The 57,671-nt window shown below is 51.6% G+C and carries 51 protein-coding genes, 2 tRNA genes and 2 pseudogenes (2 of these 55 cut by a window edge); 26 read left to right on the plus strand and 29 right to left on the minus strand.

What is annotated here, in order from left to right:
- The 6 genes from bioA to NC856_RS03025 form a co-directional block, all read left to right on the plus strand.
- Positions 1-149 carry the 3' end of an adenosylmethionine--8-amino-7-oxononanoate transaminase gene (gene bioA, locus NC856_RS03000; RefSeq protein WP_264088969.1) on the plus strand. Its footprint begins 1,138 nt before the window's first position, so 149 of the gene's 1,287 nt are visible here — the last part of the coding sequence; its start codon lies off the left edge, out of view; it ends in the stop codon at positions 147-149.
- A 337-nt stretch (positions 150-486) separates the two neighbouring features.
- Complete coding sequence (locus NC856_RS03005; protein ID WP_264088970.1) at positions 487-1,281, plus strand: GH12 family glycosyl hydrolase domain-containing protein; 795 nt, start codon at positions 487-489, stop codon at positions 1,279-1,281.
- Positions 1,282-1,457: 176 nt separating this feature from the next.
- Positions 1,458-1,865: a CidA/LrgA family protein gene (locus NC856_RS03010; RefSeq protein WP_264088971.1), complete on the plus strand. Its 408-nt coding sequence runs from the start codon at positions 1,458-1,460 to the stop codon at positions 1,863-1,865.
- Positions 1,865-2,557, plus strand: a complete 693-nt coding sequence (locus NC856_RS03015) for a CidB/LrgB family autolysis modulator (protein WP_264088972.1) — start codon at positions 1,865-1,867, stop codon at positions 2,555-2,557. The genes NC856_RS03010 and NC856_RS03015 overlap by 1 nt, the downstream gene beginning before the upstream one ends.
- Positions 2,558-2,761: 204 nt before the next feature.
- Positions 2,762-3,652 carry a cytidine deaminase gene (gene cdd / locus NC856_RS03020; RefSeq protein ID WP_264088973.1) on the plus strand — a complete coding sequence of 297 codons (891 nt, stop codon included), beginning with the start codon at positions 2,762-2,764 and terminating at the stop codon, positions 3,650-3,652.
- 176 nt (positions 3,653-3,828) lie between these two features.
- A complete protein-coding gene (locus tag NC856_RS03025) occupies positions 3,829-5,526 on the plus strand; it encodes an NAD-dependent malic enzyme (protein WP_264088974.1) in 1,698 nt (565 codons plus the stop codon).
- A gap of 56 nt (positions 5,527-5,582) precedes the next feature.
- On the opposite strand, the gene gsiD is transcribed toward NC856_RS03025, so the two are convergent.
- The 4 genes from gsiD to gsiA form a co-directional block, all read right to left on the minus strand.
- Complete coding sequence (gene gsiD, locus NC856_RS03030; protein ID WP_264088975.1) at positions 5,583-6,488, minus strand: glutathione ABC transporter permease GsiD; 906 nt, start codon at positions 6,486-6,488, stop codon at positions 5,583-5,585.
- Positions 6,489-6,511: 23 nt separating this feature from the next.
- Positions 6,512-7,432: a glutathione ABC transporter permease GsiC gene (gene gsiC, locus NC856_RS03035; RefSeq protein ID WP_264088976.1), complete on the minus strand. Its 921-nt coding sequence runs from the start codon at positions 7,430-7,432 to the stop codon at positions 6,512-6,514.
- A gap of 87 nt (positions 7,433-7,519) precedes the next feature.
- Entirely contained in the window at positions 7,520-9,064 is a 1,545-nt protein-coding gene (gene gsiB / locus NC856_RS03040) for a glutathione ABC transporter substrate-binding protein GsiB (protein ID WP_264089350.1), read from the minus strand.
- 28 nt (positions 9,065-9,092) lie between these two features.
- The gene (gsiA, locus tag NC856_RS03045; RefSeq protein WP_264088977.1) at positions 9,093-10,991 is read right to left on the minus strand and encodes a glutathione ABC transporter ATP-binding protein GsiA; all 1,899 of its coding nucleotides are present in this window, start codon (positions 10,989-10,991) and stop codon (positions 9,093-9,095) included.
- A gap of 377 nt (positions 10,992-11,368) precedes the next feature.
- Here gsiA and moeA point away from each other — a divergent pair, with 377 nt between their 5' ends.
- From moeA to NC856_RS03060, 3 genes are all read left to right on the plus strand, one after another.
- Positions 11,369-12,604 (plus strand): molybdopterin molybdotransferase MoeA, encoded by a 1,236-nt coding sequence (moeA, locus tag NC856_RS03050; RefSeq protein WP_264088978.1) that lies wholly within the window; start codon positions 11,369-11,371, stop codon positions 12,602-12,604.
- A 2-nt stretch (positions 12,605-12,606) separates the two neighbouring features.
- The gene (moeB, locus tag NC856_RS03055) at positions 12,607-13,359 is read left to right on the plus strand and encodes a molybdopterin-synthase adenylyltransferase MoeB (protein ID WP_264088979.1); all 753 of its coding nucleotides are present in this window, start codon (positions 12,607-12,609) and stop codon (positions 13,357-13,359) included.
- Between the two features lie 254 nt (positions 13,360-13,613).
- Entirely contained in the window at positions 13,614-14,213 is a 600-nt protein-coding gene (locus NC856_RS03060) for a nitroreductase family protein (RefSeq protein ID WP_264088980.1), read from the plus strand.
- A gap of 112 nt (positions 14,214-14,325) precedes the next feature.
- Here the strand turns inward: NC856_RS03060 and NC856_RS03065 are convergent, their stop codons facing one another.
- Complete coding sequence (locus NC856_RS03065) at positions 14,326-15,225, minus strand: lipid kinase (protein WP_264089351.1); 900 nt, start codon at positions 15,223-15,225, stop codon at positions 14,326-14,328.
- A 346-nt stretch (positions 15,226-15,571) separates the two neighbouring features.
- Here NC856_RS03065 and NC856_RS03070 point away from each other — a divergent pair, with 346 nt between their 5' ends.
- Complete coding sequence (locus tag NC856_RS03070; protein ID WP_404802304.1) at positions 15,572-17,032, plus strand: sensor domain-containing diguanylate cyclase; 1,461 nt, start codon at positions 15,572-15,574, stop codon at positions 17,030-17,032.
- A gap of 51 nt (positions 17,033-17,083) precedes the next feature.
- Here the strand turns inward: NC856_RS03070 and NC856_RS03075 are convergent, their stop codons facing one another.
- The 3 genes from NC856_RS03075 to NC856_RS03085 form a co-directional block, all read right to left on the minus strand.
- The gene (locus tag NC856_RS03075; RefSeq protein WP_264088982.1) at positions 17,084-17,326 is read right to left on the minus strand and encodes an antibiotic biosynthesis monooxygenase family protein; all 243 of its coding nucleotides are present in this window, start codon (positions 17,324-17,326) and stop codon (positions 17,084-17,086) included.
- A 287-nt stretch (positions 17,327-17,613) separates the two neighbouring features.
- Positions 17,614-17,781, minus strand: coding sequence for a YqaE/Pmp3 family membrane protein (locus tag NC856_RS03080; protein WP_113867427.1), 168 nt, complete (start codon positions 17,779-17,781; stop codon positions 17,614-17,616).
- A gap of 165 nt (positions 17,782-17,946) precedes the next feature.
- Positions 17,947-18,036: transfer RNA gene (locus NC856_RS03085), tRNA-Ser, on the minus strand.
- Between the two features lie 94 nt (positions 18,037-18,130).
- Between NC856_RS03085 and mtfA the strand changes: the two genes are divergently transcribed.
- The 7 genes and pseudogenes from mtfA to NC856_RS17870 all read left to right on the plus strand — a co-directional run bounded on the left by mtfA (position 18,131) and on the right by NC856_RS17870 (position 25,204).
- Entirely contained in the window at positions 18,131-18,928 is a 798-nt protein-coding gene (gene mtfA / locus NC856_RS03090) for a DgsA anti-repressor MtfA (protein WP_264088983.1), read from the plus strand.
- Positions 18,929-19,037: 109 nt separating this feature from the next.
- Positions 19,038-19,113: transfer RNA gene (locus NC856_RS03095), tRNA-Asn, on the plus strand.
- Positions 19,114-19,275: 162 nt separating this feature from the next.
- Positions 19,276-19,844: pseudogene (locus tag NC856_RS03100) on the plus strand (integrase arm-type DNA-binding domain-containing protein); the annotation flags it as partial.
- A gap of 12 nt (positions 19,845-19,856) precedes the next feature.
- Positions 19,857-20,198 (plus strand): annotated as a pseudogene (locus NC856_RS03105) (integrase core domain-containing protein); the annotation flags it as partial.
- 277 nt (positions 20,199-20,475) lie between these two features.
- Positions 20,476-21,453, plus strand: coding sequence for an acrylyl-CoA reductase (NADPH) (acuI, locus tag NC856_RS03110; protein ID WP_264088984.1), 978 nt, complete (start codon positions 20,476-20,478; stop codon positions 21,451-21,453).
- Positions 21,454-21,784: 331 nt separating this feature from the next.
- Complete coding sequence (gene katG / locus NC856_RS03115) at positions 21,785-23,980, plus strand: catalase/peroxidase HPI (RefSeq protein ID WP_264088985.1); 2,196 nt, start codon at positions 21,785-21,787, stop codon at positions 23,978-23,980.
- A 489-nt stretch (positions 23,981-24,469) separates the two neighbouring features.
- The gene (locus NC856_RS17870) at positions 24,470-25,204 is read left to right on the plus strand and encodes a LuxR family transcriptional regulator (protein WP_318841721.1); all 735 of its coding nucleotides are present in this window, start codon (positions 24,470-24,472) and stop codon (positions 25,202-25,204) included.
- Positions 25,205-25,292: 88 nt separating this feature from the next.
- Here NC856_RS17870 and NC856_RS03125 read toward each other — a convergent pair whose 3' ends face one another.
- The 6 genes from NC856_RS03125 to NC856_RS03150 all read right to left on the minus strand — a co-directional run bounded on the left by NC856_RS03125 (position 25,293) and on the right by NC856_RS03150 (position 29,598).
- Positions 25,293-25,598, minus strand: coding sequence for a hypothetical protein (locus tag NC856_RS03125; protein WP_264088986.1), 306 nt, complete (start codon positions 25,596-25,598; stop codon positions 25,293-25,295).
- Between the two features lie 15 nt (positions 25,599-25,613).
- Positions 25,614-26,879, minus strand: a complete 1,266-nt coding sequence (locus NC856_RS03130) for a PTS sugar transporter subunit IIC (protein WP_264088987.1) — start codon at positions 26,877-26,879, stop codon at positions 25,614-25,616.
- A gap of 48 nt (positions 26,880-26,927) precedes the next feature.
- Positions 26,928-27,227 carry a PTS sugar transporter subunit IIB gene (locus NC856_RS03135; protein WP_264088988.1) on the minus strand — a complete coding sequence of 100 codons (300 nt, stop codon included), beginning with the start codon at positions 27,225-27,227 and terminating at the stop codon, positions 26,928-26,930.
- A 138-nt stretch (positions 27,228-27,365) separates the two neighbouring features.
- Entirely contained in the window at positions 27,366-27,809 is a 444-nt protein-coding gene (locus NC856_RS03140) for a PTS sugar transporter subunit IIA (protein WP_264088989.1), read from the minus strand.
- Positions 27,810-28,091: 282 nt separating this feature from the next.
- Positions 28,092-28,661, minus strand: a complete 570-nt coding sequence (locus NC856_RS03145) for an AAA family ATPase (RefSeq protein WP_264088990.1) — start codon at positions 28,659-28,661, stop codon at positions 28,092-28,094.
- Positions 28,654-29,598 (minus strand): tagatose-bisphosphate aldolase, encoded by a 945-nt coding sequence (locus tag NC856_RS03150; RefSeq protein ID WP_264088991.1) that lies wholly within the window; start codon positions 29,596-29,598, stop codon positions 28,654-28,656. The genes NC856_RS03145 and NC856_RS03150 overlap by 8 nt, the downstream gene beginning before the upstream one ends.
- Positions 29,599-29,834: 236 nt before the next feature.
- Between NC856_RS03150 and NC856_RS03155 the strand changes: the two genes are divergently transcribed.
- The 3 genes from NC856_RS03155 (at position 29,835) to NC856_RS03165 (ending at position 33,643) form a co-directional block, all read left to right on the plus strand.
- Positions 29,835-30,737, plus strand: coding sequence for a sugar-binding transcriptional regulator (locus NC856_RS03155; RefSeq protein WP_264089353.1), 903 nt, complete (start codon positions 29,835-29,837; stop codon positions 30,735-30,737).
- Positions 30,738-30,775: 38 nt separating this feature from the next.
- A complete protein-coding gene (locus tag NC856_RS03160) occupies positions 30,776-32,023 on the plus strand; it encodes an MDR family MFS transporter (protein ID WP_264088992.1) in 1,248 nt (415 codons plus the stop codon).
- Positions 32,024-32,179: 156 nt separating this feature from the next.
- The gene (locus NC856_RS03165) at positions 32,180-33,643 is read left to right on the plus strand and encodes an AMP nucleosidase (protein ID WP_264088993.1); all 1,464 of its coding nucleotides are present in this window, start codon (positions 32,180-32,182) and stop codon (positions 33,641-33,643) included.
- Between the two features lie 64 nt (positions 33,644-33,707).
- Here the strand turns inward: NC856_RS03165 and proP are convergent, their stop codons facing one another.
- Positions 33,708-35,210 carry a glycine betaine/L-proline transporter ProP gene (proP, locus tag NC856_RS03170; protein ID WP_264088994.1) on the minus strand — a complete coding sequence of 501 codons (1,503 nt, stop codon included), beginning with the start codon at positions 35,208-35,210 and terminating at the stop codon, positions 33,708-33,710.
- 331 nt (positions 35,211-35,541) lie between these two features.
- The gene (locus tag NC856_RS03175) at positions 35,542-35,796 is read right to left on the minus strand and encodes a hypothetical protein (protein WP_264089377.1); all 255 of its coding nucleotides are present in this window, start codon (positions 35,794-35,796) and stop codon (positions 35,542-35,544) included.
- Between the two features lie 243 nt (positions 35,797-36,039).
- On the opposite strand from NC856_RS03175, the gene NC856_RS03180 reads away from it, so the two are divergent.
- On the plus strand, positions 36,040-37,584 hold the full coding sequence (locus NC856_RS03180) for a carboxylesterase/lipase family protein (RefSeq protein WP_264088995.1): 1,545 nt from the start codon (positions 36,040-36,042) through the stop codon (positions 37,582-37,584).
- A gap of 512 nt (positions 37,585-38,096) precedes the next feature.
- On the opposite strand, the gene patD is transcribed toward NC856_RS03180, so the two are convergent.
- Both patD and NC856_RS03190 read right to left on the minus strand, forming a co-directional pair.
- Positions 38,097-39,521, minus strand: coding sequence for an aminobutyraldehyde dehydrogenase (patD, locus tag NC856_RS03185; protein ID WP_264088996.1), 1,425 nt, complete (start codon positions 39,519-39,521; stop codon positions 38,097-38,099).
- Positions 39,522-39,639: 118 nt separating this feature from the next.
- Positions 39,640-39,798, minus strand: coding sequence for a hypothetical protein (locus NC856_RS03190; protein ID WP_264088997.1), 159 nt, complete (start codon positions 39,796-39,798; stop codon positions 39,640-39,642).
- Positions 39,799-40,632: 834 nt separating this feature from the next.
- Between NC856_RS03190 and NC856_RS03195 the strand changes: the two genes are divergently transcribed.
- Positions 40,633-41,973 (plus strand): anaerobic C4-dicarboxylate transporter, encoded by a 1,341-nt coding sequence (locus tag NC856_RS03195; RefSeq protein ID WP_264088998.1) that lies wholly within the window; start codon positions 40,633-40,635, stop codon positions 41,971-41,973.
- A gap of 94 nt (positions 41,974-42,067) precedes the next feature.
- On the opposite strand, the gene gltP is transcribed toward NC856_RS03195, so the two are convergent.
- Positions 42,068-43,378, minus strand: coding sequence for a glutamate/aspartate:proton symporter GltP (gltP, locus tag NC856_RS03200; RefSeq protein ID WP_264088999.1), 1,311 nt, complete (start codon positions 43,376-43,378; stop codon positions 42,068-42,070).
- 333 nt (positions 43,379-43,711) lie between these two features.
- On the minus strand, positions 43,712-44,656 hold the full coding sequence (locus NC856_RS03205) for an AEC family transporter (RefSeq protein WP_264089000.1): 945 nt from the start codon (positions 44,654-44,656) through the stop codon (positions 43,712-43,714).
- A gap of 661 nt (positions 44,657-45,317) precedes the next feature.
- On the opposite strand from NC856_RS03205, the gene NC856_RS03210 reads away from it, so the two are divergent.
- Entirely contained in the window at positions 45,318-46,286 is a 969-nt protein-coding gene (locus NC856_RS03210) for a DMT family transporter (protein WP_264089001.1), read from the plus strand.
- 64 nt (positions 46,287-46,350) lie between these two features.
- Here the strand turns inward: NC856_RS03210 and NC856_RS03215 are convergent, their stop codons facing one another.
- The 9 genes from NC856_RS03215 to NC856_RS03255 all read right to left on the minus strand — a co-directional run bounded on the left by NC856_RS03215 (position 46,351) and on the right by NC856_RS03255 (position 54,814).
- Complete coding sequence (locus NC856_RS03215; protein WP_264089002.1) at positions 46,351-46,851, minus strand: TlpA family protein disulfide reductase; 501 nt, start codon at positions 46,849-46,851, stop codon at positions 46,351-46,353.
- The gene (locus tag NC856_RS03220; RefSeq protein ID WP_264089003.1) at positions 46,838-47,545 is read right to left on the minus strand and encodes an ABC transporter ATP-binding protein; all 708 of its coding nucleotides are present in this window, start codon (positions 47,543-47,545) and stop codon (positions 46,838-46,840) included. Before NC856_RS03220 ends, NC856_RS03215 begins: the two co-directional genes overlap by 14 nt.
- A 4-nt stretch (positions 47,546-47,549) precedes the next feature.
- Positions 47,550-48,662, minus strand: a complete 1,113-nt coding sequence (locus tag NC856_RS03225) for an ABC transporter permease (RefSeq protein WP_264089354.1) — start codon at positions 48,660-48,662, stop codon at positions 47,550-47,552.
- Positions 48,663-48,678: 16 nt separating this feature from the next.
- A complete protein-coding gene (locus tag NC856_RS03230; RefSeq protein WP_264089004.1) occupies positions 48,679-49,968 on the minus strand; it encodes an ABC transporter permease in 1,290 nt (429 codons plus the stop codon).
- A gap of 2 nt (positions 49,969-49,970) precedes the next feature.
- Positions 49,971-51,368: a Fe-S-containing protein gene (locus NC856_RS03235; RefSeq protein ID WP_264089005.1), complete on the minus strand. Its 1,398-nt coding sequence runs from the start codon at positions 51,366-51,368 to the stop codon at positions 49,971-49,973.
- A gap of 182 nt (positions 51,369-51,550) precedes the next feature.
- Positions 51,551-52,078: an iron transporter gene (locus tag NC856_RS03240; protein WP_264089006.1), complete on the minus strand. Its 528-nt coding sequence runs from the start codon at positions 52,076-52,078 to the stop codon at positions 51,551-51,553.
- Between the two features lie 117 nt (positions 52,079-52,195).
- Positions 52,196-54,106, minus strand: a complete 1,911-nt coding sequence (locus NC856_RS03245; protein ID WP_264089355.1) for an FTR1 family iron permease — start codon at positions 54,104-54,106, stop codon at positions 52,196-52,198.
- An 87-nt stretch (positions 54,107-54,193) separates the two neighbouring features.
- Positions 54,194-54,463 (minus strand): hydrogenase maturation factor HybG, encoded by a 270-nt coding sequence (hybG, locus tag NC856_RS03250; RefSeq protein ID WP_264089007.1) that lies wholly within the window; start codon positions 54,461-54,463, stop codon positions 54,194-54,196.
- A 105-nt stretch (positions 54,464-54,568) separates the two neighbouring features.
- Positions 54,569-54,814 (minus strand): hypothetical protein, encoded by a 246-nt coding sequence (locus tag NC856_RS03255; protein ID WP_264089008.1) that lies wholly within the window; start codon positions 54,812-54,814, stop codon positions 54,569-54,571.
- A 31-nt stretch (positions 54,815-54,845) separates the two neighbouring features.
- Here NC856_RS03255 and NC856_RS03260 point away from each other — a divergent pair, with 31 nt between their 5' ends.
- The 3 genes in view from NC856_RS03260 to NC856_RS03270 are tightly spaced (at most 10 nt apart) and all read left to right on the plus strand, a layout consistent with a single transcriptional unit that may run on beyond the window.
- Positions 54,846-55,472, plus strand: coding sequence for a 4Fe-4S dicluster domain-containing protein (locus NC856_RS03260; protein WP_264089009.1), 627 nt, complete (start codon positions 54,846-54,848; stop codon positions 55,470-55,472).
- Positions 55,469-57,487 carry a hydrogenase 4 subunit B gene (gene hyfB, locus NC856_RS03265; protein ID WP_264089010.1) on the plus strand — a complete coding sequence of 673 codons (2,019 nt, stop codon included), beginning with the start codon at positions 55,469-55,471 and terminating at the stop codon, positions 57,485-57,487. Before NC856_RS03260 ends, hyfB begins: the two co-directional genes overlap by 4 nt.
- 10 nt (positions 57,488-57,497) lie before the next feature.
- Positions 57,498-57,671, plus strand: the 5' end (the start) of a protein-coding gene (locus NC856_RS03270; protein WP_318841720.1) for a respiratory chain complex I subunit 1 family protein. The gene runs 798 nt beyond the window's last position; 174 of the gene's 972 nt are visible here — the first part of the coding sequence; the start codon lies at positions 57,498-57,500; its stop codon lies off the right edge, out of view.

The raw sequence follows: 57,671 nt of genomic DNA on the forward strand, positions 1-57,671 counted from the left end.
AACGCTTTTTTGTCGAACGTGGCGTGTGGCTGCGTCCTTTCGGCAAACTGATTTATCTGATGCCGCCATTTATTATCCAGCCTAATGATTTGCGCAAATTAACGGATGCCATTGGCGCCGCCTTGGATGACGAACGTTTATTTCAATAAATCCTGTTCAATGCGAACTTTTATCGCGGGTATCGCCTTGAAATAGTGATACCAGAATTTATTGTATAGATAATTGTATGTTTCAATTTATATTTTCATAATTAAAGCTTATTATTAACGTGATGATAATTATTTTTATTATAAAACAATCAAAAAACAATCGGTTAAAATAACTTATCAACATTATTTAAATAAGTAATTATTTAAATATAGCAAACACCCGCGCCTAATAATACAAATAAATTATTATATTGAAAAAATACTATGGACAGAGATCAACTCCGTGGGAAATCCCTCACGATTCACCCAGAGCATAATATTTAAAAAGGAGATTTTTATGCTTACTATCAATAGGCCGGTATTATTCTTTTTTCGCGTATTACTTCCGATGCTTATCGCCACATCATTATTTACTCCGTTGACGGCTTCCGCCGCCAGTTCATCAAAAGACGCAGCCACACTCTATTTTGATAATAACAAATATTACGTTTTCAATAATGTTTGGGGTAAAGACAAAGTAACCGGCTGGCGACAAACCATTTTCTACAACAATCCTTCCAGCATGGGTTGGAACTGGCATTGGCCGAGCAATACCTCCGATGTCAAAGCTTATCCTTCGCTGGTCAGCGGCTGGCACTGGACCGCAGGCTATACCGCTAACAGCGGCCTGCCGATAAAACTATCCAGCAATAAGCGCATTACCACCAACGTCGCCTACTCAATTAAAGCCACTGGCACTTACAATGCCGCCTATGACATCTGGTTCCATACCACGGACAACGCCAATTGGGATTCCACGCCGACCGATGAGTTGATGATCTGGCTGAATAACACCAATGCAGCGCCGGCTGGCAACTATGTCGAAACCGTCAACCTGGGCGGCAGCCGTTGGCAGGTATTCAAAGGATGGGTGAACGCCGGCAACGGCAAGGGCTGGAACGTATTCTCTTTTGTTCGCACCGCGAATACCGATAGTGCGTCACTCAATATTCGCCACTTCACCAACTATCTGGTCAGCAGGAAAAGCTGGATGAGCAATGAAAAATATATCAGTAGCGTTGAGTTCGGCACCGAGATCTTTGGCGGCGACGGACAAATCAACATCAGCAAATGGCGCGTTGACGTGAAATAACCGGTCTCTCTCTGGGCTTAACCCCGCGAATGATGCCGGTAACGCGGGGTTGAACCATCCGCACAGCCACAGCTAAATAAACATCGCTTCCACTTTACCGCCCTAACATTCGTGATCTGTGGCACGCTAATTATATTAGCGCTATGATAATCCCTTCCGTTAATCAGGAATTTCCCATGCGTAATACGATCACACTGTGCTGGCAGTATTTACGCGCTTTCGCATTGATTTATCTTTGCTTGATGGCAGGCAATGCGATATCCGCGTTATTACCGCTAACCATCCCCGGCAGCATCATTGGTATGCTGATTCTGTTCTCACTTCTTGCCTCGCAAATCTTGCCCGCCCAATGGGTGAAACCCGGTTGCCATCTGTTCATCCGCTATATGGCGCTGCTGTTTGTACCGATTGGCGTAGGGGTAATGAATTATTATGACCTGCTTAGCCAACAATTCGGCCCGATTGTCGTTTCCTGTGTTGTCAGCACGTTTATCGTGATGGTCATCGTCGGTTTCAGCACGCAGATCATGCAACGCGAAAAAATCATTGTGGACAATCTGTTGCAAGGTAAGGATAAAGAATAATGTTGGCCTATCTGTGGTGGTCACTGCCACTGACTCTGTTCGTTTTTTTTGCCGCGCGAAAACTGGCGATTTGGACCCAGAAGCCGTTGCTGAATCCGTTGCTGATTTCAATGGTGATTATCATTCCGCTGCTGCTGTTACTGAATATTCCTTACGATCACTATTTCAAGGGCAGTGAAATACTTAACGATCTGCTACAACCCGCGGTAGTCGCGCTGGCGTTTCCTCTATATGAACAGCTTCACCAGATTCGCGCCCGCTGGAAATCCATCATTAGCGTTTGTTTTATCGGCAGCGTGACCGCCATTGTATCCGGTACGCTGGTCGCGTTGTGGATGGGCGCCACGCCGGAGATTGCCGCGTCGGTGTTGCCTAAATCCGTTACGACGCCCATTGCCATGGCCGTCGCCAGTTCCATCGGCGGTATTCCCGCGATCAGCGCCGTCTGCGTGATTTTTGTCGGTATTCTGGGCGCGGTGTTGGGACACAGCCTGTTCAATCGCATTGGTATCAAAACCAAAGCGGCACGCGGCTTGTCGATGGGAACCGCTTCTCATGCCCTGGGTACGGCGCGCTGTGCGGAAGTGGATTTTCAGGAGGGAGCATTCAGTTCATTAGCACTGGTTATTTGCGGGATTATCACCTCGTTGATCGCGCCTTTTATCTTCCCTGTCCTGCTAAGTTTTTTTTAGCCAGTGACCGCCGGTGATGAGATTCGGGAAAGCGGATCTCATCCATAGTGAAGACTGATTAATATCACCGAAAAAATTTGATATAGTTCTCACAATTAATATTTATTATTCATATATTACATATGCGAAGAGATATTTATCACATTTTATTGCTATTTTGCGGTTTAATACCGATTTATTGACCAGTAAAAAGAGTCAGCCAATATGCATCCACGATTTGATAGCGCATTTCAGCAGTTACCCGCCAATTTGCAGTCCGCGCTTGCGCCAATCCTGAACCGATCTGATTTTTCCGCCCTATTGACCGCCGATGAGGTTGAACGGTTATGTCTGGCCGCTGAGATGGATCGCGATACGCTGGCGTTTGCTTTATTACCGTTGGCGGCGGCTTGCGCGCAAGCCGACATTTCACATTTTCAGGTCGGCGCCATCGCCCAGGGATTAAGCGGCAACCTTTATTTCGGGGCCAACATGGAGTTTACTCGCGTTCAACTCCAACAAACCGTACACGCCGAACAGAGCGCCATCGCCCATGCCTGGCTGCGCAATGAAACAGGGTTAAGTTCCGTTACAGTAAACTACACGCCGTGCGGTCACTGCCGGCAATTTATGAATGAACTGAACAGCGCCACAACACTGCGTATCCAACTGCCGGGACGTCAGCCCGCCTTGCTCAGCCACTATTTACCCGACGCCTTTGGCCCCAGCGATTTACACATCAGGACACTATTGCTGGACGAGGTGGATCACGGCTATCGACTGGAAAATGCGGATACGTTAACGTTGCTCGCCCTAAATGCGGCCAACCGCAGTCATGCGCCTTATAGCCAGGCCATTAGCGGTATCGCGCTGGAAACAGTAAGCGGTCATCGCTACACTGGCCGTTATGCGGAAAACGCCGCCTTCAACCCCAGCCTGCCCCCGCTGCAAGCCGCCCTGAACCTGATGAATCTTGCCGGCGAAGCGCATACCGATATTCGTCGCGCCGCCCTTGTTGAGCGTAGAAATGTCGCCATCAGCCAGATGCCAATCACGCAATCCATGCTGAGCGAACTCGGCTGCAACGATATTATCCTCAGTTTTATTGATCAATAATAAGGAATGGTTTATTAGTTGAATCGATTCATCTTATTTTAATTACCCGGTGCAAGCCATCTGTAACTATTTTAATTAACAATTCCTGTACATATTTTCTGGGTAATTTAAGATCTACTGAGCATTCTATTTATATCACCCGAATTCGTTTCTGTTACCCAAAGAGTAAAAAAGTCATGGAATTAGAATACGAAAGTAAACGTCCTCTCTACATCCCTTATGCTGGTCCAATATTGCTTGAATTTCCGTTGCTGAATAAAGGCAGTGCTTTCACTGAAGAAGAACGCGCTGATTTTAACTTGCACGGCTTACTACCAGAAGCGGTTGAGACAATTGAAGAACAGGCCGAACGAGCCTGGCGTCAATACCAGGAATTCAAGAACGATATTGATAAGCATGTCTATCTACGCAATATCCAGGATACCAACGAAACCCTGTTCTACCGTTTGCTGGACGCACATCTGAGCGAGATGATGCCAATCATCTATACGCCGACCGTGGGTGAAGCCTGTGAACACTTCTCCGATATCTATCGCCGTGCTCGCGGCTTGTTTATCTCCTACCCGAACCGCGCACATATCGATGATATGCTGCAAAACGCCACTAAACAGAATGTAAAAGTCATTGTTGTCACCGACGGTGAACGTATTCTGGGTCTGGGCGATCAGGGCATCGGCGGGATGGGTATTCCAATCGGCAAGCTTTCACTGTACACCGCTTGCGGCGGCATCAGTCCGGCTTACACCCTGCCGGTTGTTCTGGATGTGGGCACCAATAACCCGCAACGACTGAACGATCCGCTGTACATGGGCTGGCGTCATCCTCGTATTACCGATGACGAATATTACGCGTTCGTTGACGAGTTTATTCAGGCCGTCAAACGCCGCTGGCCGAATGTGTTGTTGCAGTTTGAAGATTTCGCCCAGAAAAACGCCACGCCATTGCTGAACCGCTATCGTGATGAAATTTGTAGCTTTAACGACGACATTCAGGGGACCGCCGCCGTCGCGCTGGGTAGCCTGATTGCCGCCAGCCGTGCTGCGGGCAGTCAGTTGCGCGATCAGACCGTGGTCTTCCTCGGCGCCGGTTCCGCCGGTTGTGGTATTGCCGAACAGATCATTGCGCAGATGAAGTCCGAAGGTTTGAGCGAAGATGAAGCGCGCGCCCGTGTGTTCATGGTTGACCGTTTCGGTCTGCTGACCGACAAGCTGCCGAATCTGCTCGACTTCCAGAGCAAGCTGGTGCAGCAAAGCGAACGGTTGGCGAAATGGGACGTCACCAGTGATGCTATCTCGCTGCTGGAAGTGGTCAGCAACGCCAAACCAACCATCCTGATCGGGGTATCTGGTCAGCCGGGCCTGTTCACCGAAGAAATTATCCGTGAAATGCACAGATACTGCGCTCGTCCGATCGTTATGCCGCTGTCCAACCCTACGTCCCGTGTGGAAGCCCGCCCGGAAGACATTATCCGCTGGACCGACGGTGCCGCGCTGGTCGCCACCGGCAGCCCGTTTAGCCCGGTAATCTATCAGGATAAAGTTTACCCGATCCCCCAGTGCAACAACTCGTTTATCTTCCCTGGTATTGGATTAGGCGTGCTGGCCTCCGGCGCGAAACGCATTACCGATGGTATGTTGATGGCCGCCAGCCGTGCTTTGGCCGACTGCTCCCCGATGGCCAACAACGGTGATGGCGCATTATTGCCGGACATCGCGGATATTCAGGAAGTGTCCAAACGCATCGCGCTGGAAGTGGGTAAAGCCGCACAGTTGCAGGGCGTCGCGGTAGTGACGTCGGGCGACGCGCTGGCTGATGCCATCGCACACAACTTCTGGCAACCGCAGTACCGTAACTACAAACGCACATCGTTCTAAGCAAGCCACATTGTAAAACGTAACCAAAAGCGCGGCGGAAGCCGCGCTTTTGGTCGTCAGCCCCTCAGCTTTGGATCCAGCGCATCACGCAGCCCATCCCCTAACAGATTAAACGCCAGCACCGTCAGGAAAATCGCCAGACTGGGGAAGATCGCCACATGAGGCGCAATCACCATATCGGAGCGGGCTTCATTGAGCATCGCTCCCCATTCCGGCGTCGGCGGCTGCGCGCCAAGTCCCAGAAATGACAAACTGGCCGCGGTAATAATCGACATGCCGATGCGCATGGAAAAGTACACGACAATCGACGATATCGTACCGGGCAGGATATGCCGGAAAACAATGGTCCGGTCGGATGCGCCAATACTGCGGGCCGATTCAATGTAAGTCTGCTGTTTCAGCACCAGTGTATTGCCCCTGACCAGCCGGGCAAATGCCGGAATACTGAAAATCGCCACGGCGACAATCACATTCGCCATCCCGCTGCCCATGATCGCCACCACCGCGATCGCCAGCAGGATGCCGGGAAACGCGAACAAGACATCGCAGATGCGCATGATGATGCGATCCCACCAGCCTTCGTAATAACCGGCCAACAATCCCAATGATGTACCGATCAGCATACCGACCAGCACGGAGAAAATCCCTGCGGCCAGCGAGATGCGCGCCCCTAACAGAATGCGGCTGAAAATATCGCGCCCCAACGAATCCACACCCAGCCAGTGCGCCGCTGACGGCCCCTGGTTCAAGCGATCATAATCAAAGTAGTTTTCCGCATCATATGGGATCAGGTAAGGCGCCAGCACAGCAATAAGCATCAACGCTACCACAAATACGCCCGCCGCCAACGCTACATGCTGATGCCGAAAACGCCGCCAGAACTCACGCCACGGCGTGCGAACCTGATCCTCTTTGAGCACCGGCAGCGTGGATAACACCGCCTGACGTCGCCAGTTTCTCATTCCCTTTCCTTATCTATAACGAATCATTTATATCGAATCGATGGGTTGATCGCGGCATACAGCATATCGACCAACAAATTGATCAAAATAAACTCCAGTGAAAACAGCAATACTTCCGCCTGAATCACCGGATAGTCGCGCATTTCCACCGAATCGACCAATAATCGTCCCAGCCCCGGCCAGTTAAACACTTTCTCCACCACAATCGAGCCGCCCAGCAGAAAGCCGAATTGCAGGCCCATCATGGTGACGACCGGGATCAACGCATTACGCAAGCCATGCTTTATTACCACCAGCGACTCGCGCACCCCCTTGGCCCGCGCCGTGCGCATATAATCTTCCTGCATCACTTCGACGAAAGACGCGCGGGTGAAACGGGCCATGACCGCCGCCACCGCCGCCCCTAACGTAATGGAAGGCAAGATATAGTGCAGCCAGGTATCCGCGCCGACCGTGGGCAACCAGCCAAGTTCAACGGAGAATATCTGCATCAGCAGCATTCCCAGCGCGAAAGCGGGAAATGAAATCCCGGATACCGCCAGCGTCATGCCAATCCTGTCCGGCCAGCCATTACGCCAGACGGCTGACGTCACCCCAATCGCCATGCCAAAAATCACCGCCCAGACCATACTGCTGACGGTGAGCCAGAAGGTCGGCATAAAACGCATCGCGATCTCTTCCACAACCGGACGCTTGGATACCATCGACAGCCCAAAGTCTCCTTGCAGACTGCGCGTAAAGAAATGCCAGAATTGTTCCGGCAACGGCTTATCCAGCCCCAAATCCTGTCGCACCAGTTCGATCACCGTCGCATCCGCTTCCCGCCCGGCCACCAGACGCGCCGGATCGCCCGGTAACAAATGGACGAACAGAAAGACCAGCACCATGACGATCAGCAGCGTCGGGATGAGCCCCAATAGTCGTTTGATAAAGTAATTCAGCATGAATGGGTTTCCACCCTTATTCCCCTGGCGATTGACAAACAGCAGGGAGGCCCGCAGGCCTCCCTGATTACGCGGGCGATACCCGGTTTATTCTTTCAGATCCGCCTCGTCAAAGCTGAATGCGGTATCCGGCATCACATAAAAGCCGGTCAGTTTCTTACTGTTGGCTGAAACCAGACGCTCCGTCGCCAGGAAAATCCACGGCGCATCGGCCCAGACGTTATCCTGTGCGTCTTTGTACAGTTTTTGCTTCTCCGTCCGATCGGTGGTTTGCAGTGCGTTGGTTAAGTCCGCGTCAACCTGCGGGTTACTGTAAAATGCCGTATTGAACAACGCAGGCGGCCACGAGGCGGTGGCGAACAAGGGAGACAAGGCCCAGTCCGCTTCCCCGGTGGAAGCCGACCAACCGGTATAGAACAGTCGCACGCCGGTTTCCTTCACGCCCTTGCCTTCTACTTCCGCGGCCCGCTGACCGGCATCCATCGCGGTAACCTGCACTTTGACGCCCACCTGCGCCAGTTGTTGTTGCGTAAACTGCAACACTTTCTGCGCCGTACTGTGGTTATGCGATGACCACAGCGTGGTGGTGAAGCCATTGGGATAACCCGCCTCTTTCAACAGTTCGCGGGCCTTGGCCGGATCATAAGGCCACGGCTGATATTTCACCGCATAATCAATACTGGGCGGCAACGGCCCTTCCGCCGGGGTCGCATAGCCAGAGAAAGCCACTTTAATCAGCGCGTCTTTATTAATCGCGTAGTTGAGCGCCTGACGCACCCGCAGATCGTCAAACGGCTTCTGTGTCACATTGATACTGATGTAACGGTGCAGAATCGAGGGCGATGCCACCAGTTCCAACTGGTCATTCTTTTCCAGCACGCCAGCCTGCTCAAACGGGATCGGATAGGCAAAGTGCGCTTCGCCGGTTTGCAGCAATGCCGCGCGCGTATTGTTATCCACCACCGGACGCCAGGTGATGCTATCGAGCTTCGGCAGTCCGGCTTTCCAGTAACCGTTAAACTTCTCGGCTTTGACGTAATCAGTCTGGTTCCAGGTCACAAAACGGTACGGCCCGGTTCCCACCGGATGGAAGCCGATCTCTTTGCCGTACTGTTTTAGCGCGGCTGGTGAAATCATTACCGCCGCAGGATGCGCCAGATTATTGATAAATGCTGAGAATGGCGATTTCAGGGTGATTTTCACCGTCTGAGCGTCCACCACCTCGGTCTTATCAATCATTTTGAACAGGTTATAGCGTTTCAGACGATTTTCCGGGTTGCTGGCGCGATCCAGATTCACCTTGACCGCCTCGGCGTTAAAATCCGTTCCGTCATGAAACTTCACGCCCGGATGCAGCTTGACGGTATACACCCGCCCATCCGGGCTGATTTCGTAACTCTCCGCCAGCACATTGACCAGTCTCATATCCTTGTCGAAACCAAACAGCCCCTGATAGAACGATTTGGCGACAGTCTGCGACAACGAGTCATTGGCATCGTAAGGATCAAGGCTGGTAAAGTTGGATGCCACCGCAATCACCGCATCCTTGGCGGCCCAGGACGGAGCCGCCGCCATTGCCGTCGCGATACCGGCGGCAACTAACCAGTTACGCTGTAAAGTAATCGCATTCATCATGTTACGTTCTCCTTGTGAGTCCCTGTCAGTAAGCGCCGGCAATCGGGTGATGCGCGACAAAATGCCGTTCACCAACCTGCACCAGAGGCGCAATGGTAGGTTCATCGCCTAGTGCCCGAATTGGGCTGGGTATTTCATCAACCAGTAAAACCTGTTCACGCTGGCGGCGCGACGGATCAGCAACCGGCACCGCCGCCATCAGCTTACGGGTATAGGGATGATGGGGATTTTCGAACACCGCGCCACGCGGCCCGATTTCCACGATTTGCCCCATATACATCACCGCAACCCGGTGGCTAATCCGCTCCACCACCGCCATATCATGGGATATAAATAAAAATGCGATGCCGAATTCGCGTTGTAGATCCAGCATCAGATTGATGATTTGCGCCTGAATGGAGACATCCAGCGCGGAAACCGCCTCATCCGCGATAACGACTTTGGGATTCGGCGCCAATGCTCTGGCGATGCAGATGCGCTGACGCTGCCCACCGGAAAACTCATGCGGATAGCGGCGCGCGTGTTCTGGTTGCAGCCCTACCCGCGCCAACAGCCAGGCTACGCGCTGTTCCGCCTCCTGCCTGCTCCCTATTCCATGCACCAGCAACGGTTCCATAATGGAAAACCCGACTGTCAGACGCGGATCCAGCGAAGCATAGGGATCCTGAAAAATAAACTGAATATCCTTGCGCAAATGCTGCAACGCCGAACCGCTCAGTTGGTTAATCCGTTGGCCGTCAAAAACAATCGTTCCGCTCTGGCTTTCCACCAGTTTTAACAAGGCCCGCCCGGTGGTGGATTTGCCGCTGCCCGACTCGCCGACCAGCGATAACGTTTCCCCCGGATAGAGATCAAAACTCACTTTTTCGACCGCATGAACCTGACGGGTTACCCGGTTCAACAAGCCCGTGCGGATCGGAAAGCGCGTGACCAGATCCCGCACCTGTAAAATAGGGTCGGCATGGGCGGGAATGGTATTCTGCGGCACGCTGTCCGCAGGCGGTTGCGTCTTGCCATTCAGCAATGGAAATTTTGCCGGGAACACCTGGCCTTGCATTGAACCCAACGTCGGCACCGCCGCCAGTAAAGCTTGTGTATACGGATGCCGCGGCGTATTGAAAATCTGCTCGACACCGCCGGCCTCGACGTTTTCACCGCGATACATCACCATCACCCGGTCAGCCACTTCAGCGACCACGCCCATATCGTGGGTAATGAAAATAACGGCCATGTTCATTTCCCGTTGCAACACGCGAATCAATTGCAGGATCTGGGCCTGAATAGTGACATCCAACGCCGTGGTCGGCTCATCGGCAATCAGCAGCGACGGTTTACACGACAGCGCCATCGCAATCATCACCCGCTGACGCATCCCGCCGGAAAGTTGATGAGGATAGCGATCCAATACATTACGCGCTTCAGGAATACGCACCCGCTCCAGCATGCGCAACGCTTCCTGGCGCGCGGCGCGGTGATCCATGCCCTGATGCAAACGAATGGATTCGGCAATCTGCTCGCCTACCGGAAAGACCGGATTCAGCGAGGTCATCGGCTCCTGAAAGATCATGGCCAGATCAGCGCCGCGCAGTTTACGCATCCGCGACTGCTGGAGCTCGCGCAAATCAAGAACCTGATCATTGCGCCGGCGAAACAGCATTTCCCCCTGATAAATCACGCCGCCGGCCTGTTCGATCAAGCGCATCACCGCCAGTGAGGTCACCGACTTCCCGGAACCGGATTCGCCGACAATAGCCAGCGTTTCCCCGCGATCCACGGAAAACGTCAAATCACGTACTGCATCCGTCCGCTGCCCTTGCTGTTCAAAATAAACGCTCAGATCGCGCACCGCCAATACCTGCTGGTCCGGCAGGGAAAGTTCCGCAGCGGTAGGCGGCGACGTAGAATGATGCCGTGCTAATGCCATTGACCGTAGATCTCCATTTAAACAGGGGTCGCGATGGCGACAGTTGGATCAGGGACGAGTGATGAACCGCTTTCAGCGGCAAGAAGTCCTTCATACTCACACGCGTTTTGACTATATTTAGCGCAAGGTATGATGTAAAGCAGAAACTTATTCGGCTCTTTGATGAAAATTCTTTTTAGAACATTAAGTTAATAAAAAATAAATAAACGTTATATAACCAATGGCTCACCAGGTTCGCCGTCACCGCCTTTTGCTGACATACCCGATTCCTTGAGCCGCCCGCATTCTCCGTAACCGCGTTCTCTGACATAATAGTGGCATACAATACCTGTTTTCGCCCGCAGCCCCGCTGGGGAGAAACCAATCATGGAGTGCAGATGGAAAGCGTGACCTCAGGCTTATTGTCCCTCGAACAGGCGCTGGAAAAGATGTTTTCTCAGGTATCATTCATACCAGAAACAGAAAACGTTTCGCTGTATGACGCCGCTGGCCGAATTACCGCCAGCCCCATAGCGTCGCCCATCAACGTTCCTCCCTTTGCCAATGCCGCAATGGACGGCTACGCGGTTCGTTGCACGGATCTCCATACATCAACGCCGCTGCCGGTGGCGGGCAAAGCCTTCGCCGGCGCGCCGTTCGACGGCGAATGGCCAATGGGCGCCTGTATCCGCATCATGACCGGCGCGCCGATCCCCGCAGGCGCCGACGCGGTTATCATGCAGGAGCAGGCGGAAGTCAGTGATGCTGGCGTTGGTTTTCCTCATCACGTCAAACCCGGACAGAATATTCGTCTGCCGGGAGAAGATATCCGCGTCGGCGCGGTGGTGCTGCCCGCCGGAAAAAAATTGAGCGTTGCGGAGTTGCCGCTGCTGGCATCGTTAGGACTCGCGCGGATTGACGTTTACCGTCGATTGAAAGTCGCCATTTTTTCAACTGGCGATGAGCTTCAACCGGTCGGCACGCCGCTTCAGACCGGACAGATTTATGACACCAACCGCTTTGCCGTGCGCCTGATGCTGGAGCAGATCGGCTGTGAGGTTAACGATCTGGGCATCATTGCCGATGATCCCGACGCGCTGCGCCACGCTTTTCATCAGGCAGACCGCCGCGCCGACCTGGTTATCAGCAGTGGCGGCGTTTCTGTGGGCGAAGCGGATTATACCAGGCAGATGCTGAGTGAGTTGGGTGATATCCATTTCTGGAAACTGGCGATCAAACCCGGCAAACCGTTCGCTTTCGGCAAGTTACAGCAGGCCTGGTTCTGCGGTCTGCCGGGCAATCCGGTTTCCGCGCTCCTCACTTTCTATCAACTGGTTCAACCGCTGCTGGCGCGTTTAGCGGGTCATACCGAGTGGCGTCTGCCCCCTCGTCTGCGAGTGAAAACCACCAGCGCCCTGAAAAAATCCCCCGGCCGCATGGATTTTCAACGCGGCATTTTCAGCCGTAACGCACAGGGTGAACTGGAAGTCAGAAGCACCGGCCACCAGGGTTCACATGTCTTCAGTTCCTTCAGCCTGGCAAATTGTTTTATCGTGCTGGAAGCCGAACGAGGTCATGTTGCCGCCGGAGAATGGGTAGAAATAGAACCATTCAATTCACTGCTGGGACATTGATTATGCTGCCATCACTCAGTGATGCCGAAGCGCTGCGTTACAATCGTCAGATTGTGCTGCGCGGCTTTGATTTTGACGGACAAGAGAAGCTGAAAGCAGCGCGACTGCTGATTGTCGGGCTTGGCGGATTGGGCTGCGCGGCAGCCCAATATCTGGCCGCCGCGGGCATCGGCCATCTGACGCTGCTGGATTTTGACGCCGTTTCGCTTTCCAACCTGCAACGTCAGATCCTGCACCGCGATGCACGTATTGGCATGGCAAAAGTCGAATCAGCGCGGATCGCGTTGGCGGCCATCAATCCGCATCTCATGTTGGATACGGTAAACGCCAGCCTGGATGACGACGCGCTGGGCGCGCTGATGGAGAAGCATGATGCGGTGCTGGATTGCACCGACCATGTCACGATCCGCGACAGGTTGAACCGCCTTGGCTTTCAGCGAAGGAAACCCCTGATTTCCGGCGCGGCGATCCGCATGGAAGGCCAGATCAGCGTGTTTACCTACCAACCGGATGAACCCTGTTATCGTTGCCTCAGCCGATTGTTTGGCGACAACGCGCTGACCTGCGCGGAAACCGGTGTGATGGCGCCACTGGTCGGCACCATCGGCAGTTTGCAAGCTATGGAAGCGATCAAACTCCTGACCGGCTACGGTAAGGTCGCCACGGGACGCTTGCTGATGCTCGATGCCATGACGCTGCAATTTCGCGAAATCAGGCTGCCGAAAAATCCTAACTGCGAAGTGTGCGGCAATTGATCAGATTTTGCATGGCAAAGCGCGTTGTCCCAGAGGCGGGCGCTAATGCCGTCATTATCTCAAGTTCACTCATCGTTAGTAAATTTGCATATATAAATCAATCTACTATTTTCTTGTATACGATAGATATCAGTGTCACTGTGTAAGTAAATACTCGTCATCTTTCAGGTTGCTGGTGCGTTGGTTAGGTTACCGACTCCCCGCGCTTGGAAATCTGTTGGGTATATAAGCAACCATGTTAAGAGGAACACATCATGAGTAATGCTTTTTTGCAAGCTATCAAAGCACGTCGCAGCATCTATGCCATCGGAAATAAATTACCCCTCTCAGAAGACGCTGTAACCGCGCTGATTACCGAAGCGGTCAAGGAGAGCCCGTCCGCATTCAACTCACAGAGCTCACGCGTTGTGATTCTGTTTGGCGACCAGCACGATAAAGTCTGGGATATCGTGAAGCAGCAGTTGAAGAAAATCGTTCCGGCGGATGCATTCACCGCCACGGAACAGAAGCTGGCTTCGTTTGCCGCAGGCGCGGGGACAGTCTTATTTTTCGAAGACACAAAAGTCGTCGAAGATCTGCAAGCGAAGTTTGCCCTATATGCGGACAATTTCCCGGTCTGGTCGGAACATTCTACCGGGATCGCCCAGTTCGCGGTGTGGTCTACGCTGGCGCAGGAAAAAATCGGCGCATCGTTGCAGCACTACAATCCATTGATTGACGATGATGTCAAACAGCAGTGGAATTTGCCTGCCAGTTGGAAACTTCGCGCTCAAATGCCTTTTGGTTCAATTGAACAACCCGCCGGTGAAAAAACCTACATCCCGGATGAAGAACGTTTCCGTATTTTCAAGTAATACGGAGAAAAAATAGAAAAGGGACAATGCTGTCCCTTTTTTAATTCCGTTATTCGCCGTTTTCCGTGATTGAAACAACTTATCGCATTGCCATACATTGCCTGCATTGATGTCATTTCGGCGCAAATACCTGAATAGCTTTTTCCCGAATATTGAATATCGCCGGGGTTTTTCCAATTAACTCCCCATCCGCATTGATATCATGAGGTTTTGCTGTATGCAGGGATAAATGGCGACCGGAAAATGTGCGGACATTACGCCAGCGGCCATGCGTTCCCCGCCGCATAAACGGAATAAGCGCAATCATCTCCCACCAGTGAGATACTTCCAGGCTGTAGACATCAAGGCGGCCATCATCCGGCGCCGCGGAATGTTGTACCGTCATCCCGCCACCGTAGAATCGACCATTTCCGACGGAAACCTGCACCGTGCGAACGCGCTCCTTTACGCCATCATGTTCGATTTCCGCCCGAAAGGGACGGCTCTGCTTTAATAGTTTAAAGGCAGCCAGTGCATAACCTAATGTTCCCCAACGTTTTTTTGACTTAGCCGATAAACCGCGCGCTAACGCGGCGGAAAAACCAATACTGGATACATTAAAGAACAAATGGCCGTTGACATCGCCTAAATCAATGTTTCGCAAGTGACCCGCAGCAATAATCTCCACCGCCTGTTTGATATCTTTCGGGATCCCCAACGTCCGGGCAAAATCATTGGCCGTTCCCAACGGCAGAACCCCCAGCGCCAGCCCTGTTTCAACCAATCCCGGCGCCGCCGCGTTCAGCGTGCCGTCGCCGCCGCCAACAATAACAAAATCAATTTTTTTGGCATAAGCCCGAATAATGTCACTACAGTTTCCCGTCTCTTTTTCATCCGGTTCAATAATATTGATATGCTTCGACTGTAATAATTGTTTCACATAACGCGCTGATGATTCGCCATTACGTGCTCTTTTATTAATAAAGAGCAGGGCTGTTGGACGTTGCTTTTTATTATCTGAATCATGGTTCATCATCGTTTGTTAACCTAACTCGCTCAGAAAAATCAAATTGAATCTAATCATAGACGTAATAAACGTCTCAAGAGCGCTTTAATAAGCCCACAATAAAATACAAAAAATTACATTCGCGATCCCGACTTTTTCAGCTACTTAATGATGGGTGATATTTTCCAGCCCTTTCGATATGTCCGACTGTTGCCTCGCTAACCTTTCATCGTACATCCACGTATTGATGTTTTCGGGGGGGACTGCTTAACTTCTGTAAGGCAGTCTACGACTTTTGCCATGATCGAATAGATTTTGTGTTGTCATATCATTCGGTTACTACATTAAGGAGAAGGTCTTGCGAATCGGATTAATGATCAACTCAAACTGGCTGAATAAACCCAGGGCGATTGCCCTGCTTGCCGTTATGCTGTTCACTGCGTTTTTGATCATTAGCTGGACCAGCTATCAAGTTGCAAAAGAGTCGCTGGAAACAGAAATAGAAGAAAACACCCTGCCTCTGACCAGCGACAATGTCTACTCAGAAATCCAGCAAGACTTGCTAAAACCGATTTTTATCTCATCACTGATGGCGCATGACACCTTTGTGCGTGACTGGGTTATCAATAACGAAAGCGACCCCCAGGCGATGATCCGCTATCTGAAGGAAATCGATAATCGCTTCAATACGATATTTTCTTTTTTCGTTTCGGATAAAACCAAACGTTATTACGATCCGCAGCGCATTCTGAAAACCGTTTCCGAACACGCTCCCGATGATCAGTGGTATTTTCAGGCCAGAACGCTGTCGGACGAAACGCCTTATTCCATTGATATTCGCGTCGATCCTGAAGAACGCACGCGTCTGGATATCTTAATCAATCACCGGGTTATGGACTATAACGGCAACTTCATCGGGGTTACCGGTGTCGGGATCCCCGTTGAACGGGTAAAACATCTGATTGAAAAATACGAGCAACGTTATAACCGCACCATCTATTTTATAGATAAAACAGGGAATGTGACATTGCACGGGAATACCTATAACCGCCCGCTGAAAATTCAGCAACAACCCGGATTATCCGCGCTGTCCACCTCAATTTTGACGGTTCCCGGCGGCGCATACGAATATCAGATAAACGATAACCAAATTTTTCTGAACACGCGATTATTGCCTGAGTTTGGCTGGTATCTGATGGTGGAGCAACGTAATCACCCCAGCGAAAAACGACTGTTTGCCACGCTGATAACCAATCTCGGTATCAGCGTTGGCTTCAGTATGCTGTTTTTATTCCTGCTCTGGCTGACCATTGGCGGCTATCAACGACGTCTGGAACAGATGGCGACTACGGATAAACTGACCGGCATCATGAACCGCCAGGCCTTTGACTACTTCTTCACCCGGTTATTAGCCAAACGTATTTCTCATCAACGGCCTATCGCCATCGTGTTGATTGATATCGATAACTTTAAACGGATAAACGACCGCTATGGTCATGGCGTTGGCGATAAGGTGCTGCAACATATCGCCGGTCTGCTACAGCAGACCATCCGGCGCAACGATCAAATCTGCCGCTGGGGTGGCGAAGAGTTCGTCGTACTGCTGGATGACTGCAATCTCGATAACGCATTACTGCGTGCCGACGCGCTGCGCAAAGCGATTGAATCGGCCAAAATCCAATCCGAAGGCGACACCATTCAGGTCACCATCAGTGGTGGCGTAGCGGAATATCAACCCAATGAAACACTGGATACGTTGATTAACCGTGCGGATATTGCGCTCTATCAGGCGAAACAGCAAGGGCGCAACCGGGTGGTTAAATCGGAAGAATAATCGCCTTCGCCTGATTATCCCGATAACCGGCAGACGTTGCCGCAGGAATACCTACCCTACCCGTTTCCCGTAGGCGTATTTCACTTCAGAAATGCGCAACTCGTAATGCCTGTACCACTCGGTGATACCAAATTCCTGCGCAATACGATGTTCCGCATGGTTTTTCCATTGCCTGATAGCTTCCAGCGAATCCCAATAAGAGACGGTGATGCCGAATCCCTGACTATCACGCGCGCTTTCCGCCCCTAAATAACCGGGTTGCTGCATCGCCAATGCCACCATGCGATTTGACATAACGTGATATCCCGCGTCCCCCGCCGTGCGCTGAGATGAAAAAATAACCGCAAAATAAGGCGGTTCCGGCAAGCAGGCAAACGACGTATCCGACATATCACAACCTCTGAATGTAAAGGAGAATAAACAAGGCTCATCGGTACCATTGGCCCAGATGAATCCGAGACTGAATACGTTTTAATATATTGAATTAACAAGCGCAATCGCAAAATGGGTATATCAATGGGAAAAAAATAAAGCGGATATCGCACGCCATCGGCGATACCCGCTCTACCAATAGGTTGTTGTTAAATGCTATCGGTTTTGGTCTGAACCCAAAACGCGTGGATCAGGCCGGGGAAATATCCCAGCAAAGTGAGAAGAATATTCAGGATAAATGCGCCGCCAATCCCTTTCCCCAGTAATACGCCCAGGGGCGGCAAAAGAATGGTAAACACAATTCGCCAAAAACCCATGTCAATCTCCATAACGTAGTAATGACTTATGACCATAGTACAGGGAACGCGATTTGTCAGCATCATATGGGGATATCATGAAAACAGCAGGAAAAACGGTTTTACCAATGATGCTCTCGCCGAGAGTTTTATCACAGAATAGGATAACGATAATTGCTTGAATAGTGGCGGAGAGAGAGGGATTTGAACCCTCGGAGGGATTGCTCCCTCAACGGTTTTCGAGACCGTCCCGTTCAGCCGCTCCGGCACCTCTCCGTTTAAGCGGTTGCTATGATGCCCGCTTTTGCGGCATTTTAACAGCATTAGCTCTCGCCTTTAAATTCAAGTGATGACTTAGCGAGCAATAGCGATGATTAAATGGCCGTGGAAGACAAATGAATGTCCAACGGAAACGTTGGAGCAGTGGCAACCCGCGATGTCGATCCCCCTGTTAGCGCCTTTGAATGACGTGGAACGGCAAAAATTGATAACGATTGCTGAAAAATTTCTGAAACTAAAACGCCTGATCCCGTTACAGGAACTGGTGCTAACCGACATTATGCAGCAACGTATCTCGCTTTTGTTTTCTCTGCCAGTGTTGGAAATGGGCATCGAATGTCTGGATGGCTTTCATGAGGTGCTGATTTATCCCGGCCCCTTCATTGTTGATGATGAATGGCAGGATGATATCGGGCTAGTGCATACCGGTAAAATCGTACAATCGGGGCAAAGTTGGGATCAAGGCCCGGTGATCCTCAACTGGCAGGAAGTTCAGGATTCGTTTGATCTATCCGGTTTCAATCTCATCATTCACGAAGTCGCCCACAAACTCGATGTACGCAGCGGCGGCGCCGCTACCGGCGTACCGGCCATCGCCTTGCGCGATATCGCCGCATGGGAACAGCATTTGCACGCCGCGATGGATGCATTGCAGGAGGAAATTGATTTGGTAGGCGAAGACGCCGCCAGCATGGATCCTTACGCCGCACAAGATCCTGTCGAATGTTTCGCGGTACTTTCCGAATATTTCTTCAGCGCGCCGGAACTGTTATCAGAACGATTTCCGGCGCTGTACCGCTGTTTCCAAGAATTTTACCGTCAAGACCCATTGAGCCGTCTCATCGCCTGGAAAAACAGCACCAACGACAACGCCCCGGTGATTTATTGATCGCGATAAAAGAAAGAATTGTATATAGCCTAAACAGTCAGACGATAACACCGATTTTACCGTTGACAGCATAACAGGCGCCGGATATGATGCGCCCCGTTCACACGATTCCTCTGTAGTTCAGTCGGTAGAACGGCGGACTGTTAATCCGTATGTCACTGGTTCGAGTCCAGTCAGAGGAGCCAGATTTTAGTTTCATGACTTCCCTATGAGTCCTGAAGCATTTAAAAAACAAAAAGTTATGCTTATCCGGTTGTCCTGCGAGGGATTGCCGGTTTTTTACGTTCGTAGTTTTTGGTGGCTTAATCGGGGGCCTCACGGTTCGTTGAGAAAATGAAGCCCCGGCTATCGCATTAACCGACATCGCTATCCGCAAGATAAAACCCATCGGCTCAAAGCTCTGGTCTATGAAGTACCGTACCCATGGCAAAGAGAAAAAGCTGGCCTTTGGTCCCTCGGGTGTTTCCCTGTTTAAGGCGCGTCAGCTACGCGATGCCGCTCGCGCTAAAGTACGTGAAGGGGCCGATCCTGCCGCTGATAAGAAGCTCGCGCAACAGAAAAAGAAAAACGGGCAGACATTTCGCCAGATCGCCATGAACAGGCACACCGATCACCGGCGCTGGATCTGGATGGTGAATTTACGCCGCCGGAAACCAATCATTACCCTGCCCTGCCGCTTGAAAGGCTGCCTGAATTGTTATCCCGGACGGACAGTTACTCCGACAGATTACTGACCAATTATGCCCTTAAGCTGTCGCTGCTGTTTTTTGTGCGTTCCAGCGAACTGTGCTTTGCCCGCTGGCGTGAAATCGACTGGCAGCAGAAATTATGGATAATCCCGGAAATGCGGGAACCGATCAAAAACGTGCGTTTTTTTCGCCGTGGCGCAAAAATGAAAACGCAGCACATCGTTCCCTCTGTATCTTCGAATGTGAAAGGCTTCGGCTGGAACCATAAAAGGGTTTACCGGATTTACTGCGAACTTTCGCTGAATATGCGTATTAAGCCAAAGAAAAGGCTGAAACGGGAAGAGCCGGAGCCACTGAAAGTACCGACGAAACGCAATAAAAGCTGGTCGATAGATTTTATGCATGACCAGTTATCCGATGGTCGCTCAGTCCGCTATGATTGGCCGGGACAAAATTTATTTTCCTCACTGGAGGAATTACAACAGTACGCAAAAGAGTGGCAGTGGTTTTATAATCACGAAAGGCCGAATATGACATTGGGCGGATATACACCAAAGCAGTATGTGTTACGTGCAGCGTGATCCTACTTGTAACCTCCGTTAAAAATGGGGGGATTACCGTAGGCTTTCATATATCATTGGATTTTTCTGATAAATCCAACGCGATGCGAGATAATCCACAAGAGCGCATCGCTTACTGTGGGAAAAGGCGCTGCAATGCTGGCAAAATTTTTCCTTTCAATTCACTTAATTGCCCGTTTTTGGCCTTTTTCTGCAAAGAATGAATAAAAACAATACTCGCGAAGCTCTCGTTGGGTCAGGCAGCACACTCCAATACTTTTGACGAGGAAAGTCACTTATGAAAGCACTTGTTCTGGAACAAAAAGACCATCAAACATTGGCGGAAATAAAAGAGGTTACCCTGCCTGCGCCGAGCGAAGATGAGGTGCTGGTGGATATCGACTGGTCCGGCCTCAATTATAAAGACGCGCTGGCTATTACAGGAACTGGGAAAATAGTCCGTCAGTTTCCAATGGTGCCCGGCATCGATTTTTCAGGGCGTGTCAGCCAAAGCCATGATCCGCGCTTCTCGCCAGGCCAGTCCGTGATCCTGACGGGATGGGGCGTTGGCGAAACCCATTGGGGCGGCCTGGCTGAGCAGGCATGCGTGAAAGGCGACTGGCTGGTGCCGATGCCAGAAAACCTCAGCGCACGCAACGCGATGATCATCGGCACGGCAGGTTTTACCGCCATGTTATGCGTGATGGCGCTGGAAGAAGCGGGCATAAAGCCGCAAGGCGGCAGTGTCGTGGTCACCGGCGCCAGCGGCGGCGTCGGCAGCACGGCGGTCGCATTACTGAAAGCTCTAGGATATACGGTTGCCGCAGTAACCGGTCGTGAAACCACCCATGATTATCTGAAACAACTTGGCGCCGACGAAATCCTGTCGCGCGAAGAGTTTGCCGAAACCCGTCCGCTTGAGAAACAACGATGGGCCGGTGCCCTGGATACCCTGGGCGGCAACGTGCTGGCCAAAATACTCGCGCAGATGAATTATGGCGGTTGCGTCGCGGCTTGTGGTTTAGCCGGTGGCTATGATCTCCCCACCACCGTGATGCCTTTTATTTTGCGCAACGTGCGTCTACAGGGCATTGATTCGGTATTACTTCCGACATCCCGACGCGCTGACGTATGGCGCCGTTTAGCGCAAATTCTGCCAGAAAGCTTTTATCAGCAAGCGGCAAGAGAAATCAAACTGGAAGATGCGGCAATAACCGCCACTGATTTTTTGAATAATAAAATACGTGGTCGAACGTTGGTGAAAATCAGTCATTAACACCTGCGCCCGGTACGCACCTTTGTACCGGTCAATAGAAACGTTTTCTCACTTAAAACTATCGATAGCCATAATATGAAAGCCATTGACTATCACAATATTCATTTAATTCTATTTTATCTATACCCCTATACTGGATAAGATGACTAGCAATTTCACCGGATGAGGTTTATGTCCAGACGATGACAGCGTGAACATTATCCGATGAAATTCAGTGTATTATGATAATAATGATCGCATTCCCCATACGAGCAATCTCATGTCGCCAGGTCAACGCCCAGGCATCAGACAAGCCGGGTGGATGGCACACACGAGCAAAGGAACAGAACGCATGACAACTGAAAGCAAATGCCCATTTTCGGGCGGTGGCAGTAAAATGACGACCAACAGCGGCACCTCAAACCAAGACTGGTGGCCGAATCAACTGAATCTGAAAGTCCTGCATCAACATTCTTCTCTGTCCGACCCAATGGATAAAGACTTCGACTACGCCGAAGCCTTCAAAAGTCTCGATTTAGCCGCCGTTAAACAAGATCTCCATGCCCTGATGACCGATTCACAAGACTGGTGGCCTGCGGACTTCGGCCACTACGGTCCTCTATTCATCCGTATGGCCTGGCACAGCGCGGGAACCTACCGTATGGGCGATGGACGCGGCGGCGCTGGCGCTGGTCAACAGCGTTTCGCTCCGCTCAATAGCTGGCCCGACAACGTCAACCTGGACAAAGCGCGCCGCTTGCTGTGGCCGATCAAACAGAAATATGGCCGCAAAATTTCATGGGCCGATCTGATGATCCTTACCGGCAATGTCGCACTGGAATCAATGGGATTCAAAACCTTCGGTTTTGCCGGTGGCCGCCCGGACGTATGGGAACCGGAAGAAGATGTCTACTGGGGTTCTGAAACCACCTGGTTAGGCGGTGACAAACGTTACTCCGGCGAACGGGATCTGGAAAACCCGCTGGCCGCGGTGCAAATGGGGTTGATCTACGTAAACCCGGAAGGACCGAACGGTAACCCGGACCCGCTGGCGGCCGCCAAAGATATTCGTGAAACATTCAGCCGCATGGCGATGAACGATGAAGAAACCGTCGCGCTGATTGCCGGTGGTCATACCTTTGGTAAAACCCACGGCGCGGGCGATGCGGCGCTGGTCGGTGCGGAACCGGAGGCCGCCGGGATTGAAGAACAAGGGCTGGGCTGGAAAAGCAGTTTCGGCAGCGGTAAAGGCGGCGATACCATTTCCAGCGGTCTGGAAGTCACCTGGTCGCAAACGCCAACCCGCTGGAGTAACTACTTTTTCGAGAACCTGTTCAGTTTCGAGTGGGAACTGACCAGAAGTCCCGCCGGCGCCCATCAATGGCAGCCGAAAGACGGCGCAGGCGTGGGAGAAGTGCCGGATGCGCACGATCCGTCCAAGCGTCATGCGCCAACCATGCTGACCACGGACCTCGCTTTACGCGTGGATCCCATCTACGAAAAAATTTCGCGCCGCTTCTATGAGAATCCGAATGAATTTGCCGACGCCTTCGCCCGCGCATGGTTTAAGCTGACGCACCGTGACATGGGGCCGCGCGCCCGTTATCTCGGCCCGGAAGTCCCAGCTGAAGCATTGATTTGGCAAGACCCGATCCCCGCCGTTGATCATGAATTGATTAATGAACAGGATATCGACGATCTTAAAGGAAGAATTCTGGCCGCTGGTTTGTCTGTCTCGCAACTGGTATCCACAGCCTGGGCATCGGCCTCGACCTTCCGTGGCTCCGACAAGCGCGGCGGCGCCAACGGCGCGCGTATCCGTCTGGCCCCACAGAAAGACTGGGAAGCGAACCAACCTGAGCAACTGGGGCAGGTGCTGACTACGCTGGAAGGCATTCAGGACGCGTTTAACCGCGCTCAGTTAGGCAATAAAAAAGTGTCGTTGGCTGACCTGATCGTACTGGCAGGTTGCGCAGGTGTTGAACAGGCGGCGAAAAATGCCGGTCATCCGGTCACGGTACCGTTCGCGCCCGGTCGGATGGACGCCTCACTGGAACAGACCGATGTGGCGTCATTCGATGTGCTGGAACCGATTGCCGATGGTTTCCGCAACTATCTCAAAGGACGTTACAGCGTCGCCGCCGAAGCGTTGTTGGTAGACAAGGCGCAATTACTTACCTTGAGCGCGCCCGAAATGACGGTACTGTTAGGCGGCATGCGCGTGCTTGATACTAATGTCGGCCACACGCAGCACGGGGTGTTTACCCAACGTCCTCAGACGCTGACCAATGATTTCTTCGTGAATCTGCTTGACATGGGAACAACGTGGAAAGCGGTGGACAACAATGGCGTATTTGAAGGACGCGATCGCGTGACCGGCGAACTCAAGTGGACGGCTACGCGTGTCGATCTGATCTTTGGTTCGCATTCTCAATTGCGCGCGCTGGCCGAAGTCTACGGCAGTGCGGATGCGCAGGCGAGTTTTGTGCAGGATTTTGTCGCCGTCTGGACCAAAGTCATGAACCTCGACCGTTTCGACCTCGCATGATCGAACCGCGTCATTGCTGACGCACAGGTACTGAAATGCCCCGTCCCGGTTATTCGGGCCGGGGCATTTTTTGCGCTTAGCCAATATCATTTCATGCCGTCAGACACCATTACGCCAGACCAGCATCAATCAATAGAGAACGAATGCGGAAAAGGACTGTTGACAATATGATGAACGGATAACTAATATTTTCTAAATAGATTAATATTTTATAAATAGAGAGTAGAGTGACATAATCATCCCCACGAGGGGGATGTTATGATTGAGAAGAGATTTCCCTGGATTGGCGCTTAACTTTACGTCAGAGCCATTTAAACGAAATGTCAGATGTTATATTTTTATGTACTAGCTTTGCATACTACGCTATTTTAGGAGCGGATTATAAAGGATAGCATGAGATAACAGTAGTTAGACTTTGGTATAGGTTTTCTATCCTGCTTTCATCCTCCTCTCCCTTGCTCACATTCATGAAAAATTTTGAGGCTGTTAATGTCCTTTTTTGTTACTGAAAACGAAATTATCAATACTACAATCAAAAACTACCTCAATCGAAAGTTAAAGCGCTTTGGCGTTCTGAAATATGCTTACATGGTGATGAGCAAAAAGAATCCCTCACAGGTCGTTATTATTTCCAACTACCCGCAGGAATGGGTAGAAACTTACAAAGAAAACAATTATCAGCATATCGATCCAGTCATTTTGACTGCGATAAACAAAGTCTCCCCTTTTTCCTGGGATGATAATCTGGTCATCAACTCTAAACTGCGATTCTCAAAGATTTTTAATCTTTCCAGGGAGTACAATATTGTTAACGGCTACACGTTTGTACTTCATGACCATCTGCAAAATCTGGTCGCGCTGTCAATTATGATCGAAGAGGAAGAAAGTAGCGCCATTGAGAATATACTCGAAAATAATAAAGATAAAATACAGATGTTGTTCATCTCCGTTCATGAAAAATTCATCTCTCTTTATAACGAAGCGAGCAAAAATAATAATAAAAAACTGGGTGATAAAGAAATATTTTCCCATCGGGAAAATGAAATCCTGTATTGGGCCAGCATGGGGAAAACCTATCCTGAAATTGCAATGATTTTAGATATAAAAATAAGTACGGTAAAATTTCACATCGGCAATGTGGTAAAAAAACTGGGCGTTTTAAATGCCAAACACGCTATACGGCTTGGCGTCGAACTACAGTTGATTAAGCCCGTTCCTTTATGAGCGGAAACGTTGAAGGCCAGCCACAGAGTCAATTCTGTGGCTGGACAGGCACCTTGTTCAATCAAACATTCTGACATTTCAAAACCCATCAGAAACCATAGCGAATCGCATCCTTGCTTTGCTGCATCAAGCCGTCAATTTTTTGCGCATAGCGCTCGGCGCCATCGCTATCGCCAGCCAGAACACATTCACGGCGGCGGAGATTATAGGCTTTCATTAACTGGGTCTGAGCAACGCCAGGCTTGCCATAGCATTCCACGCTTTTTTCCCAACAGAGAATGGCATTCTCCACATCATGTTGTTCAAAAAAAACTTTACCCTGTTCATTCAAGGCATTAGAACAGGCCTGAGCAGGCAGGCCCTGTTGCAGAATGTCGTCTATTGCCGTGCTCATATAGTTCCCCTGGTATTAATTGAAGAAATTGAGAAGGTAGCCAAACACCAAACCAACGCCAATCACATCCGAATCACTGAAGGTGACGTTCTCTAAACCGAACTGTCCCAGCAGCGGCAACAATAGCGCTGGCAGCAACGTAATAAACAAACCGTGGAAAACCCCGCCGATGATAGCTCCGCGCCGCCCGCCTACCGCATTGGCGAAGATGCCTGCTGTACCGCCGGCAAAGAAGTTCGTCAGCATACCCGGCAATATCATTGCCAGCCCGACCGTCGGGAACAGGAACATGCCAATAATCGCACCCACGGTGGTGGCGATAAATCCGATAATCACGGCATTCGGCGCATAGGGAAACAGCACCGGGCAGTCAAGCGCCGGTACCGCATTCGGCACAATGCGCAGGGCAATGCCGCGGAACGCCGGAACAATCTCCGCCAGCAGTAACCGAACCCCGGCCAGCAATACATACACGCCAACCACAAACTGGATCGACTGGATAAAGGCATACACCAGATAGTTGACGCCATTCGAGTAGGCAGCCACCACATCCGGCCCGGCAGCCACCGCTGGAATGAGGTAGATGGGGATCATGACCACCATCATCGACAGATAGGTATCTTGCAGAAAGGAGAACGCCTGCGGTAATTCCAGATCTTCCGTGCTTTTACTGGCATCGCCGGTAACCCTGGCAACGCCAGCCTGCACGATATATCCGATCGTGCAAAAGTGTCCAAGCGCAATATCATCGCTACCGGTAATCTTACGAACGATGGGTTGCGCCATCGCGGGCATCAGCACCGCCATCAGACCGGCGATCACGCCGCCAAGGAGAATTAATTCCATCCCGCGCAAACCGCCCATATAACCGATCACTGAACACACCGTCGCCATCCACAACGAGGCCTGACCAGTTAAAAAGATATATTTAAAAGGCGTAAAACGGGCAATAACGATATTTATCACAAAGGCGATCACCATAATTAATGCGGTTTCTCTGCCCAGCGTTTTTTGCGCAATACCGGCAATTGCCCCCACATCGGTAACGATGCCGCGCATGTTAAACCCTTGCTGAAAAATTTCACCCAGGAATGTCAGCGTCGCTACAATAATATTGGCCCCGGCGAGCAAAACTAAAAAGCCCAATAACGTTTTCAACGTACCAGTAATCACCTTGCCCGGACTTTTTTTCAGTGCAATCAAGCCAATCATAGCGATTAATGAGACTAATATAGAGGCCTGACCAAGTACGTCATAGACAATAAAGTTAAGGAAAGACATAACAATCCCCCTGTTCTATTTCACAGTAATCGGACAAATCTAAAAGAATTAAATAAGATAACCTTTTTCTTTCAATACCGGCTCAAGCTTTATTTTTATTTCGTTTTTATCTACCAACCGTCGCAGATAAATAATGGTGGCATCAATTGTATAATGTTGAAATTGTGATCGAAAATTTTCGCCGGTAAAAATAATATCAGCGCGTGAAGAGGTCGCGCTGGATATATCACAATGCGACAATTCCGCTTCAACACCCAGATCTTTCAGGGCTGACTCAATACTCATCTCACAGGCAAAGCTACTGCCTAGCCCGGCCCCGCATACCGCAAGAATCGATAATTTTTTCATCAGTATTTCCTTAGTTGATCATATTCAGGTTTCGTGCCGCGACCACCTGCTGCGGATCTTCCCGTTTATTAGTAGCAACCTGTTGTCAGATAATGGCCGTCGGCAATCATGATTATTGTTTTCATTGCGTCTCACTCTTCAAAATCGGCGAATAATTTCAATAACTTTCTGTTTATCTGCGGCTTTTTTTAACTGATTAACCATATCATCCTCACAAAATAGTTTTGCAAGACTGGCGATCATTTCAATGTGTGAATGGCTGTCAATGGCGGCCAGCGCAAACACGATATAGACCGGATCATTGTCAGGACTGCCGAAATTTACGCCTTCTGCAATAATCATCAATGAAAGCGCGGTTTTAATTACCCCATCTTCAGGTCGTGAGTGAGGCATGGCGATGCCTTCACCCAATACATAATAAGGACCGATTTCCTCATGCATCGCATAAATAGCATCGAGATAACGTGATTCAACCGCCCCACTCTCAATCATTGGCTGAACGGCTAATGCAACCGCCTGCCGCCAGTCATTAACGCGGGTAAATAGCTGAAGATTATTTTCATTAATCCAGTCAATTAACATAATCATCCTATGCGGAATAAATGGGTTAATTTAATATACTCGGCATACTGCAAGTTACCGGTTCGTCGTTTGCGCTCAGTCACCCGAATTATTTAGAGTCTATATTTTCTGGATAGCCTTAAAAACGTGACCAGGTTTAATTACTTGGTTTCAATCCATTTTTATAAAAATATTACTAAGAGTTAATCTAATAAAAAGAGCAAAGCTGATTATTAAAATTAATCGGTTTATGTGATCCATGATAACTATTTCAGATAATTCCCTTTTTTGAATACATTTTAATTATGTCGATTTTTCAGATAATACCCCCTGCGCCCAGTTGGTTATTTCCCCCATTTCAATCGGACTCGACTGGTCAACAATCAGCAGCGGTCCCAATTCCATCGGTTGCGCCACCTTTGCCAGTGCGATCAGTTCAGGAAGATATTCGGCGCCGGGATGCCCGGCCAGGCGATATGCCAGACGCGCCTCATAACGCGCTGCCGCCAGTTCTCCAGATATCTGACACCACACTTCGGCAAGCCGTGTCACCCCAGAGTCCGCCAGATAAGCCGTAAGACGTTCTCTCGGCTGAAAACCAAACCAGGCGTCAATGATAAAGGTATTTCCCGGCGGCGCACTGGCCACCACAGACCAGATGGCCTGATAACTTGCGATTCCGAGCAGACGGTTAAATTGGCGGTCCACGCCGTCCAGATGCTGCAAAAAAGGATTTTTAATATCATCCAGTGATAGAACAGGCCAGCCCGTGGCGACTGCCAGCGCAGCGGCGACGCGGCTTTTCCCTGACGCCGGAATGCCGTTAACCAGCACGACGCGTTTCCCAGTCAGTGCGATAGCATGTTCAGGCATGATCCATCTGCGCCTTTATGTTGTGCTCACCCGGTTGAGCACCTTGAAAATATTGACCGATCACCGCCTGAATTTCCTTGAGCCGCGGTACCGCCAGCGTTTGCAGCTTTTCACGAGTGACGGCGCGATCGAGCGAAATACAATCTTTCCACAACGCGCGGCCCGCGATAACGCCCGATGCCCCGTTTTGCATTGCATCCGCCACCTGCTGTAAAAACGTACCATGATCGACCCCGGCAGAGAGTACCGCCCACGGCACATCACCGACAAGTTTGGTGATCGCCGCACATGCCTGAGCCGATCCCGGATAAGGAATTTTTAGCACTTTCGCCCCACACGCCAGCGCGATTTTCGTCCCTTCGTAGATCAGCGCCGGAATTTTATTTTTGTATTCCTCCTCCGTTTCACCTTCAAGCTGATAAGTCAGGAACTCGACCACCAGCAGCAGATCCTCACGGGCAAAGTCCGCAATGCACTGACGCAACATCGCAATATTGTGTACATTGGCTTGCTCATGGTCGGCACGTAAATACACCATGATTTTACCGCCATTGCCGCCAAGTTCGCGCACGCGCCGCGCATTGATTCCGTCCACCAGCCGCGAATGACGATAACCCGCCGCGGTGGTATCCCAGCCAGAAGCGTCCAGCCCAATCAATAACGCGGTATCACGCGCAATGACGCCGTCATCCACCAGTTCCGGCACCGCACAGACCGGATCAACCAATACGCAGGAACCCTGGCTGGCGAGATAGCGGGTAATATCCGCTTTGATTTCTCCCAGTTGGCGTTCGGTGATATTAGCTTGTTGATCGGGGTTGGAAGAGAGCAAACTACGCATTGCGCCGCGTTGATCGCAGGCAATAACCAACATGGCGCCGTTGCTGCCACAAATTTGCTGATAACCACGACGTTCGGATGTGGACATATGTGACATTGCATTCTCCTTGGTATGAATTTTCGTCGAGTGGGAAAGCGTCGTAATACCCGGTGTAATCACCCTCAACATCCTGTCCTGTCTGGGTTTTCCACCAAGCGTACCGATTGCAATTTGATGGTTGTTGCGCAATAATTCTCCAATTGACGAATTGAGTGTAATACATTGCAGAAAGGAATTTCAAGCTGAAAGAAAATCTTTTACCCGATATTGCGACGACGCGCGCAATGATGCATATGGTGGCAAAGTTGCATTACCAGTCAGATATGTCTCAGGTTGATATCGCTAAAAAAATGGGTGTCTCCACCGCCACCATTTCGCGCCTGCTGAATAAGGCGCGTGCGGCAGGGATTGTACGTATCGAAGTCATTGAATTAACCTCCCCGGAGGAGATCACCGCCGATCTGATCCAGCATCTGGGGTTGAAAACCGCCGCCGTCGTGGAGTCCCCGCCGACCAACGTTTTGAGCGCACTGGCGACCCCACTTGCTGGTTTATTACAGCAGGCCAATCTGTCTGCGGGCGCGATTATCGGTATTGGCTGGGGCCGCGCGGTCAGAGAGGTGACGCTGGCTGGCATGCCGCGTTTGCCCGGCGTGCTCACCGTGGCGCTGAATGGGGGAATGCAACAGGCCGCCGCGCATTTTCAGATTAATGAATTTGTTCGCCAGGCCGCGGAGCAGATGGGAGGAACGCCCTATTTTCTACACGCGCCCTACATCTCATCCACCGAGTTGCGCGAGGCATTTCTGTGCGATCCCAGCGTTCAACAGATCGCTTCCCTGTGGGATAAGCTGGATGTCGCCATCGTGGGGGTTGGCCTGACGCACGCGCCCAGCCCATCGGAAACCACCACCGCCACACCTGATGAGCGGGCATTGAGTCAGGCTGCGGGTGATGTCATACGTCATTATTTCACTGAATCAGGTGAAATCTTGCACTGGGCAGGCGAAGACTGCATGATCGCGGCGACGCCCGCACAACTTCGCCGGACGCCGCTAAGCATTGGCGTTGCCGCCGCCCCGGAAAAAGCAGCCGGGATTATTGGCGCGGCCAAATCAGGCATGATCAATGCGCTGGTGACCGATATTAAAACGGCACAGGCTATTCTCGACCATTTATTAGTTCATAGCGGTTAAAAGCATAACCAAACCACATAGGTAACGGATAACTTTTTATGTCAGAGCAGACCCTCAGCCATTCGGCCCCCCTCTATCCGCCGTTATTGCTGGGCAGCCAGTTGGTTTTCAATATCGGCTTTTACGCCGTGGTTCCTTTTCTGGCTATCTTTCTGCGTGACGATATGTTGCTGTCTGGTTGGGCGATCGGTCTGGTCATCGGTCTGCGCACCTTTTCGCAGCAAGGCATGTTTTTGGTCGGCGGCGCGCTGGCGGATCGCTTTGGCGCGCGCAGCCTGATTTTATGCGGCTGTGTGGTGCGCATCATCGGCTACCTGCTGCTGGCGCTGGGCAGTTCCCTGTGGCCGATTATTCTCGGCGCCTGTCTGACCGGCGTCGGCGGCGCGCTGTTTTCGCCCGCCATTGAAGCGCTGATGGCGCAAGCCGGCACGCAGAGTGAGAAAGAAGGCAAACGCAGCCGCTCGGAATGGTTCGCCCTGTTCGCCATTTGCGGCGAGTTGGGTGCGGTGCTTGGGCCGTTGCTGGGTTCACTGCTGGCCGGATACGGTTTTCAGCAGGTCGCGCTGGCAGGGGCCGGCGTATTTCTGCTGGCGCTGTTCATCTTGTTCTTCAATCTGCCCGCCACCTCCCGTCAATCCGCTTGCGCGCTACAGATTGCTCCCTGGTGGCAGACATTTCGGCAGCGGCGCTTTGTGGCGTTTATCATTGCCTACAGCGCCTATTTATTCAGCTACAACCAACTCTATCTGGCCCTGCCTGTCGAACTGCGCCGTGCCGGAGGCAATGAACAAGATCTCGGCCCGCTGTTTGTACTGGCGTCCATTCTGGTGATTTGTCTGCAATTGCCGCTGGCGCGTTTTGCCCGCCGTCACGGTGCCGCACGCATGTTACCGTTAGGATTTACGCTGCTGGCGTCCGCTTTCGGCAGCGTGGCCCTGTTCGCGCAGGTTGCCCCGCCGGATGGCTGGCAGCGCCTGTTGCCTGCCATGTCGCTGATTACATTGCTGACGCTGGGACAGATGTTGATTGTTCCCGTCGGCATGGACCTCATTCCCCGCTTCGCCAATAACCACAATCTGGGCGCGCATTACGGCGCGTTGGCGTCAATGGGCGGGCTGGCGGTGCTGGTCGGCAATTTTCTGCTCGGCGGACAGTTGGATCGCGCGCTGACGCCCTCTCCACAGGCCGCAATCCCCTGGCTGCTGCTGGCGGCGGTGCCATTGTGCAGCGCGCTGGCAATGACGCTGATTTGTCGTCCGTTCGCGTCCTCTTCCACGCGGCGCTAACGGGGAAAGTCTGATGGACGGACGCGCTTCATTTATGCTTTTCTTATACTTTTCTTTTATTGAGCATTTACCCCGATCTTCGGTTAGCCTGCTGGGTAACCAAATCAACGGGTTTACGGCAACGCCACGAGAGAATAAATGTACGCAGGAGAGAATATGCATAACAGCGGCCCCGGAGAAAGTCTCACCGTAACGCAGGCGCTTGATAAACTGGAAGCGTTGTACGACCAGGCGGTTTCTTCTCTGCGCGATGCCATTGGGGAGTTCATCCGTGACGGCAAATTGCCCGATGAGCAGGACCGTGCGGCAGGCTTGTTCGCTTACCCTGAACTGCGTGTGAAGTGGGACGGCGGCACCACCACTCACCCGCGGCATCGCGCCTATGGTCGCTTCACCCATGCTGGCTGCTACTCAACGACCATTACCCGCCCGCAGTTCTTCCGCCAGTATCTGACCGAACAGTTAACGCTGCTGGCAAGCGACTACGACACCCATATTGAAGTGCGGCCATCACAACAGGAGATCCCGTTTCCTTATGTACTGGATGGCTCCGATCTGATCCTCGACCGCTCGATGAGCGCCGGTATCGCCAACTATTTTCCGACCACCGAACTGTCGAAAATCGGTGATGAGACGGCTGATGGCCTGTTTCATGCCACCACTACCACCTCGCCGCTCTCGCACTTTGACGCCCTGAGAACCGATTTCTCGCTGGCGCGCCTGCGTCACTATACCGGCACGCCGACAGAACATGTGCAGCCCTTCATCCTTTTCACCAACTACACGCGCTATGTGGATGAGTTTGTACGCTGGGCCTGTGGTCAGATTGCCGACCCGGACAGCCCGTATGAAGCATTGTCCTGCGCTGGCGGCATCTACATCACCGCACAGACATTGAACCCTGAACAGACGGTGTCCGATCTGGCCTGGAAAAATCATCAGATGCCCGCTTACCATCTGATCTCCCGTCATGGTAAGGGCATCACGCTGGTGAATATCGGCGTCGGCCCCTCCAATGCTAAAACCATTTGCGATCACCTCGCGGTGCTGCGTCCTCATGCCTGGCTGATGATTGGGCATTGTGGCGGTCTGCGGGAAAGTCAGTCGATTGGCGATTACGTACTGGCGCACGCTTATCTGCGTGACGATCATGTTCTGGACGCCGTATTGCCGCCCGATATTCCCATTCCCAGCATCGCCGAGGTTCAACGCGCGCTGTATGACGCCACCAAAATGGTGAGTGGTATGCCAGGCGAACAGGTCAAACAGCGATTGCGCACCGGCACGGTGGTGACAACCGATGACCGTAACTGGGAGTTGCGCTATGCCGCTTCCGCCTTGCGTTTTAACCTCAGCCGGGCGGTGGCGGTAGATATGGAAAGCGCCACCATTGCCGCCCAGGGCTATCGCTTCCGGGTGCCGTATGGCACGTTGCTGTGCGTTTCCGATAAGCCGTTGCATGGTGAGATTAAATTACCCGGTCAGGCCAACCGATTCTATGAAGGGGCGATTTCAGAACATCTGCAAATTGGTATTTGCACGATTGACTTGCTGCGTGCGGAAGCGGAGCAACTGCACTCGCGCAAATTACGCACCTTCAACGAACCGCCATTCCGTTAATCAATATATTCCCCCTGATAAGGGGGAGTGATTAATGGCAAAATCGGGAAGCGGTCAGCATGGGTTAATTTATTCTGGGATGCTGATCGATAAGCGCTTTTCTTTTCTGCTCCAGTTGCGCAATCTGCTCGTTAATATTTTCTATTTTCTGTTCAATATTATCGAATTGTTCCTGCAACAGTTCTTTTGCTTCGGCACGATCAGATGCCGCTGGCGTAGCGCCTTTTAATGGCCGGTTCGCGGTTTCCCGCATCGATATACCGGTGATGATGCCAATAATGCCAATAACCATCAAATAATAAGCCGGCATATAAAGATTTTTGGTTGACTCCACCAGCCATGCCGCGATGGTTGGCGTAAACCCGGCAATCAGCACGGAGATATTAAAAGCGGTCGCCAACGCGCTATAACGAATATGGGTCGGGAACATCGCGGGTAAGGTCGAGGCCATCACGCCGGTAAACGCGTTCAGTAATACCGCCAGAATTAACAGGCCACAGAAAATAAGCCCGACCACATCACTGTTGATCAACATGAAACAGGGTACTGACAACAGTAAAAGGCCAATACTGCCGCAGATAATAAATGGTTTACGCCCATATCTGTCGCTCATCAATCCCATTACCGGCTGCACAAACAGCATACCAATCATGACCGCAATAATAATCATGACGCCGTGGTCTTCGGAATAATTCAAGCTATGCGAAAGATAGCTCGGCATATAGGTCAATAACATGTAATAAGTGACGTTGGTGGTGATCACTATCCCGACGCAAACCAGCAGGCTTCGCCACTGTGTGGTGGCAATTTCACGAAAAGAAATTTTCGGCGCTGACTGAAGACTATCTTTTGATTCTTTATCGATTTTATCCACATGTTGCTGAAAGGTCGGCGTTTCCTCCAGCGCATGGCGCAGATAAATACCAATCAATCCTAATGGCCCGGCGATAAAGAAAGGTATACGCCATCCCCAATCCAGGAAATTCGCCTCTCCAACAATCGAGGAGATCAATACCACCACCCCGGCGCCCATGACGAAACCGGCTATCGAACCGAAATCCAGCCAACTGCCTAAAAAACCGCGTTTTCTATCCGGCGAGTACTCCGCCACAAAGACGGCGGCGCCGGTATATTCTCCGCCAACAGAAAAGCCCTGCGCCAGTTTCGCCAATAACAATAATATCGGCGCCCAGATGCCAATAGAGGCATAAGACGGAATAAGACCGATACAAAACGTACTCACCGCCATAATAATAATGGTGATTGAAAGCACTTTCTGACGGCCATATTTATCACCCATCGCGCCAAAAAATATCCCGCCAAGCGGTCTGACCAGAAAGGGAACCGAAAAGGTAGCCAGCGCCGCAATCATTTGCACGCCGGGGTCGGCGCCAGGGAAAAATACCTGACCGAGTGCATAAGCCACAAAGCCATACACACCAAAATCGAACCATTCCATAGCATTGCCAAGCGCCGCCGCCGTGATCGCTTTTTTCAGCCGGGTATCATCAATGATGGTAATATCCTGTATTTTCATCGGCTCGATGCGTTTCTTTGTTAATTTCATTCATCATTTCCTTTTGTTTAAAGAATGACCACATCGGTTTCTGCCCGATAAATTTCAAACACCGGCCACGGCAATCAACAATACGCCAAAATAATCAAATGACTCAGGAACCAAACAGCGCGAAAAATTTAGCGACCTGCGATTGGAAAAATAAGGGGATGAGACAAGATGCATCACTCTTCACAATCGTTATTTTCAAAAGCATTCTGATTATAGAAGATATTAAAAAGACAGTGAGGAAGGCTGACAATAAATTCAGATGCTACGGAAACAAATAAATGGCAAGCAAATAGTTTATCCCCGCGTCATCATCCTTGCGGTAAAGCAACGGTTAGCGCGAACTTTTTGCCGCCATAATCTCGTTCATCACGCTACCGGCATACTCTTGCAGCGTTTCGGCTTCCACTTTCATCACCGGCTCAAGAGTCACCGGATTCGTGCGTTTAACCGCATCGCGGAAGCCGAAAGAAGCCGAAAATAGAACAGGATGCGCTCTGTCTGTGGTGGTGATTTTACCTGCATTGAGATGAGCGGAAATGCCAATATTACGATAGCGTTCTATGGCGTTGTGCGGGCCATACAACATCCTTAATGAATGAAAATCGTGCCTGGCTACTCGATTTGATACCGGCTGACAGCCTGGTAAAATTGTACGAGTATATACGAACAATATATCCAGCTAACTTCTTTCTACAGCATAGTTGTCATATCAAATTAAACCACTTATCCCGCACATTACAGAGCGTGGCTGATAGATAAAAAGCGAACCTGCCAGCATGGTATTACACTATGCAGGGCATTTTTTTCTGGCACCAGAAGGATCAAACATATGCATAAGACACTAACCGCCAGCCTGCTATTATTGATAACCGCCGCCGGCCAATCCGCAACGGCAAACCAGCCACAGGTTACCCTGGACAGCGGCCCTATCGTGGGCGCTTCAGCCCAGGGCGTAGATACCTTTAAAGGTATTCCGTTTGCTGCGCCGCCAATCGGCGAGCTACGTTGGCAGCCGCCGCAACCGGTAAAAAGCTGGACGGAGCCCCTAGCTAGCGTCGCATACGGCAAAGATTGCATGCAGAAGCCATTTCCCGGCGATGCCGCGCCTCCTGGCGTCGGACTTAGCGAAGACTGCCTGACCATCAACGTATGGCGACCAGCAGACGCCAAAGGCCCGCTACCCGTGATGGTGTGGATTTACGGCGGTGGTTTCGTCAATGGCGGCGCATCGCCAGCGATTTATTCAGGTCAGGCCTTTGCCCGTCAGGGTATCGTCTTCGTCAGTTTCAACTATCGGGTTGGCCGTTTTGGTTTTTTTGCCCACCCGTCGCTGGCCGACCAACCGCTACGCGGCAACTATGGATTAATGGACCAAATTGCCGCCCTGAAATGGGTACAGCGAAACATTTCGGCATTTAATGGCGATCCACAGAATGTGACCCTCTTTGGCGAATCCGCGGGCGGTTTCTCCGTCGGCTCGCTGCTTACCACCGATTTAGCCAAGGGGCTATTTCAAAAAGCCATTATTGAATCAGGCTCCGGCCGGTACAACCTGGTGCCGCAACAGAGTTGGCAACATGCTGAGCAAGCCGGTATCGCTTTTGCCAACGCAAATGGCATCAGCGGTAACGATGAAACGGCATTGGCGGCGTTGCGTCAGATCCCGGCTGATAGCGTGGTCAATGGCCTGAATATGGCGACGATGATGTCTGTGGATTACTCCGGCCCGATGACAGACGGCAAACTGATTACCGGCGAACCGCAAGACCTTTACCGTCAGGGCGCATTCCAGCAGGTGCCGCTGATGATTGGCGTCACAGATGACGATATCGGTTTTCCCCCACAAGTCACGACGCTGGATGAGGCCGTGACCGATTTTGCCGACAGCCAGCGTCAAAAAGCGCTTCAGGCTTATCACGGCATGTCGCCTCAGGCGGTCGCCACCGCAATTGCCAGCGATCGTTTTATGGTGGAACCCGCTCGTTTTGTCGCCCGCATCTGGGAGAATGCCGCCATACCGGTCTGGCAATTCCGTTTTGGTTATGTCGCCGAAAGTATGCGTGCGCAATGGCCTGCCGCCGTGCACGCCAGCGAAATCCCTTATGTATTTAATACGCTGACTGCCCGTTATGGCGATAACGTTACCGCAAGCGATCAAGCTGTTGCCCAGCAAATGCATCAGTATTGGGTGAATTTTGCCCGGAGCGGAAATCCCAATGCCGCAGGCTTACCGACCTGGAATCGCTATAACAGCCAGCAGGATAACATTCTGCTTATTCCAGCGGCGGGCGCCGCAAGCACCAAAGAAATCGCCGACCCCTGGAAAACGCGTCTTGACCTGATTGAGACATTGGCGCAGAGCGGCGCCGATTAATCCATCGTTCAGCGCCTGCTGAGAACACTCTAGCGGGTTGAGGTGTGCGTATGGTCTGCACAAAATGAACGCCTTGTTAACGGATATCACGCGATATCCGTTTAATTCACGCACATAACACGCCAATCACCCGCTAAAAACCAATTAAATATTAAAATCCAACATAACTAATAAAATAGGAATAAAAATTAAATAATAGAAAATGATCGGGATGAAAATCTGGTGATACCGGGTATAGCGGAATGGAGAGAACAGGGTAAGAGAGTAATGCTCTTTTTTCGCTCGCATTGGGTCATGCTGGTACTGTGGGTTTTCAAAACGCTTTTCGCTCATCTATCAGGTGATTTCAGTGCTATTTTTCGCGCCAACGAAAGCGGTTTTCATACATATCAGTGACGCCACAGGACAAGGCGCGCCTTGTCCTGTGGCTTCTGAGAGAGAAAAATGTCCTTATCCCATGAATTTCCCTGAGCCGATATAAAATGGAAATGATTTAGGCACTAAATTTTCACTTAATGTCGGATCATAATGTGCCGCACAATCGTGTAATCCTCCAGCCCATAAATCGACATATCTTTTCCGTAACCAGACAACTTCTGCCCGCCATGTGGCATTTCACTGACCAGCATAAAGTGGGTATTGACCCAGGTGCAGCCATATTGCAAGCTCGCGGCAAGGCGATGAGCGCGACCTATATCCCGCGTCCACACGGACGAGGCCAACCCATAATGAGACGCATTGGCCCAACCGACTACCTGTGCCTCATCGTCGAATGGCGTAATGGAAATCACCGGCCCGAACACCTCTTTCTGTACGATCTCATCTTCCTGACGCGCCCCCGCCAGCACCGTCGGCTGGAAATAATATCCCGCGCCTTTGACTCGCTCTCCGCCAGTCACCACCGTTATGTGCGGCAGTGCTTTGGCGCGCTCGACAAATCCCGCCACTCTTTCCAACTGTTGTTCGGTGATCAACGGGCCAAGCTCGGTGGTTTCATCCTGCGGATCGCCCATATTCAGGGTAGCCACAGCTTTGCCCAGAGCATCAACCACATCGTCATAAATGCCCTGCTGCACATACAGACGGCAAGCGGCGGTACAATCCTGTCCGGCATTATAGAAACCAAAGCTGCGAATGCCATCGACCACCTGATCGATATCCGCATCATCAAACACAATCACCGGCGCCTTGCCCCCCAGTTCCATATGGGTGCGTTTCACACTGGACGCGGTATGGGAAAGAATGTGCGCGCCGGTGGCAATTGAGCCGGTCAGCGACACCATCCGCACCTGTTCATGCCCGGTCAGGGCATCACCAATATCCGCCCCGCGTCCGAACAAGATATTAACGACCCCGGCAGGCAGAATATCGGCCAGCAGGTGTGCTAAATAAAAGGTAGTCAGCGGCGTCTGTTCCGCGGGTTTCAACACCACGCAGTTTCCCGCCGCCAGCGCCGGCGCCAGTTTCCACGCCGCCATCATCAGCGGATAATTCCACGGCGCAATCGACGCCACGACGCCGACCGGATCACGCCGGATCATCGACGTATGCCCTTCCAGATACTCGCCTGCCGCCGATCCGTTCAAACAGCGCGCAGCACCGGCAAAAAAACGAAATACATCCGCCACTGCCGGGATCTCATCATTCAGCGCCGCATAATAAGGCTTACCACAGTTGAGTGATTCAAGACGGGCAAACGCCTCGGCATGCGCTTCGATGGCGTCGGCAATTTGCAGCAACAAAACAGAACGCGTTTTGGGCGTGGTTTGTCCCCATTGTGCAAATGCCGCATCCGCCGCTTTTACCGCTGCATCAACCTGGTGCAGATCCGCCTGCGCGATCGAAGCAATCTCTTCGCCATTGGCCGGATTAAACACCGCCAGCGCCTCGCCCTGCCCCGCAACCAGCTTCCCCTCAATGAGCAATTTGTCATGCATAACGCTTTCCTTATCAACAGAAAATGACTGGTATTTGCAGATAGACCAAACTTCTGCAAACTATTTACATGCAAAATATACGCCACTTTTCACCATTAACGTCAGCATTCATCTGGTTTTATGGTGTTTTTCCTGACTCATTTTGCGTTTGTATCACCGCCTGCCGCGCTTCTTCGGCCAGTTCTTCAATCTCCTCATCGGTAAGTTGATTAGAAGCTTCATGCACTTTGGCAAGCCCTTCGCTGACAGTTACGTCTTTCGGATCCTGTTTGGTCATAGCCTTTCCTCACGATTTAATTAATAAGCCTGCAAATATAAGTGTAGTCGAAGAGAAAATTCCGTTTGTTTCTGTTGGCAAAAATGATGTGGACGCCTTGTGGTTTATCCGTCTGGAAGCATGGCAATCCATCACAGGCTAGCGTGGGAGGTTTATCGTCCGTCTGCATTTTTATATGGATTGACGATAAAATATATTCTAAAAAATTTTATAGAAATATTATTTTAATAACTTAAAACACTATAAAACCATATAATTAAAATGTCAGACTAAAAAAATAAAAATAAAGAAAAACGGCAGTTTAAGACAAAAAAGCACGGTGAAAATCGATCACTATGATTGCCGAAGACCACCTTAAAGCGGCAATTATTGACATTCGATGACAAAAGGGATTCAAATTTATAATTTCTTAAAAATATCTTTTAAAAACATAATGATAAAATAACAATGCACATTGAAAAGTAATTTTTAATCCAAAAAACCGGCTTAAAAATCTCATAAATAAAACCTAACCAACCCAAATAGAAAACCAACCTTCAACAAAAATAACACAACAATTCAATGTATGAATAATATCTCACACATCCATTAACCTCATTATTAACCCATTGAATTTAAATTACATTAAATAACTAATTTTACAATTAAATAACTAAATAAATCAATCAACAATAATTATTGCGACCTACTTCCTTTATTTCAAGTAAAAAAAAGAAACCTAAAAATTAATAGATTTAGATCAAGAAAATTAATAACAAACAATTCATATAGTACCCGCGACGACGGTAAGCCAACTTAATTAATTAACTCGTCATTTTGAGCAATGGGGTATCTATGGATTTTATCATTCAGTTAGCTATTGTACTGATCTGCCTTTTCTACGGTGCGCGAAAAGGAGGGATCGCTCTGGGGTTATTAGGCGGTATCGGACTCGTCATTCTGGTATTCGTCTTTAAACTTCAACCAGGCAAGCCACCAGTCGACGTTATGCTGGTAATCATCGCCGTTGTAGCCGCATCAGCGACGCTTCAGGCTTCAGGGGGTCTGGATGTGATGTTGCAAATCGCTGAACGACTGCTGCGCCGTAATCCGAAATATGTATCAATTATTGCGCCGTTCGTTACCTGTATCCTGACCATCCTGTGCGGCACCGGCCACGTGGTGTATACCATTCTGCCGATTATTTATGATGTCGCCATCAAAAATAATATCCGTCCTGAAAGACCGATGGCGGCCAGTTCCATCGGCGCGCAAATGGGGGTTATCGCCAGTCCGGTATCGGTTGCCGTGGTGTCACTGGTCGCTATGCTGGCGAACTTTACCTTCAACGGTAAGCATCTGGGCTTCCTTGATCTGCTATCCATCACCATTCCTTCGACGCTGATCGGGATCCTGGCAATCGGGATTTTCAGTTGGTTCAGAGGTAAGGATCTGGATAAGGATCAGGACTTCCAGAACTTCATCGCCAATCCTGAAAACAGACATTACGTCTATGGCGATACCGCCACGCTGCTGGATAAAAAACTGCCGCGCAGCAACTGGGTGGCAATGTGGATCTTCCTGGCGACAATCGCCGCGGTCGCCATTCTCGGCGCGGTGGATGAATTACGTCCATCCTTCTCCGGCAAACCGCTGTCCATGGTGCTGGTTATCCAGATGTTTATGCTGTTTTCCGGCGCGCTGATTATCATGGTGACCAAGACCAATCCGTCTTCCATCTCCAAGAATGAGGTCTTCCGCTCCGGGATGATTGCCATCGTCGCCGTTTATGGTATTGCATGGATGGCGGAAACCATGTTTGGCGCGCATTTGGAAGAGATCAAGTCGACGCTGGGATCCATGGTCAAAGAGTACCCCTGGGCCTACGCGGTTATTCTGCTGCTGGTATCCAAGTTCGTTAACTCGCAGGCTGCGGCGCTGGCGGCAATTGTACCGGTCGCGTTGGCTATCGGCGTTAACCCGGCTTATATCGTTGCATCGGCCCCGGCCTGCTATGGTTATTATATTCTGCCAACCTACCCAAGCGATCTGGCAGCCATTCAGTTCGACCGTTCAGGTACAACAAAAATTGGTCGTTTCGTTATCAACCACAGCTTTATTCTGCCAGGCCTGATCGGGGTGGGTACATCCTGTGTCTTCGGCTGGATACTTGCTGCAATGTACGGTTTCCTGTAACACTGAAGTGCTTCATGACAAAACCGTTCGGGCAACCGAACGGTTTTTTTGCCTGACTTTATTTACCGTGTACCATGCGCACAAAATATCATTCTTACGAAACTATTTCGATGTGTACGCCCTTCAGGTTGCGTTCATAAGCCTGTGCTTTTTTCTCGTCAAACTGATGTTCCCACTTGGCGATAACCAGTACCGCCAGCGCGTTACCGACGACATTCAGCGCGGTACGCGCCATATCAAGAATTCGATCGACTCCGGCGATAAATGCCAGCCCTTCCAGCGGGATGCCCACACTGCCAAGCGTCGCCAACAGTACGACAAAAGATACTCCCGGCACGCCGGCAATCCCTTTTGACGTCAGCATCAACGTCAACACCAGCACGATTTCCTGCCCAATGGACAATTCAATGCCATATAACTGGGCGATAAAGATCGCGGCGATACTTTGGTAAAGTGTGGAACCATCAAGGTTAAAAGAATAACCGGTCGGCACAACAAAACTGGTGATCGCTTTCGGTGCGCCGTAAGCTTCCATTTTTTCGATAATACGCGGCAATACCGTTTCGGAACTGGCGGTGGAATACGAAAGGATCAGTTCATCTTTCAGGATGCGGATCAGCACGGTAATGCGCAGTTTGCACAACCGCGCCACGCTACCCAATACCACCAGGGCGAAAAATAAAATCGAGGCATAAACCAGGATCACCAGTTTCGCTAACGGCCACAGTGAAGCAAAACCAAAGTTAGCCACCGTCACCGATATCAGGGCGAATACCCCCACCGGCGCATAACGCATGATCATATGCGTTACTTTAAACATGGTTTCGGATACGCCGCGAAATACATTCAGCAGCGGCTCGCGATGTTCTTTGGGTAAAGAAGACAAACCCAGCCCGAACAGCACCGAGAAGAAAATGATCGGCAGCATATCTCCTCTGACCAGCGCCGCAAAGATATTGGGCGGGATTAACGACAACACGGTACTTACCAGACTATGCGAGCCACTTTGCACCTGTTCGGTCGTTTTTTCATACTGCGAGATATCAACGGTGGTCAACAGTGACATATCAATGCCCTGTCCAGGTTGAAATACATTGGCCAGCGTGATGCCAAGAATAATAGCTATCGTGGTGATGACTTCAAAATAAATGATGGTTTTCAGACCGATACGACCGAGCTTTTTTGCATCGCCCACACCTGCGATACCGACGATCAGCGTGGCGATAACAATCGGCACCACAATCATTTTGATCAGACGAATAAAGATATCGCCTGCGGGACTCAGAATATTCGTGATAAGCCATTGGCGGCTCTCTGCCTGTTCGTGCAACACAGCACCAAGCGCAATACCAAGGATCAATGCGATGAGGATTTGCCAGGCAAGGCTGACTTTCTGTTTTTTCATAGTGATTTTCCGTTTTACAACTCCCGCCATGAACGAATGGCGATGCGCAAATTCCGGCTCAAGGTAAGCCGTAAAATGAACATGGAGACAACATGTTAGATGCAATGTCAGCGATATTTTTCCCTACCAGCGCGCAGCAATGAATCACATAATCATTCAATAAAAACGCGCAAGCATTTGTATCTAAAGACAAAACACCAAACATAAGTTATTGTTATGCGGAGGGATGCTACTATTCCCCTACAGTGAGATCAAGAGGATGATGACAGGTGTCGGCGATGTTACCCGGCGTCTCTCGTCTGCCGGGTAACCAGGGGACAAGGGCTATTAATGCTAGGTCATCATAAAGATCACCAGGCCTTCAGTGAAAATCCCAAGCGCGGTGCCAATCAATATTGAGGAAGACGCGGACTCTACATAGGTGTCGCTACGTACCGCAAACATGCCAGCGGCGATGGCGGACGGCGTCGCGCCGATAATCACCACCTGTTGCATCAAGGTTGGACTCAATCCGAATGCCACGCCAGCCGCAGCCATTATTGCCGGTTGTACCAGGTTTTTCAGACTGATATTGGTGAAGGTATGCCGGTTGAATTTCGGACTTTCACCATAAAACAGCAAACCTAGCGCAAACAGTGAAATTCCTCCGGCAGTTTTACCCATGGTATCAATCGATGAATACAGTAGTTCTGGAATTTTCACTCCCATCAAGCTGAGCACCACCCCCAGAATAGGTATCCATACAATCGGATTGCGCGCCGCTTTAAACAGATTTTTCAGGATCATAACGCCCAGGCTCTCCTGATTCGCGGCATCCTTGTCGCTGTCGCCCATACGGATCAGCACAATCGTCAGCGGGATCATGAACACGCTGGTGATCAGGTTGCCGATCAATACCCCCAGGAATCCTTCGGGGCCAATGAGCACAGCAAGAACCGGTGCGCCAAAATAAGCCATATCAGGAAAAGCGCACACCAGCGACTGAATGGCGCCAGTTTTAATATCATGACGAAAAACAAAACGGGAAATGCACAACGTCAACAGATAAGAGCCCATCAGACCGATGAACAGCACCGCCATGAAAGAGAAGTTTTTAATTTTCTCCGGGTCGGTATTTAACGCGCCGATAAACAGATGCAGCGGCAAAGCAAAACGAATAACCACGGTCGCTAACACGCCGGCGTCTTCGCGTTTCATGTAGTTTAATTTTCCACTAAGCCATCCCATGATCATAATAAAAACTAACGGAAACAAAGATGATAATAATAATGAAGACATAAAAACCTTTATTTTATCTATGTATAAGAAAATGTATTTTTTATCTTTTTTAAAAAATCTGTTGTGATTATCATCACATGATTTTTTTATATTTAATTTTCAATAATTAATAAACACAAAACAAACTAAGATAAGGAATTAATAAAAATTAAAACTACCGTATTAGTTAATATATTTATATAAATAATATTTTCTCGAACGTTCTTTATTTAACCAATGAGCATCAATTTCAGTAAATAATTGCACTAAACGCCTTTTTGCTTGATTTTCATACCAAAAAGATATCCGGGTCAGCGCCATCTGCCGTGTCAACCTGCTCAACGTTATTTTCAGTCCGATCTTTCCATTTATTCTATTATTTGTTTTTTCATTTCCCTCACATCCGTATATTAAAAAACCCCATAAAGAAATTAACAAATAAATAAGAACACGCCAGCTAAAGACCAAATTGCAACGCGATCACTTTTATACTCGTCATACTTAAAGTGGCAGGTGCGTTGGCCGCATTCAAGCATCGGCGATCTATCGCGCAGAGGACAAAAAAACGTATTCGCCTGCCTGTTATCCCATCGGGTTGAGCGGGTATACTTCAGGTAAACAGGTAAAGGGTGGATAGCAACGCCAAACCCTACCAACAACGCAATAACTGATGGATGTTACAATGCTGACCGGCATACTGTTCGCCCTCTCCGCAGGGCTAATGTGGGGATTGATTTTTGTAGGCCCGCTCATTGTGCCGGAATATCCGGCGGCCTTGCAATCAACCGGGCGCTATCTGGCTTTCGGATTGATCGCATTGCCGCTGGCCTGGCTGGATCGCCACCGGCTGCGTCAATTAAGTCGTCAGGACTGGATGGAAGCGCTGAAGCTCACGGCTGTCGGCAACGTGCTGTATTACTTCTGCCTGGCCAGCGCCATTCAGCGCACCGGCGCGCCGGTTTCAACCATGATTATCGGCACATTGCCGGTGGTGATTGCAGTGAGCGCCAATCTGCTTTACGGCAAACGCGATGGACGAATCGCCTGGCGGCGGCTTGCGCCGGGTTTGATACTGATTATCATCGGGCTGATTTGCGTCAATCTCGCTGAGTGGCAAGGTTCGCAAGCGCCATTGGATGTTTGGCGTTATTTAAGCGGTATTGCGCTGGCATTTATTTCAGTCGTCTGCTGGACCTGGTATCCGTTGCGTAACGCCCGCTGGTTACGTGAGCACGCGGATAAGCCCCCCACCACCTGGGCTACGGCGCAAGGTTTAGTCACCTTACCGTTAGCGATGCTGGGTTATCTGTTGGTGTGCGTTTATCTCGCGCTGGCCCGCGAAGAATTCGCGCTGCCCTTCGGCCCACGTCCGACGGTATTTATCCCGCTGATGATCGTCATAGGGCTGTTTTGCTCATGGCTGGGGACGCTGTGCTGGAACGAAGCCAGCCAACGTTTGCCAACGGTACTGATAGGGCCGATGATCGTTTTCGAGACGCTAGCCGCTCTGACATATACGTTTATAGTGCGCCAGACCTGGCCGCCGCTACTCACGCTGTGTGGCGCGGGCTTGCTGATCGTCGGCGTGATTTATGCCATACGGATTAAACCACGCCCGGTGATCGTGCCGGTGGTGGTTGCAGGGAAATAAACGCCGGAGAACGGTGGCGCTTCGCACAAGGACAGATACTGACAAAAGCGTGTCTGAAAATCACTTACACGCCGCGCGCCAGTTGTGCAAACAGTGAAGCCAACTGCGCCTCATTTCTCATGCCCTGATGCTGTTGGGTGACTTTGCCGTTGGCGTCGATAACAAACGAGGTTGGCGTCCCGATAACCTTATAGCGCTCTTTGGTGATCCCCAATTGGTCGCGAACCACCGGATAAGTGATACGCTGCTCCGCCAGCAAGCGGGAAATATCCACGCTGTCGGGATCAGTATTCACTGCCACCACCACCACTTTATCGCCATAGTTCTTACTGAGTTTCTCCAGCGTCCCCATCTCCGCCAGACAACCGCCGCAGCCCGAAGACCAGAAGTTCAGATACACGTTTTTCCCCTGCCAGCGGGATAAATCCACCGGCTGTCCGGCTGTATCATAAACCGCCAGCGCCGGCGCTTGAGCGCCCACGCTCACCTGTTCTTCTTTACAACCGCCGAGCAATGCCAGCGCTCCCAACAGGCAAAGCGCCTTAAGGTAATTACGCCATAGCATGATGATTAATCTCCTCACCTAAATACTTGCCGTGCTGTAAACGGATAATACGATCAGCAAACCTCCCAAGTTCCGGGTTATGCGTCACCATCACAATCGTGCGTCCCTGACGGTGCAAATCCTTCAACAGATCCAATACCCGCTGCTCGTTCTCTTCATCCAGATTCCCTGTCGGTTCATCGGCGAAAATAACCGGCGGCTCATTCACCAGCGCACGAGCAATACACACGCGCTGTTGCTCCCCGCCGGAGAGTTGGCTGGGCAGATGATCCACGCGATGTTCCAGCCCAACCTGCTCCAGCACACGCCGCGCCGCCGCTTCATCCACAATGCTATGGTAATGCTGGGCCAGCATGATATTTTCCAACGCCGTCAAAAAAGGGATCAAATGGAACTGCTGAAAAACCAGACCAATTTTGTCCGCCCTGAATTTGCGCCGTCCCTCTTCATCCAGCGCCGCGGCATCAATACCGTCCAACAGCACCTGACCATCACTCACTGTATCCAGACAGGTAAGAATGTTCATCAGCGTCGTCTTGCCTGAACCGGAAGCGCCCATAATGGCGACGAACTCGCCGCGGGCGATGCGAATATTGATATTCTCCAGCGCGGTAACCTGACCAAAACATTTATAAAGCCGGCGCGTTTCAATCACCGCCTCTTCCGCGGCTTGAACCTGTATGTCTGAGGACATCGTACTACTCTCCTTTTAACACTTTGGCTGGTTCGACATGAATCGCCCGTCGGGTAGGCACAATGGCCGCCACCGCCGCCACCAGCAGAGAAAGCACCAGCGTTAATGGGAATACCGGCGCGCGCAATGAAATGGTGGCGTTAAATACCGCCATCCCCAGCACCTGCGCCAGCAGGTAACCCAGCAGTGAACCGCATACCACCGCCGCCAGCGCGATAATGCCGGTTTCCGCCAGCATCTGACGGATAATATCCCGTCCGCTGGCGCCCAGCGCTTTCTGTAACGCGAATTCGCGTGAACGTTCACCCACAATCGCCATCAGCGTCGTGTTGACACACAGCGACGACAACACCAGAATGACCACGGAAACCAGCCCCATCAGCCCTTTGATCTTGTCCAGCACCTGACCTTCCGAAGCGGAGACTTTAAGAATCGGCCGGATTTCCAACTGCGGATATTGCTGCCGCAAGCGGGCGGCGAATTGATCAACCTGCCCCAGATCGTTACTGACGCTAAGCAGCGCGTTACTGATCGTTCCGGCTTTATCCAGCCACTTCTGCGCCAGCGCCAGGCTTACAATCAACATATTGTCGGTGGCGTCGCCGGACTCGACAATGCCTTTAATCTGCAACCGCTGTCTGCCGCCATCGCCCACCAGCGTGATGCTGTCGCCCACTTTAACGTTCAGACGTTCCGCCAGCTTGACGCCGATCATCGCATTGCGATCATCAAAGCTGACGCCGATCCAGTTGCCGGTAACCTGCCAGTAAGGAGCAAGCGGACGTAGCGACTCAAACCACACGCCCATCAGAACCACTTTTTCCAATTCCGTGCGCGCCATCCCGTACAGATAAGGGCTGGCGGCATTGATCAAACCCGCCGGGGCGTTTTCAACAATCGGCTGAAAAGTACTTTGCGGCAGCGAATTTCCCCGCGCCGGGCCGATATAAAAATTGGCCCCGAAGGTGCGCAGTTCCTGACTCATTTTGGCATTGATATCGAAATAGACGGCGGACATGGCCGTCACGATGGCCGCGCCGACGGTCAGCGCGGCAAACACCACGCTGACCCGTTGCATACGCAATCGCAACGCCCGTAGCACCAGCCGCCAGAACATTCCGTTCATCCATGAATTAGCGGCCATACAGCACCTCCACTGGATAAAGCCTGGCGATACGGCGCGCCGGGAACCAGGTGCCGACCACTGCAATCAGCATGGAAATCACCAGCACGCAAGGAATGACGATCCAGGCAAAACTGAGCGGAATACCAAATAACATCAGGCCAATGGCCTTTGCCAGCCCCCATCCCGCCACGCAGCCTGCCAGCCCGCCAACCAGTCCGCTCAATACCGCCTCCAGATAGAACAACAACATAATCTGCCATTGCCGCGCGCCAAGCGCTTTCATCAGGCCAATTTCCGTGGCCCGTTCCATGATGGTGCTGGTCATCAACGAGGCGATCCCCATTGCTGCGGCGATCAGCGCGGCACAGGTGACGACCGCCAGCAAAAGTTGAATTTTGTCGATCACCACCCCTTCGGATGCCGCCACCTGCCAGATAGGACGCACCACCGAACCGGAAATCGCCTCTTCCAGTTGATGCGCAATAGAGGAAACATACGCGGTGCAGTACCAGAGGTCATACTCTTCTGCATTCAATGCATCCAGATTTTCACGCGCCCGACGCGAGAGTTCATTCTCCGGCACGGTCAGCGCCGACACGCGGATCGCCTGTATTTTCCCTTCCAGCCGCAGCAACGCCTGAACCGCCGCCAACGGCATGACCAGACGGCTTTCTTCGTCGCCGCCGCTGGTAAGAATACCGCTGATGCGCACCGTTGTTTCGCCCTTTGGTCCACGCAACCGCACTTCCTTTCCCACCAGCCAGCCATTCTGCTGCGCCAGTTGCTTACCCGCCAGCGCCTCCACCGGCTTGCCTGGCGTAACCGGCTCCAACGGCCACGCGCCCGCCACCTGCCAGTAAGGGCTGACCGTCATCTGTCCGGTGCGGTAATCCTCTTCATCCGGCACCGCGACGGGCTGAGAAAAAAAGGTGCCCAATACCGCGATCGGCTGGCCGTTGATCTCCATATCGCCGCTCAGCAACGGCGCAAACCCGACAATATTGTTACGCCAAAAAATATCCTTGATGTTGGGCAGTTCCGATTCATCCAGAAAATCCTGACCGTCGAGCGGATTGCTGCGCTCGCCAAACAGCGCGGGCAGCGCCGCCTGTCCCGCCGGTTCAATCAGGATATTCGCGCCATACGACTTTAATTCACGCGCCATTTTATCGCCGATATCGATCGAGACCGCCAGCAGTGCCGAAATCAACCCCGCCGCCAGAAATACTGTCAGCACCGCCAGCGATTTACGCCGGATATTTCTGCGCCAGGATTGACGTAACATGCGCCATAACATGGTTATTCCCCTTCCGCGGGATCGTCAGCCGCTGCTCTTGAAGCAACATATTCGCCGGGGCTTGCACGGAATCGGTTGTAGTTCGCTTCCGTCGAGAAGAAATAGGTTTTGCCTGCGTAACGATACTTATATTCCGCTTTCACGTTGGTGAGTTTTGAACCATCCACGGGATCAACAACATCCATAGCAACGATGGTGCTGAAATAGTTCGTCCCCGCCGCCAGCGAAGCCTGACTAATCACCAGTTCCTTCTCATCATTGCTCCAGCCTTCGATCGGCACCGGGTTACAGCCGCCGGCCTTACCGATGGAGGGAATGAAAATATGCACGTCGCAGGCCACGCAAATCACCTGATTGCCGTCCATCACATAACCTTGATCGCCGCACAGCAGACAGGCGTCAAACACCACACCCAGCCGCAGACGATCCGGGTAGCGATTGATGACGAAAAAACGCACGGCCTTGCCGTCATCCGCTATCCAGACGAAACGATGCAGTTTGCCGTCACGCACCTGTTCAAGAGGAATATGCACCTTGCCGTCCGCCGCCATCGTCACCGGCAACGCCTCCGATAATCGCGGCGGCTGTGACGCCACTTTGTCCCAGTAAAGCTGACTCACCAGCACCACCAACAGCGCAGCCAGCATCGCCAGCACGGTACGAAGCGTATTGCGATATGTCGCGGTTGCCTTGCGTTTCTCAATCGGATCGCTCAATTCATCCATCCGCTGGCTGGCATGCCGTAAAGGGATCAGGCAGGCGCCGGCCAATGCCGACATTAATAACGCACTGAGATAATTCAACAGATTGGCATTATTGGTGACGTGCGCGACATAGCTGAGACGCGGCCTGGTCAACCCCAGCACCTGCAATTTCATCAGCAACAGCAACAATGTGCCGCTGATCGGCAACATCAGCAACGCAACCAACAGTAACAGCAACGGCCAGCGCAATACGTTGACGCGCCGGACAATCAGGCCGCACAGCGCCGCGCTGAAAACCAGCCAGGCCAGCGCCACCACTATCGCGCTGAAATTCAGTAGTAAATCGGTGTTGAGGACGTGCGTGGTGGTCAACGCGCTCAGGTTGGGATCGCGGCCCCAATGAACCGCCGCGCCAGCCACCAGAACCGCCTGCCACAGATAACCGGCACGAAGATGAGAAGAGAATTGACTGACAAGAAACAGCAGCAGACCAATAGCCTGAATACCGGCTATCCACAGTTGAATCTGCTGTCCGTTGGGGAGTCTGGCCCCCACCATTAACCCAGCCACCAGCGACAGTATGGTTATCCATCCCAGCGGCCTGATTGCAGGCGTGGCGCGATGGCTCCAGCTTAACCCCAGCAACAATGCTATCGGCAAAAAAGCCTGTAATGTAGTAACAAAGAAATAACTCATATTCCCTTCATCTTTCAAGTTGCAGGTGCGTTGACTGCATTACCCGGCCCTTCCCTGCGCTCACCCTGGCGCACCTTGAAATCTATCGGGCATCACACGACGATATCTCAACGTTCACGCTCCCGCTCAGCCGAAGCGCAAACAAGACCGCGATGAAAAAATCATCATCACGGTCGTTTCCATTACTCTATGCCGACATATTTGAAGTCAAAACTGACATCAAACGGTTTCCACCAACGACCAACCCCGGTTTCACTATCGGTATGACGGTGCATGCCCGCTTTGGATGGCGGTTCGATGAAGTAAGTGACTTTGTAGTTGCCCACGCCCATCATTTTGATGTTGGCGCCATAGTGCGGGCCGTCGCTGGCGACCATCGGCATGAATGTGCCTTCCTGCTTGGAACCGGTATCGGTATTGGTCAGGGTATAGGCGATGGTCAGGTTCGGTACCCACTCGCCCGCGCCAAAACCATTTTTGTTGCCCTCCACCGCATGGATATCCGCTTCCAGATGGATATCGGCTTTTGCCGCGGGCAGCCCCATACCACGTGGCTCCATGTCGATTGGTTGCAGGTAAACCGCGGCAATCTCCATCTCATTGAGTGTGACTGGTTCGCCAGCCGGATATTCTTTAAACGCAAACGCCGCTGGCGCAGTGAAAATGCCCGCAATGACGGCACCCGCAATCAGACTTTTTTGCATATTCATCAAACCCATCCTCATATCATCAATGTTCCTCTGGTCTTCAAAGCCGGCAAGCTGCCTGAACCTGAAAAGCCGTCGGGTAGGTAACGGTCGTTTTTCTGCTTTGCATTACTTCCAATTTCAAATCGTCGCGGCTCTGCGTCGCATCACCCAAAGCGCAACTAATGCGGCCACTAACAGCCCCCCTTGCGGCAACAACGTTTCCACATAAGGGTATATTCCCAACCCGCTGATTTCAGGAACGCCAGTCAGCAGTGTCGGTTCAAACAGTTTTCCTTCAATCAACTCCAATACGCCTTTGCCCGCGAAGACAAACGCCATCAGATACATAAAACAACCGGTAAACATAAAGAAAGGTTTCAGCGGCAATTTGACCACGGTAAAACGCATGATCAGATAAGCGATAAGCAGAATTACACACCCAATGGCGAACCCGGCCAGAATGGAAAGGTGACCCGCCATGTTATTGGCATCCCCCACCAGCGCGTAATAGAACAGCACGGTTTCCGCGCCTTCACGGTATACCGCCAGAAAGCTGGTCAGCCATAACCCCACCAGCGAACCACTGCTCAGCGAATTCGACAGTTTGCCTTCCAGATAGGCTTTCCAGTGCCGGGCCTCCACTTTTGAAAGCAGCCAGTAACTCATAAAGAACAGCATGACAACGGCGATCAGCATGGTGACGCCTTCCAGCAATTCGCGGCTGGCGCCCGAATTAGTGAACAGCAGTTGGAAAATGACGGCGGTGACGACGCTGCACAGCAGCGCGACATAAACGGACTGACGAATCAGCGGCAGCTTATCGTGATGGTTGTTCTTCACCAGATAGGCGACAATGGCCGCCACAATCAACAGCGCCTCCAATCCTTCACGCACGATGATCAGCAAACTGTAAATCAACAGGCTCCAGTGCGTTTCCTGACCGTCCCCCAGCATGGCAACCGCCTTGGCCAAATCCTGTTGCATCGCATCCGCTTGCGCCTGTAGCTGCTCAACCGGCTGTCCGGCGCTCATCTGGCTGACCAGACGGGTGAAATAACCTTCCAGCGTGGATTTGAATGCCGCGTCTCGGGAACCGATTTTGTTCTCCATGCCGGTGGCTTCAAACACGTCAAAATATGCGTCCTGCACCGCCATGATCGCAGGCTTAACCTGTCCCTGACGGTATTTTTCCAGCGCGGCGGCAATCGCCTGATTGATATCGTTGGTAATGTTCGCCCAGTCAGCGTTGGGGATATCATCGGCGTTTGCAGCGTTATCCCCCGTCGGCGCGGCGGTGACAGGCTGGGAATCGCGGGTGGTCGGCAGCCCTGGCAGCACATCTTCGATATCCTGCAATAACGTGGTGACGCGATAAGCCACATCATTGAGGTGATTCGGCTGGCTTGCCAGCGTGATTAGCGCGGAGAATTGCTGATTGATGGACGCGGCCTGTTGCGCGGAACGATTCTGCCGCACCGACATTTCCATTTCACTGTTTTTGAATCCATCATAATGCGCCCTCTGCACGCGCTGACTAGCTTGTTTGTAATCGCCGGCCTGATAGTCGCTCATCGCCTGCGCCAGTTGATCGTCAATAATCTTGAAACTTTGCTGCCAGTACAGCGCGATATTGGCGTTGTCATAAGCGCCGTGCTGTTCCTGCGCCACCAGTTGATGACCGTCCGACAAAATGGGCAGTACAGCGGTCAGTTCGCCTTTCAACCAGTCGATTTTCGCCTCAATTTCAGCCTGCGGTTTGCCTTCGCCGATCATGCGGCGAATGTCTGCGAAGGTGGCTTCCAGTTGATAGCTTTTTTGCGCGGAGATATTAATGCGGATTGGCCCTTCAAGGTTCTCAAACACCTCAAAATAGGCCATCTGTACTTCGATACGGGCCTCGTCGGGCTTTTGCTGCTGGTAGAGTTGCGCGGTCTTATCCAGTCTGGACTGGATATCTTGAATAAAGGTGGCGTAATCCGCGGCAGCGGTTGCCGTAGTGCTGCTAAACAGCCAACACAACAACAGAACGATCTTTTGCCAGTTGAACATAAGCATGGGAATAAAGCACTAATGATAGTTATTCTTATTATCACTTTGCTAAATCAAGAAGTCTTGATATACATCACTAACCGCGCATTATTGACGCAGAAAAATTGTAACATCGTGTTCCACCTCTTCCATTTGCCGTAAAGCATCCAGTGTGGCATGAGCTTCATCCTCATCCAACCGGCTCATGGCAAACCCCACATGAACCAGCACCCACTGTCCGATCAGTTGTTCACCCTCAATGGCGTCCGCCACCAGCGCGATATTCACCTCCCGCCTGACGCCGCATACATCCACCCACGCCAATTGTTGCTCCACGTCGGCGATCGCCACCACTTTCCCAGGAATGCCTAAACACATGATGATTTTCCAGCCGCAAGATAATGAATTATTTCTCTGGCAAGAGCTAAGCAATAATTGAGCCACTTTTATTTTCTAATAGTCAAAACCATCGCTAACAGCGTGTTAATCATGACCTTCTTTACATTTTGCTTTAGGTAATTTACAGAGCATGTTGTCTTTTTTGATGATCCATGCCGCCTTAAAAAGAAACAAACAGACCGTTACCTCGTCAAAAGTGTCGATGCCACTGTCGAATCCCTCAGCGTCACCCTGCCTTTTTAATAATGCTTTCTCGCTCAATCCCTTATCCCCTGCGGCCCCGCGCACGGACTGCGTGACGTGGCACGGAATATGCTTTGACGCAGCCAACCTTAACAGACTCTCCCCGGAGGATAGGGCTATGAACCGCTTCGTCATTGCGGATCCGAAACGCTGTATCGGATGCAACACCTGTATGGCCGCCTGTACCCAGGTACATCGCCGTCAGGGATTACAAACGCATCCGCGGCTGACGGTAGAGCGTGACCTGGCAGGCACCGCCCCGGTGTTATGCCGCCATTGCGAAGATGCGCCCTGCGCCAGAGTGTGTCCGGTCAATGCCATTACGCATCAGGATCAGGCGGTGGTGCTGAACGAAAATACCTGTATCGGCTGTAAACTTTGCGCCATTGCCTGTCCCTTTGGCGCCATCACGCCCTCAGGCAGTAAACCGCTGGCCATACCGACCACCTTCCGCCAGCACATTCCGCTGGCCGAACTTTCCGACGTTCCCGTCAGTGCCGCCGCGATTCATCCTCTTCTGGCCTGGAACGTCGGCGTTCGCAGTGTCGCCGTGAAATGCGACTTGTGCGCTTTTCAGGATCAGGGGCCGGAATGCGTGCGTGTCTGCCCCACCAAGGCGCTGTTCATTATCGACGATCAACAAATCGCAAAAACCAACGCGGCGAAACATCGGCAAGCCATGACATGGCCTGCCGGCAACGCGCCTTTTCCACCCGACGAGCCGATACGGGAGAACAAATTATGATGACCTCTCTGGAATGGCTGGCGCTGGCGCTGACGCTATACTGCGCGGGCGCGATATTGTCGCTGTGTCTGTCTCGCCATGAATCGCTGGCGATCCCGCTCAGCGGCGTCAGTGCGGCGCTCGGCGGATTATGCGGCATCGCCGCGGCGCTGCCCGTTCTGCTTGGCGGGCAAGTCTTGACGACGACCTTCATCGGGCCGTTTGCCGACATCGCCCATTTAACCCTGCGACTGGACGCGCTGGCCGCTTTCATGGTGCTGGTGATTTCCCTGCTGGTGGCGGTCACCGCGCTCTACTCGTTGGCCTATTTGCGTGAGTACCGCGGACGGGCGGGCGCGCTGGGGTTCTTTATGAACCTGTTTATCGCCTCGATGGTGGCGCTGGTGGTGATCGACAATGCCTTCTACTTTATTATCCTGTTTGAAGTGATGTCGCTAAGTTCTTACTTTCTGGTCATTTCCGATCAGGATGACGAAGCCATCAATGCCGGACTGCTGTACTTTCTGATCGCGCATGCCGGTTCCGTGCTGATCATGATTGCATTCTTCCTGCTCTACCGGCACAGCGACAGCCTTGATTTCGCCGACTTCCGGCAAGCGTCGCTCTCCGCGCCTCAGGCTTCGCTCATTTTCCTGCTGGCGTTTTTTGGTTTCGGCGCCAAAGCCGGGATGTTGCCGTTACATGGCTGGCTGCCGCGCGCGCACCCGGCGGCGCCGTCTCATGCATCGGCGCTGATGTCGGGCGTGATGGTGAAAATCGGTATTTTCGGCATCATCAAAGTGGGCATTGACCTGCTGGGCGCGACGGAAATCTGGTGGGGCGTGGTGGTGGTGGCGTTTGGCGCCGTCTCGTCGGTGCTCGGCGTACTGTACGCGCTGGCGGAACACGATATAAAACGGTTGCTGGCTTATCACACCGTGGAAAATATCGGCATCATTCTGATGGGCGTCGGCGTCGGCATGATCGGCATCGCCAGCCATCATCCTCTGCTCGCGGCGCTCGGCCTGCTCGGTGGGTTGTACCACCTGCTCAATCATGCCGTGTTTAAAGGCTTGCTGTTTCTGGGCGCCGGCGCGGTGATTTATCGTCTGCACACCAAAGACATGGAGAAAATGGGCGGACTGGCGCGTTTGATGCCTTATACCTCGCTGGCGTTTCTGGTCGGTTGTATGGCGATCTCCGCGCTGCCGCCGCTAAACGGCTTCGTCAGTGAATGGTTTACCTATCAGTCGCTATTTACGCTCAGTCACGAAGGCAGTATCTCACTGCGCCTGGTCGCGCCAATCGCCATCGTGATGTTGGCGATCACCGGGGCGCTGGCCGCCATGTGTTTTGTCAAAGTGTACGGCATCAGTTTTTCCGGCGCGCCGCGCAGCGAAAAAGCGGCGCAAGCGAAAGAAGCGCCCTGGCCGATGACCGCCGCCATGTTGCTGCTGGCGTTATTGTGTCTGTTGCTCGGCGTCGGCGCCAGCGACATTGCGCCGGTTATTGCACGAGTTGCCGCCAGCCTGACTCACAGCGCCGCGCCCGCGGTAGCGCAAGGTTCGCTGGTTTTCCCCGGCGATCCCGGACAGACCTCGCTCTCCACGCCGCTTATTTTCATACTGTTGCTGGCTTTGCCGCTCCTGCCGTTGCTGCTGTATGTCGGCTGCAAAGGCGCACGGTTGCATTTCCGCCGGCGCGGTACGCCATGGGCCTGCGGCTATGCGTATGAACCCGCGATGGCCGCCTCCGCCGCCGGTTTCACTCAACCGCTGCGGGTAATGTTCTCGCCGCTTTACCGGCTGCGTAAAACGCTTGATCCCGCTCCGATGATGCAAAACGCGCTGGAGCGAACCACCCTGACCGCCGAACGGGTGGAACCATTGTGGGATAACCGCCTGGTGCTGCCGCTAGTGAGCGGGGTACGGAAAATCGGTCGGGCGGTGCAATGGATCCAGAATGGTGATTTTCGGATTTATTGCCTGTATGTCGTCGCCGCACTGGTGATCTTGCTATTGGTGACAATGGTCTGAGGAGAACAAGATGATCACTGGAAGCTCAATCCCCAACGACGCGCCGATGCTGACCACCCTGCTGCTTTGCGCCATGATTCAGGCCGTGTTCCTGCTGGCCATCGCGCCATTGATGACCGGCATGGCGAGAGTTATTCGCGCCAAGATGCACTCACGTCAGGGACCGGGCGTCTGGCAGGATTAC

This window comes from Brenneria izbisi (genome assembly GCF_025840185.1).
Classification (GTDB): Bacteria; Pseudomonadota; Gammaproteobacteria; order Enterobacterales; family Enterobacteriaceae; genus Brenneria; species Brenneria izbisi.

What these genes read in the sequence shown, in the direction of transcription:
- NC856_RS03260 (WP_264089009.1), top strand. Translation starts at nt 54,846, where the DNA reads ATGAACCGCTTCGTCATTGCGGATCCGAAACGCTGTATCGGATGCAAC.
- NC856_RS03015 (WP_264088972.1), top strand. Translation starts at nt 1,865, where the DNA reads ATGTTGGCCTATCTGTGGTGGTCACTGCCACTGACTCTGTTCGTTTTT.
- NC856_RS03065 (WP_264089351.1), bottom strand. Translation starts at nt 15,225, where the DNA reads ATGAACCATGATTCAGATAATAAAAAGCAACGTCCAACAGCCCTGCTC.
- NC856_RS03190 (WP_264088997.1), bottom strand. Translation starts at nt 39,798, where the DNA reads ATGACCAAACAGGATCCGAAAGACGTAACTGTCAGCGAAGGGCTTGCC.
- NC856_RS03150 (WP_264088991.1), bottom strand. Translation starts at nt 29,598, where the DNA reads ATGTCACATATGTCCACATCCGAACGTCGTGGTTATCAGCAAATTTGT.
- NC856_RS03140 (WP_264088989.1), bottom strand. Translation starts at nt 27,809, where the DNA reads ATGTTAATTGACTGGATTAATGAAAATAATCTTCAGCTATTTACCCGC.
- NC856_RS03205 (WP_264089000.1), bottom strand. Translation starts at nt 44,656, where the DNA reads ATGTCTTCATTATTATTATCATCTTTGTTTCCGTTAGTTTTTATTATG.
- NC856_RS03225 (WP_264089354.1), bottom strand. Translation starts at nt 48,662, where the DNA reads ATGTTCTGGCGGCTGGTGCTACGGGCGTTGCGATTGCGTATGCAACGG.
- gsiC (WP_264088976.1), bottom strand. Translation starts at nt 7,432, where the DNA reads ATGCTGAATTACTTTATCAAACGACTATTGGGGCTCATCCCGACGCTG.
- NC856_RS17870 (WP_318841721.1), top strand. Translation starts at nt 24,470, where the DNA reads ATGTCCTTTTTTGTTACTGAAAACGAAATTATCAATACTACAATCAAA.
- NC856_RS03010 (WP_264088971.1), top strand. Translation starts at nt 1,458, where the DNA reads ATGCGTAATACGATCACACTGTGCTGGCAGTATTTACGCGCTTTCGCA.
- NC856_RS03195 (WP_264088998.1), top strand. Translation starts at nt 40,633, where the DNA reads ATGGATTTTATCATTCAGTTAGCTATTGTACTGATCTGCCTTTTCTAC.
- patD (WP_264088996.1), bottom strand. Translation starts at nt 39,521, where the DNA reads ATGCATGACAAATTGCTCATTGAGGGGAAGCTGGTTGCGGGGCAGGGC.
- NC856_RS03130 (WP_264088987.1), bottom strand. Translation starts at nt 26,879, where the DNA reads ATGTCTTTCCTTAACTTTATTGTCTATGACGTACTTGGTCAGGCCTCT.
- NC856_RS03025 (WP_264088974.1), top strand. Translation starts at nt 3,829, where the DNA reads ATGGAATTAGAATACGAAAGTAAACGTCCTCTCTACATCCCTTATGCT.
- NC856_RS03230 (WP_264089004.1), bottom strand. Translation starts at nt 49,968, where the DNA reads ATGTTATGGCGCATGTTACGTCAATCCTGGCGCAGAAATATCCGGCGT.
- cdd (WP_264088973.1), top strand. Translation starts at nt 2,762, where the DNA reads ATGCATCCACGATTTGATAGCGCATTTCAGCAGTTACCCGCCAATTTG.
- gsiB (WP_264089350.1), bottom strand. Translation starts at nt 9,064, where the DNA reads ATGAATGCGATTACTTTACAGCGTAACTGGTTAGTTGCCGCCGGTATC.
- NC856_RS03070 (WP_404802304.1), top strand. Translation starts at nt 15,572, where the DNA reads ATGATCAACTCAAACTGGCTGAATAAACCCAGGGCGATTGCCCTGCTT.
- moeB (WP_264088979.1), top strand. Translation starts at nt 12,607, where the DNA reads ATGCTGCCATCACTCAGTGATGCCGAAGCGCTGCGTTACAATCGTCAG.
- hybG (WP_264089007.1), bottom strand. Translation starts at nt 54,463, where the DNA reads ATGTGTTTAGGCATTCCTGGGAAAGTGGTGGCGATCGCCGACGTGGAG.
- NC856_RS03155 (WP_264089353.1), top strand. Translation starts at nt 29,835, where the DNA reads ATGGTGGCAAAGTTGCATTACCAGTCAGATATGTCTCAGGTTGATATC.
- NC856_RS03235 (WP_264089005.1), bottom strand. Translation starts at nt 51,368, where the DNA reads ATGAGTTATTTCTTTGTTACTACATTACAGGCTTTTTTGCCGATAGCA.
- NC856_RS03210 (WP_264089001.1), top strand. Translation starts at nt 45,318, where the DNA reads ATGCTGACCGGCATACTGTTCGCCCTCTCCGCAGGGCTAATGTGGGGA.
- NC856_RS03160 (WP_264088992.1), top strand. Translation starts at nt 30,776, where the DNA reads ATGTCAGAGCAGACCCTCAGCCATTCGGCCCCCCTCTATCCGCCGTTA.
- katG (WP_264088985.1), top strand. Translation starts at nt 21,785, where the DNA reads ATGACAACTGAAAGCAAATGCCCATTTTCGGGCGGTGGCAGTAAAATG.
- acuI (WP_264088984.1), top strand. Translation starts at nt 20,476, where the DNA reads ATGAAAGCACTTGTTCTGGAACAAAAAGACCATCAAACATTGGCGGAA.
- gltP (WP_264088999.1), bottom strand. Translation starts at nt 43,378, where the DNA reads ATGAAAAAACAGAAAGTCAGCCTTGCCTGGCAAATCCTCATCGCATTG.
- NC856_RS03180 (WP_264088995.1), top strand. Translation starts at nt 36,040, where the DNA reads ATGCATAAGACACTAACCGCCAGCCTGCTATTATTGATAACCGCCGCC.
- NC856_RS03075 (WP_264088982.1), bottom strand. Translation starts at nt 17,326, where the DNA reads ATGTCAAATCGCATGGTGGCATTGGCGATGCAGCAACCCGGTTATTTA.
- mtfA (WP_264088983.1), top strand. Translation starts at nt 18,131, where the DNA reads ATGATTAAATGGCCGTGGAAGACAAATGAATGTCCAACGGAAACGTTG.
- NC856_RS03215 (WP_264089002.1), bottom strand. Translation starts at nt 46,851, where the DNA reads ATGCTATGGCGTAATTACCTTAAGGCGCTTTGCCTGTTGGGAGCGCTG.
- NC856_RS03220 (WP_264089003.1), bottom strand. Translation starts at nt 47,545, where the DNA reads ATGTCCTCAGACATACAGGTTCAAGCCGCGGAAGAGGCGGTGATTGAA.
- NC856_RS03080 (WP_113867427.1), bottom strand. Translation starts at nt 17,781, where the DNA reads ATGGGTTTTTGGCGAATTGTGTTTACCATTCTTTTGCCGCCCCTGGGC.
- NC856_RS03135 (WP_264088988.1), bottom strand. Translation starts at nt 27,227, where the DNA reads ATGAAAAAATTATCGATTCTTGCGGTATGCGGGGCCGGGCTAGGCAGT.
- NC856_RS03005 (WP_264088970.1), top strand. Translation starts at nt 487, where the DNA reads ATGCTTACTATCAATAGGCCGGTATTATTCTTTTTTCGCGTATTACTT.
- hyfB (WP_264089010.1), top strand. Translation starts at nt 55,469, where the DNA reads ATGATGACCTCTCTGGAATGGCTGGCGCTGGCGCTGACGCTATACTGC.
- NC856_RS03175 (WP_264089377.1), bottom strand. Translation starts at nt 35,796, where the DNA reads ATGTTGTATGGCCCGCACAACGCCATAGAACGCTATCGTAATATTGGC.
- gsiD (WP_264088975.1), bottom strand. Translation starts at nt 6,488, where the DNA reads ATGAGAAACTGGCGACGTCAGGCGGTGTTATCCACGCTGCCGGTGCTC.
- gsiA (WP_264088977.1), bottom strand. Translation starts at nt 10,991, where the DNA reads ATGGCATTAGCACGGCATCATTCTACGTCGCCGCCTACCGCTGCGGAA.
- proP (WP_264088994.1), bottom strand. Translation starts at nt 35,210, where the DNA reads ATGAAATTAACAAAGAAACGCATCGAGCCGATGAAAATACAGGATATT.
- NC856_RS03165 (WP_264088993.1), top strand. Translation starts at nt 32,180, where the DNA reads ATGCATAACAGCGGCCCCGGAGAAAGTCTCACCGTAACGCAGGCGCTT.
- moeA (WP_264088978.1), top strand. Translation starts at nt 11,369, where the DNA reads ATGGAAAGCGTGACCTCAGGCTTATTGTCCCTCGAACAGGCGCTGGAA.
- NC856_RS03245 (WP_264089355.1), bottom strand. Translation starts at nt 54,106, where the DNA reads ATGTTCAACTGGCAAAAGATCGTTCTGTTGTTGTGTTGGCTGTTTAGC.
- NC856_RS03125 (WP_264088986.1), bottom strand. Translation starts at nt 25,598, where the DNA reads ATGAGCACGGCAATAGACGACATTCTGCAACAGGGCCTGCCTGCTCAG.
- NC856_RS03240 (WP_264089006.1), bottom strand. Translation starts at nt 52,078, where the DNA reads ATGAATATGCAAAAAAGTCTGATTGCGGGTGCCGTCATTGCGGGCATT.
- NC856_RS03145 (WP_264088990.1), bottom strand. Translation starts at nt 28,661, where the DNA reads ATGCCTGAACATGCTATCGCACTGACTGGGAAACGCGTCGTGCTGGTT.
- NC856_RS03060 (WP_264088980.1), top strand. Translation starts at nt 13,614, where the DNA reads ATGAGTAATGCTTTTTTGCAAGCTATCAAAGCACGTCGCAGCATCTAT.